This is a genomic window from Flavobacterium erciyesense, from assembly GCF_018069925.1.
GTDB lineage: Bacteria > Bacteroidota > Bacteroidia > Flavobacteriales > Flavobacteriaceae > Flavobacterium > Flavobacterium erciyesense.
The window spans coordinates 1-57671 of the sequence record NZ_JAGPXB010000017.1; the positions used below are offsets into that span (position 1 = coordinate 1).

A 57671-nucleotide genomic window follows, 5' to 3' on the forward strand; every position below is an offset into this window, starting at 1 on the left:
TCAAAAAAATGTAACCGATTTAACCTGTATTTCAAACAATGCCGGTGTAGATGATTTTGGACTTGGACTGCTTTTGCAAAAGCGCCAAATCAAAAAAATGATCTCATCGTATGTGGGTGAGAATGCCGAGTTTGAACGTCAGATGCTATCAGGCGAACTAGAAGTAGAATTGACACCTCAAGGAACTTTGGCAGAAAAGTGCCGTGCTGCACAAGCCGGAATTCCTGCTTTTTTTACGCCAGCAGGTTACGGAACTGAAGTAGCTGAAGGAAAAGAAGTTCGCGAATTTAATGGTAAAATGCACATCATGGAACTCGCTTACAAAGCTGATTTTGCTATTGTAAAAGCATGGAAAGGTGACGAAGCAGGTAATTTAATTTTTAAAGGAACTGCTCGTAATTTCAATTCTAGCATGGCTGGAGCTGCAAAAATTACTATTGCAGAAGTAGAAGAACTTTTGCCCGTAGGCGCATTAGACCCTAACGAAATCCACATTCCTGGAATTATGGTACAACGTATTTTTCAAGGAGAAACGTTTGAGAAAAGAATTGAACAACGAACTGTGAGACAAAAGTAGTATTCAGTTTGCAAATAATTATATGGACTTCATTTTATGATTTAAGTATACTCAAATTATAAAAACCTTACCAGTTTCAAAAATAAAATTATGGCTTTAACAAAAGAAGATATAGCAAGAAGAATTGCCAAAGAAGTACAAGACGGCTATTATGTTAACCTAGGGATTGGAATTCCTACCTTGGTGGCTAATTATGTTCGCACCGATATTTCAGTTGAATTTCAAAGTGAAAATGGCGTATTAGGCATGGGACCATTCCCTTTTACCGGAGAAGAGGATGCCGACATCATTAACGCAGGAAAACAAACTATTACTACCTTGCCTGGCGCATCGTTTTTTGACTCCGCTTTGAGTTTCGGGATGATACGTTCTCAAAAAGTAGATTTAACCATTTTGGGCGCTATGGAAGTTGCCGAAAATGGCGACATCGCAAACTGGAAAATCCCAGGAAAAATGGTAAAAGGAATGGGTGGCGCAATGGATTTAGTCGCTTCTGCTGAAAATATCATTGTAGCCATGATGCATGTAAACAAAGCAGGCGAATCAAAAATCCTTAAAAAATGCTCTTTGCCATTAACGGGCGTAGGTTGCGTTAAAAAGGTAGTAACCGAGCTTGCAGTACTAGAGGTTACCCCAGCAGGTTTTAAGCTTTTAGAGCGCGCGCCAGGCGTTACAGTAGAACACATCATCGCTTCTACCGAAGCTAACTTGATAATTGAAGGTGATATTCCTGAAATGGATATCAACTAATCGACATCAAGTCCTATAAAAAAACCTCAAATGAAGTTCATTTGAGGTTTTTTTATGACTTTTAGAATTCTGTCGATTCTCATCAGTTACGAAGCTCGGAACTTTATATTTTCCGTTAAAATTAAAAATTCTTGTGAAACATTAGCTTACTACAAAATTCCCAATTGCGAGAAACGCTTGTCAGAAGTAGCAATTATTCATCATTTTTGTCATGATTTGCTACCATAAAACTTTGCGCGATACTATCTCTATCTAAAAATATGATTAGTTCTTTCGAATATCTTTGGTCTATTGTTAAATCTTTTTCCGAGGTTATACTATATTTGACATACTTTGAATGCGATGTTGATTCAATTTCTACGTTTCCTAAGAGCTTTTCAATTTCTGAATATTTTAGACCTTTAATTTTATGATTGTCCAATAAGTCATAAAGCATTTTTTCTCGATCTCTGTAGCAATCTTTCTGTTGATTACTTAACCATAATCTTTTGTCAAACTTCAGTTTAGTTACACATTCAACTTTTTTTTGACACGCTTGAATTGCCAAGACACTTAAAAGTAAAAACACTATTCTTTTAAATTCCATAGTTTCTTTTTCCAAGGTTTCGAGAAAGGTTTCTACTAACTTCTTTCTATTTACTTTCTAAATATTCCGTTAGTGCTGTTGCTGCATGTGTAAAACTAGGAAATTGCTCCACCATACTTACCGCTCTTTTTTTATTTAGTTTGTAAGTCAAATCAAACTCTGTTGTAAACAAAATTGCTGACAAAAACGGATTATTAATAAATGGCAATAAACGATCAAATGCGCTGCCGATTGAGTGAATTTCAAATAATTCTTCTTGCTGAAATTTAAACTTTAACTCCAATTGTAAATCATTCTCCACCACTACCGGCCGCACATAAATATTCATCAATAAAGTGTTCCCAATGGTTTTAGCTAGCGTTAATTTGGCAAAAGTACCATCCTGCAAACTTGCTTTTACCTTAGAATAAAACTCTGAAAAGGTTTCTTGAAATGACATAAAATTAGATTTATGAAGCAAAAAAACCGCACAAACACTCCCGGTTGTGCGGTTTATAGTTTGCTTTAATTAATTACAAATTATTGAAAAAATCGTTCCCTTTATCATCAGTAATAATGAAGGCTGGGAAATTTTTTACTGTTATTTTTCGAACAGCTTCCATACCTAACTCTTCAAAGTCAACTACTTCTACCTTTAAGATGTTATCTTGTGCTAAAATAGCTGCTGGACCTCCAATAGAGCCTAAATAAAAACCACCGTAAGTTTTACAAGCATTCATAACTTGTGGCGTTCTATTTCCTTTAGCAAGCATGATCATACTTCCGCCGGCTTTTTGAAATTCTTCTACGTAAACATCCATTCTTCCAGCTGTGGTTGGTCCAAAACTACCTGATGGCATTCCGTCTGGAGTTTTTGCTGGTCCCGCATAATACACCGGATGATTTTTGAAATACTCTGGCATAGGTTTTCCTGCATCCAAAAGTTCTTTGATTTTAGCATGCGCAATATCACGCGCTACAATCAAAGTTCCGTTCAGTTTCAAACGCGTTTTAATTGGATATTGTGATAACTTTTTAAGAATATCCGCCATCGGTTGGTTCAAATCAATCTCTACAGCAGGTTCTAAATGTGGCGGCGTTGCAGGCAATAAACGCCCAGGATTCACCTCAAGTTGTTCTACAAAAATACCTTCTTTGGTAATTTTTCCCTTTATGTTTCTATCGGCAGAACACGAAACCCCTAATCCTACAGGGCAAGAAGCAGCATGTCGTGGTAAACGAATTACACGTACATCATGCGTAAAATATTTTCCACCAAATTGTGCTCCAATAGCGCTTTCTTGGCAAATTTGTTGCACTCTTTGCTCCCATTCTAAATCACGAAATGCTTGACCGGCCATGTTTCCTGTAGTTGGCAAGTGATCGTAATAACCTGCTGATGCTTTTTTAACAGCAGCCAAATTAGCCTCGGCTGAAGTACCCCCGATTACAAACGCTAAGTGATATGGCGGACAAGCAGAAGTTCCTAAATCCATGATTTTAGCACGTACAAACGCATCCATCGACTTTTCGTTCAAAAGGGATTTCGTTTGTTGGTACAAATAGGTTTTATTGGCAGAACCGCCCCCTTTTGCTAAAAACAAAAACTCGTACGTATTTCCTTTTTTGGCATAAATATCAATTTGAGCAGGGAGATTAGAACCAGAATTCTTTTCTTCGAACATACTGATCGGCACAATTTGAGAGTAACGCAGGTTTTTCTCCTGGTAGGTGTTGAAAATTCCTTTTGAAAGCCACTCGGCATCATCCACACCTGTGTATACGTTTTCTCCTTTTTTAGCCACTACAATCGCTGTTCCGGTGTCTTGACAAGATGGTAATTGACCGTCAATAGCAACTGCAGCATTTTGCAATAAATTATAAGCCACAAAACGATCATTATCTGTCGCTTCTGGATCATCCAAAATAGCACGTAATTTTTCTAAGTGTGAAGTACGAAGCATAAAAGAAACGTCTTTCATGGCTTCTTGCGAAAGCAACTCCAAACCTTTTGGATCAACGGTAAGGATTTCTCTATCACCCAGCTGTTCTACTTTTACGTAGTCTGAAGATATTTTTCGGTATTGTGTATCGTCTTTTAAAATAGGATAAGGATCCTGATAAATAAAGTCCATGGTGTAATGTTTTTACAAATATAAAATAGTTAGTGTAAGTTTAAAAGTTACTCAAAAAGCAACGCTAAACTACTACGTTAAAATACTTGTTAGTAAAAAAAGAATTAGCAAACCGATGGCGATGTATTTGGTATATTTTGACATTGTGATATGAATTAAAAAAATTATTGAATCCCTCAAAAGAATGAAAAATTGATTAAAAATCCTAGTACATAATTGGTTCGTGCGAAATCAAATCAAAATTTAACAATATGTTGTGTTACTACGAAAGTTCAATTATAAGTTTTTTTGTTTTGTCAACGGATTTTAATCCGTTGTAATTAGTCACCATAAAATTGAGAACCTTAGGATTGGCACATTTTTAAGAAAATTTATCGACTGGCTTAAAAAAACCAGCTAGCTACAAAAATTGCTGTAATTACACATATCACGTCTACTAGCAACATGGTTCCTAAAGCGTAACGCGTATTTTTGATATTCACCGACCCAAAATAAACCGCAATTACGTAAAAAGTACTTTCGGCGCTACATTGAAAAATACTACTCAAACGAGCTGTTAAGGAATCCGGACCGAAAGTGTTCATAGAATCAATCAAAAACCCTCTAGAACCTGCAGAACTAAACGGACGCAATAATGCAACTGGCAAAGCATCTGTGATTTCTTTGCTTACACCCATGTTAGAGAAAATAAAGGCAATTCCGTTACTGATAATTTCAAACAAACCACTATTTCTAAACAAGGAAATAGCAACCAACATCCCTAAAACGTAAGGAAAAATAGTTACTCCTGTTTTCACACCATTGTTAGCACCTACTACAAAAGCATCAAAAACGGTAGTGCTTGCGGCAGTAAATTTCTTTTCATTCCAGAATGAAAAAATCAAAGTGAACGCAATAATAGCGATTAAAATTAAAGCTGACAGATTAGATGTAAAGTAGTTTTTACCCACTAAATCAAGTTGGTTCACATACATCAGCAAACCAATAATAGCTGCGATTAACGTAATTAAAACCAATACCAATGACGCACTTTTAAAATTGATTTTTTGTTTGATACCCACGATCAAAAAGGCTGCAATGGTACCTATGAACGACGTGATAATACAAGGCAACATCACATCGGCAGGATTAGCGGCATTAGCGGCAGCACGATAGCCAATGATTGAAGTAGCTATCAAGGTAAGCCCCGAGGCATGCAAGCACATGAACATAATTTGTGCATCACTAGCTTTATCTTTTTCAGGATTGATTTCTTGTAAACTTTCCATGGCTTTGAGGCCAAAAGGCGTTGCAGCCGAATCTAAACCAAGAAAATTAGCTGCAAAATTCAAAGTCATATACGAAATCGATGGGTGATTTTTGGGAATACTCGGAAATACTTTTACAAAAACTGGACTTAAAGCTTTGGCCAATTTCCCCGAAGCACCTGAAATAATCAGAAGCTCCATTAACCCACAAAAGAAAGCCAAATAAGCCATTAATGGCAAAACTAAATCTAGTAAAGTACTTTTACAAGTAGGCAATAAACCATCTGATTTTTGTACGCCACTGTAGATTTTTACGGTTTTATTTTTAAAAACATAAGTTGTATCCGCGTTTAAAGTGTCGCGATTGACAATCATGGTTTGATCTGGTGCATTTTTGATACTGTCTTTGATAAAAAGGGGCAATTGCTCCGGCATTTTTTCAGAAATCAAAATCGGGTCGTCTTTTTTTCCATTCAATACATAATCAATTGTATAGGTGTTTGCACTGAACAAACTCACTACTACAAAAACAATTGATGAAATAAAAATAACCAACCAAAATCTACTCAATACCATAACTTATAATTTTTGTAAATGTAATAAATCGATATCAATAACAATTACAATGTCAATTTCAATAAAAGAATTTTAAATTGAGATTTCATTTTGACATTCATACTGCCATTCAAGTTACTTACACATGAATAATCTCGTCTTCTATCAACAACTCTTCTCTACGCAAACGCAGAAAAATTTGCGCTACAGCAATAGTATCTCGCTCACAATAAGTAACAATGCGGTCAATGTCTTTTTCCACATAAAAAACATGACCCACTTGACTACCATCGATATCGCCTTTTGAAGAAGGAATGCCTAGTACTTTACACATCAATTTCAAAGAAGTAAAATGTTTGTAATCGCCAAATTTCCACAATTCTAATGTATCTAAATGCGGAATTTCCCAAGGTTTTTTTCCAAATAAATTCAGCTTGTTTGGAATTGCAATATTGTTGATAATCATGCGCCTAGCCAAAAAGGGAATATCAAATTCTTTGGCGTTGTGTCCGCACAAAACATGCTGTGGTTGATTGAAGTGATTGTTGAGCAAATTATTAAAGTCGGAAAGTATTTTTTTCTCCTCGCCAAAAAAACTCGTTACTCGAAAATTACGAATGTCACCTTTGATGGTAAAATAACCTACCGAAATACACACAATTTTACCAAACTCGGCCCAAATACCCGCACGATCATAAAAATCTTCGGGAGAAAACTCTTCTTTGCGCTGGTATTGAGTTTTGTGTTCCCAGAGCGATTGCATTTCAGGATCTAAAGCATCGTAATTTTCAGATTCTGGAACGGTTTCTATATCGAGAAACAGAATGTTGTTGAGATTTATTTTTTCGATCATTTTTTATGGCACGCAGATGACGCTGATTTAAAAGATTTGCACGGATAATCTTAAACGAATATAAAAAAAATATTCATAACCAACTAAAATAAACTATGTTGCGGGGAAGGATTTTCATGCTCTAACAACCATTTTTTGCGCCATAATCCTCCTGCATAGCCCGTTAATGAACCATCACTACCAATGACTCTGTGACAAGGAACTACAATCCAAAGTGGGTTTTTCCCATTTGCGGAAGCCACAGCTCGAATGGCTTTTGGATCACCAAGAAATTTGGATTGTTCTAGATAGGTTCTTGTTTTACCGAACGGAATATCAAGTAATGCGTTCCACACTTTTTGTTGAAAATCAGTTCCCTTGGGATTGAGTTTAAAGGTAAAATCAGTTCTTTGAGAATTGAAATATTCTTGAAGTTGCTGTACAGCCTCTTGTAAAAAAACGGGAATTTGAGCGGATACTTCACCCTCTTCTAAAACTGTTATTTCAGAAACACCATGTACATCACCTGTAATGGCAGCAATTCCTAGCGGAGTATTGATGTAGACTGTTTCCATTTTTTAAAGGTAAAAAAATAATCATTGTAGACTACATACGGTCATAAAAAAACCATTCGTACTTGCGAATGGTCTTTGTTTTTAGCCCTGATAGAAGCGGCATCTCCCGATTTAGAAAAACAAGGCTTTTTTGCCGTAGTTTTTATTTATCGGGAATACAGCGGATAGCAGGATATAGCTCCTAAAAAAAGTAGCTTTATTTTATATGAGAATAGACGTAGGCTTCTAACGCTTTCAATTCCTCGTCAGACATGGCTTTTGTGAGTGCAAAGTTAGCTTTCATTACCTCGTATTGACTTGGGTCTACAATTGGTTCGCCTTCGCCTTTTAAAAACGTGACCATGTCAGCATTTTTACTTTTATAAATACCCGCAATGTCTTGTAAGCTGGGACCGATTACCTTTTTGTCAATTTGGTGACAGGCGATACAATTTCCCTTTCCTTCAAAAATTTCTTTTCCTAATTCTACTGGAGTTTGAGCAACTTCTTCAGTAGTTGTTGGGTACAAGGATTCTTTTTTGGTTTCTTCTTTTTTACAAGATAGAAAGCAACATACTGCTACTAAGCAAAGGATCTTTTTCATTATTTTTTATTTAAAAGTATAGCGGCTTCTTTAGCAAAATAAGTCGAAATTAAACTGGCTCCTGCACGCTTGATGCACATTAACTGCTCCATCATGGTTTGGTCGTGATCCAACCAACCTCTTTCGGAAGCGGCTTTGATCATGGCATACTCGCCAGAAACATGGTATACCGTTACAGGCACATGAACCGCATTTTTTACCTCACGAACGATATCTAAGTATGCAATCCCGGGTTTTACCATGACCATATCAGCGCCTTCTTCAACATCCCAAAGTGCTTCTTTGATGGCTTCAAGACGATTGGCATAATCCATTTGATAGGTTTTTTTATTTTTTGGAACAACGACATCCGCTTCTTTCGGAGCAGAGTCTAGAGCATCGCGAAAAGGTCCGTAAAATGCCGAAGCATATTTGGCAGAATAACTCATGATGCCCACGTTATGATACCCTGCAGCATCTAAACCTTGGCGCAAGCGTAGTACACGTCCGTCCATCATATCGCTTGGCGCTACAAAGTCGGCACCAGCTTGAGCATGAGATACGGCCATTTTTACCAAAGCATCGTTGGTAGAATCATTTTCGACATCGCCATTTGCTATGATTCCGTCATGACCATAAATAGAATACGGATCTAAAGCTACATCAGGCATGACAATCATTTCTGGACAAGCGGCTTTGATGGCACGAATGGCATTTTGCATAAGTCCGTTTGGGTTCCAGGCTTCAGTACCGGCGTTGTCTTTTAGATTTTCGTCAACTTTTACGTAGATGTTTACTGCTCGAATTCCTAAATCGAATAATTCTTGCACTTCTTTAACCGTCAAATCAATAGAACGGCGGAAAATTCCCGGCATAGATGGAATTTCTACTTGTACGTTTTCGCCTTCGGCAATAAACATAGGAAACATAAAATCACTTGGACTTAATGTAGTTTCTCTAACTAAGGAACGAATGGATTCGTTAACTCTCAATCGACGACCTCTTTGTAATGGGAACATGATTATTTGAATATTTTTAATATTATTATAACTACTATTAATAGTATTGGGATGACCAAAAATGATATGATTCTGACAGTTATTAGCTCATTACGTTCATATTTTTTTGAAACAAAAGATCTTAACATTAGTAAAAATGAAATTAATACAACAAACATTATAAGTAACGCATATAGTTTATCATCAAAAGGCACACTTGAATTTGATGTATATGCCCCTTGGAATAACAATGCAATTATAGCAGAAAAAATACCTAATAATTCAATGTTTTTCTTTGAATTACTTTTAATGTCTTCTTGTAGTTCATCTCTATCTTTTTCAAAATGCTTCATTATTGAATTAAGATTACTTAGACTCTTTATTTCATTTTCAACCCTTAAAATGGATGCCTCTGTATACTTTTCAAATTCATCATACTTTTCAAATTCTATTGGTAAAGAGAAAGTAGCAGAAGAAAACACATTGATAATCTTATCTCCTAAAACATGTTTTTTTAAGCATTCTCTGAAAGGTAATTGATATGAATAATTCAAATGTACTTTAGACCACTTTAAAAATCTTTTAAAAAAATCAAAATATTTCTTTAAAAGATCTAATGATTTATTTACTTGTTTTATTGAATCCTCTGAATCCTTATTATTAAGTGAAAATTCACTTATTTTAATTTCAATGTAATTATTTAAAAAATCACATATTTTATAATATGGAAAAAAATTATTTAGAAAAGATTCATCTTGAATTTTTTGAATTTTTTTAATATCGCCATTAATAAGCATCTCTATCTCATCTATATGCAAATCAAAAGAGATATTCCTAATTGCTTCTGAGAAAACATTATTTGATATATAGTTCTTAATTTTATTTAATGAGAAACTATCAAAAACTATATTATCAATCGGTATTGAGTCAATTTCTGTTAAAAGCTCTTTAAGTTTATTTAAATCTGTATTTAAATCTTTGTAGCATTTCGTTAAAGCGTGAAAATCTAAAGCACTGACCTTACCTATTTTTAGTATTTTTTGAGAATTCCTATTCAGAGTGATTGATTTCTCATAATTATCCTCGCTTAAAAAGTGATTTTTAGAATATCTATCCCAATCTTTAAAAACATCAAATTGGAGTTTATGAGAAACAAAATCGAAGTTAGATTCTTTTCCCAAAAAAACATAATTTTCATTATGTACATCCTCTTCTTTATACTTTCTAATTATAAATTTTCTAATTAAAAAAGTGCTTTTTTCGATTAATAAAATTAAAATATTGGAAATAGCGGGAGTTGATTTAAAGTACTTATTACAGCTCTCTAATTCATTTTTTGAAATTAATAAACTTTTTAGATCTTCAATATCATATTTTAGATAGAAATCCTTTCTTAATAAGATTAAATTATTTTTTATAGAAAGTAAAAGCTCTTTTTTTAAATCACTATCATTTATAAAACGGCTATTCTTTAGCTCTTCTAAAATGTCTTGAGTTTGGTCAGATAAATCAAAAAGTGTATTTAAAGATGGATTTTCCACCAGTCGCAATAAAAATTTAGAGTTAGATTGATATTCAATGAGACACTTTTTTAAAATTGACAATGGCTCTATCTCCTCTATTTTTCCCTCTAATGATAGTAGTAATTTTTCATCGATACCTTCCTTAAATTGAACATATTGTAGTCTACCACAAACAGCAATTGTTTTTTTTATTGTATCCAAAAAATCATTAAGGAAGCACTCACCAGCAATTATAGATAAATGCAAATATTCAAAATACTTTACTAAAACGTCTTCTTCGAACTTTTGAATTTCATTTTCAAAATGACTCAAAAAAACATCACCATAAAAATCTTCATCTTCTTCAATTCCTATTAAAGAGGTCTCTCTTAGAGCATTTTCATATGCTTCTGTAGACCAATCTGTCTTTGATAAAACAGTAATTTGATTTAATATTTCTTTTAACCATTCACAATTCATTATAATCAAACTAAATCTAAATTAATAACTTTTATATCTTTAGTAATATCTTCTTTTGGGATTATAGAAGAATATGAATTCCTAGCTCTAGCTAGCATATAATTTTTTCTCCAACAATTCCATTTATGCGATAAATCAACAAGAGTTCCTGCATCAGCAAAGACTAATCTCGGCTCAAGTTCCATTAAGATTTCAATTGAAGACAATATCTTAGATTCTACATTTTGATTAATTAACGGCTTATTTCCTGTGAAAGTAATATTGTCATTTGACAATATAAATTCATTAAAATTTTTATTAATTCTAATTCTGGTATAAACAGTAGTTTCAACTGGACCATAAGGCATCGCCCAAAATTCATTCTCATTTAAGAGCAAATCATCTTTGTCACTATTTATTGCAATGACAAAAAAATGAAGTTTAATTAATTTTAAAATACTAAAATCATTATTTCTGTTAAAATCTTCAATAGAGACAATGTTGTTTTCTTTCATATACCAATCACGCAAATGAAAAACTACGTTTTTGAATATTTCAATTGAATTTTCCATAAAAACTCGTTATTTAGATTAAGTAAATGTAATGTATTAAATCCAATTTATCGGGTTTTCTAGCACTTTCAATAACTTTTCTTCTTCGCTTCCATCCTCTGGATGATGATCGTATACCCACTGAACGTGTGGTGGTAATGACATCAAAATAGATTCAATTCTTCCATTGGTTTTTAGGCCAAATAAAGTGCCTTTGTCGTGTACCAAATTGAACTCAACATAACGACCTCTTCGGATTTCTTGCCAGGTTCTTTGTTCTGGGGTATATGGTAAATTTTTTCGTCGTTCTAAAATTGGAACATAAGCGGTAAGAAATGAATTGCCAACTTCGGTTACAAAATTGTACCAGTTTTCCATTGACATTTGTTCGGTTTCCTTGCAATAATCAAAGAATAATCCGCCTAGTCCACGAGCTTCATTACGGTGTGCATTCCAAAAATAGGCATCACATTGTTTTTTATATTTCGGATAAAACTCTGGATTGTGTTTATCACAAGCAGTTTTACAGGTTTGATGAAAATGAACTGCATCTTCTTCAAATAAATAATAGGGCGTTAAATCCTGTCCGCCACCAAACCAACTGTTGATTACGTTTCCGTTATCGTCATACATTTCGAAATAACGCCAATTGGCATGAACCGTAGGTGCCATTGGGTTCTTAGGATGGATTACCAAACTCAATCCGCAAGCAAAAAAATCAGCTTCGCCCACGTTGAATAATTTCTGCATCGAATCGGGTAATTTTCCGTGCACTGCCGAAATATTGACTCCGCCTTTCTCGATAACATTTCCGTTTTCAATTACACGTGTTCGTCCTCCGCCACCTTCTGGACGTTCCCAAAGATCTTCCTTGAATTTGGCTTGACCTTCAACAGCTTCTAAGCCAGCAACAATCTGGTCTTGAAGATTTTGTATGTAGGTGTAAAATTTATTTTTCATATTTATCAGTTATCAGTCGCAGTTGCCAGTCGCAGTTATTCGGTAAACTGAAACTGAGACAGTTTACTTTTGATACTCCTTCACAGCATCAATAAATGCTTTGGCATGATCTACCGGAATATTTGGTAAAATACCATGGCCTAAATTCACAATGTATTTGTCTTTTCCGAATTCGTCAATCATTTCGTGAACCATTTTCTTGATAGTTGGAATTGGTGACAACAATCTTGATGGATCAAAATTACCTTGTAAAGTGATGTTTCCACCTGACAAATAACGTGCATTTCTAGGTGAACAAGTCCAATCTACTCCTAGTGCAGAGGCTTTACTTTTACCCATTTCATTTAAAGCAAACCAACATCCTTTTCCAAAAACAATAACTGGAGTTACTTCAGCTAAGGCATCGATGATTTGGTTGATGTATTTCCATGAGAATTCTTGGTAATCAACTGGCGATAACATACCGCCCCAAGAATCAAATATTTGTACTGCATTCACACCTGATTTTACTTTTTCTAATAAGTATAAAATAGTAGTATCGGTGATTTTTTGTAATAAAGTGTGCGCCGCTACTGGATCTGAGAAACAGAATCCTTTGGCAGTATCAAAACTTTTAGACCCTTTACCTTCAACAGCATAACAAAAAATAGTCCATGGCGAACCCGCAAAACCTATTAAAGGAACCTCATCGTTCAACATTTCTTTTGTCAACTTTACAGCATCAAAAACGTAACCTAAAGTTTCATTTACATCCGGAACAAACACTTGGTTTACTTGTTCCATGGTACGAATAGGATTTGGGATAATTGGTCCTAAATTGTCTTTTAATTCCACGTGAATTCCCATAGCGCGAGGCACAACAAGAATATCCGAAAATAAAATGGCAGCATCTGGGGCAATTCTACGAATAGGTTGAACCGTAATTTCGGCAGCTAATTCAGGAGTTTCGCAACGAGTGAAAAAGTCATATTTGTCTCGCAAAGCTCTAAATTCTGGTAAATACCTTCCTGCTTGACGCATCATCCATACCGGTGGGCGTTCAACAGTTTCTCCTTTTAGTGCTCTTAAAAACAAGTCATTTTTTAACATAATTCTATTTTTTTATTCCTCTTTGAGGGTTTGTTTTGATCTATTTGATAGGCTTTATTCGCCTTCTGTTGTATAATATTCTATGAGTCCGATAATTAAATCTTCAATAGTTGGCTCTTCGGCCACCACAATGCTCTTTGTTTTTCCTTTTAAAGCCGCGGCGGTAGTCTCGCCAATGCAAAAGCAAACTTCTTTTTTTAGCTTATTTTCTTTTAAGTAACTCTCTACTCCCGATGGGCTAAAAAAGAGGATCCCTGCAAAATTTTCTAGACTTGAAATTTTAAATGGTGCTAACTTAGTTTGGTACACTTCAATTTCATTAAACACGATTCCAGCATCCTTTAGTGCTTGCGGTAAAGTTTCTTTACGCAAATTACCACTAAAAAAAGTGTAGCTGTTTTGACTGTAAATTAAGGTGATAATTTCGGCTAGCTCTGAAGCATAATCCATGTAAACATCTACCGTAAAACCATTTTGCTCTAGTAATTCTTTGGTTTTGATGCCTACGCAAAAAGCAGTTTTGGTTCGTAAACCTTCCCAACCGTCTTGTTCTAACAAACTTAAAACAGCGTTCTGACTACTGAAAATAAGATTTTCTTGAATATTTTGAAGTGAAAATGGAGTGTTTGTTATTTCGATAAAATCTTGTTCCAAAAGATCAAAGTTGGCATCGAGAACCGCTTTTCTTTGAACTCCAGAAAGTGTTTTGGTAGATAAAATATTAATTTGCTCCATTATTTCTTTAAGCTGTTTTTGATGGATGTCATAAGTGCTGCTCCACCATTTTCAAGAATTTCTTGTGCGCAATAAAATCCTAATTTTTTCCACTCTTGCATTGGAACGGTTTTTTCTACTTCGATTTTTTCTTTTCCATCAATAGAAAACAAAACGCCTTTGAAAACAATATCGTCATCTACAAAAACGGCTAAAGCACCAATTGGAGCTGTACAACCGCCTTCTAGCGTTCTTAAAAATTGTCTTTCAATGTGGGTGCACACTTCTGTATCAATATCATTCAACTCATGCAGAGCTTGTCTTGAAAATTCATCTTCAGCCATGGCTACTACCAGCATAGCTCCTTGGGCTGGTGCGGGAATCATCCAATCAAGATCAATATAATCTTCTGGTTTAAGGTTGATTCTTTCCAATCCTGCTGCTGCAAATACAGCTCCACTCCAATCGCTTTCTTGTAGTTTTTTCATGCGTGAATTTACATTTCCGCGTAAATCAACCACCGTATGATTCGGGTATTTATTAAGCCATTGTGCTTGACGGCGCAAACTACCCGTAGCAATGGTTCCAGTTTGATTTAAAAAATCGAGATTGCCTTTGTGTACTAAAATATCGAGTGTATTGGCTCTTTCGAGAACGGCTGCTTGAACAATTCCGTGTGGTAACGCAGTTGGAACATCTTTCATAGAATGTACCGCAATATCAACATCGCCATTAATCATAGCCACATCGAGTGTTTTAGTAAAAATTCCAGTGATTCCTAATTCATAAAGAGGCTTATCAAGAATGATATCGCCTTGCGATTTTACGGCTACAATTTCAGTTTTGTACCCTAAATCATTTAGTTTTTTTTGGACGGTATGAGCTTGCCAAAGTGCCAATTCGCTATCGCGAGTTCCTATTCTAATTACTTTTTGAGCCATATTACGATTGCATCCTTAAAAAACGAAAGGATTATTTTATTGTGTAATTTTAAGACAAATTAATCTTGTATTTTTCTTCAATTGCTGAAGGTACAACTTTTGGGGCCAACTGTCCAATTTGAAACACTTTTTCAATAAAATCAATGCTATCGTCTACCGATGTATTTTCATCTTTTAGATGACTTGCAAAATGATTAGTTATTTTTTGAATGATTCTTGAACTGATTAAATCCGCTTGTTCCTCGTCAAAGTTAATTGTTTTTTTTCTTTGTAACGCCAATTCGGTCGCAACAATATCATTTAACTTAGCTTTTAGTGCGTGAATAGTTGGCGCATATTTACGACCATTCATCCAAGTATTTAACTCTAATTTTAAATCCTCAATAATCGCTTCGGCAGCAGGAATGTGCTGTTTTCTGCGCTCTAAAGTGTCATCCGTCATTTGAGATAAATAATCTAAATGAATTAATGTTACACCATCGATATCAGCAACATCAGGATTTACATTTCTTGGAATTGATAAATCCAGAATTAAAAGCGGCTTTTTAAGGTTCAAAAGTGTTTTGTCAATAGTTGGATTCTTGGCTCCGGTAGCCACAACTAGCACATCTGTTTGCTGAATTTCTTCTTGCAAATTGGCATAATCTTTTACAACAACATTCAATTTTCCAGCCAATTGTTCCGCCTTATTTTTTGTTCTGTTGATTAGCGTTATGTGACCGTTTTTTGTGTGTTTTACTAAATTTTCGCAAGTATTTCTACCAATTTTTCCAGTTCCAAAAAGCAAAATGTTTTTGTTACCAATGTTTTCTACATTACGAATAATATATTGAACTGATGCAAACGAAACCGATGTTGCACCAGATGAAATTTCAGTATCTGTTTTAATTTTTTTACTCGCTTGAATAACCGAGTTTACTAAGCGATCCATAAAGGTGTTTACTAAACCTTCTGTTTTACTTACTTTGAATGCATTTTTGATTTGGCTGATGATTTCAAAATCACCTAATATTTGACTATCTAAACCTGTTCCTACACGAAACATGTGGTTGATAGCATCTTGACTTTTATAAATGTAAGCTACTTCTTGAAACTCTTCGACAGAGCCATTGCTGTTTTCACAAAGTAATTTGATTAACTCGTAAGGATGATTAGCAAATCCGTATATTTCGGTTCTATTACAAGTAGAAGTAACAATTAAGGATTCTATTCCTTCTTCTTTAGCTTGCGCCAAAAGTGCTGATTGTGCACTAGCGTCAAGGCTAAATTTCCCTCTCATGGTTGCGTCTGCTTTCTTGTAACTTAAGCCTAAAGCATAAAAAGTGGTGTTTTTGGACATACTAAATTTTTCCATATTATACTTTCCTTAAAAAGTTCAACAAAATTATTACTAACTATTTTATAAAAACAACGCTAGAGGTACTTTTTATATCGCTATGAAATTAAATATTTGATTGGTGCCTTTTTTGCTCTTAAAAGAGTCGATTTTCACTGAAATCAAGCTTTAAACACAGTGTTATATATATTAATTCTAAATAAAGGGTTTGTTTTTCCAAGATTTGCGATTGTAAAAAATATCGCTAAGGGTTCAAAACATCGAGTAGTATTTGTAAAAATTATTTAATTTAAAATACGTTACTCTACATTATTACTTTAACAAAAAAGAAATAAAAACGCTACCCAAAAAAGGTAGCGTTTTTAACCTTTTCATACTATTCTTGTACGATTGGAGCTCTTAAAGACTCTAATACTGCAACAATATCAGTATATAATTTTGTGTTAGCTGCAACACCATTAGCATTTGCAGCTGCACCTACGTACCCAACAAATTTAGTGTACTCAGCTGCATTAGATTTTTTACCCATACGTGGGTTTGTAGCTGGATTGTGTGCTGCTACCATGTTAAGACCAGAATAAGTGTTTACTGCATTTGTTCCTCCTGTATTGAAAGAGAAAAAGTCAGTAAGATTATCAACTAAAACAGCTAGTTTAGTTGTATTTCCTGCTCCAACTTCAGTCAATACTGGTGCAAAATGTGCTCCTAAGTTACCTGAAGCATTATTTTGAACATCAGCTACGATAAGCCCTACAGTAGAGTTTACTACTTTGCGGAAATTTAGACGTCCTTGCTCAATCATTTGACCAGAATTATCTGGATCAGCAACCATTGCACTTCCGCCTAAACGAGCGTAGATTGAAGCCTCTGCTGCTGGTGCAGCATCATCATCATTGTTACAAGAAACCAAAGTTGCTGATGCAACTAATAACACACCAAGTGTTAATTTTGAAAAATGTTTCATAATAAAAGTATTTAAGAATTAATTAAAAAATTGATTTACTTTTTGAAAAAATTTATAGCTCGCGCTGTTTTGATCTACAGGGCAAACTTCTTTATTAGCTAAAGCTTCTGGTAAAATGTAACGCTGTGCGTCATATGCTCCTTTAGCCATCAACTCATTGTATACTTTCTCAGAGTTGGTTACTTTGTTATTGTGGAAGTACACCACCACATTGCGTTTTACAATAATAGAGTCAGAAGTCAATCCATCTATTGTTCTCAAATCAGCACAAATTTTCTTTGCTTGCACAGAGTCAATGTTTGATTTAAAATCGATTCGGCTCACTTGTAAGTTGGGAGTATCATATACAGCGGGCTTAGCCGTTATAATATGAAAGATAAAAATGGCAATAAACAACACAACTATAGTTAGTCCTGCCCAAAGTACCTTTTTAAAAATTTTGTTTGTTTTCATAGGTTTGTTGTTTTTTATTTGTTGTATTTGTGTTGATATACGTGCACTATTTTAACTTGGTTTTTTCAAAATGTGTTAAAAAAGCTATTTAAATTCATTTTAAATAAAAAAAATAGTACAAACTTCTCGTTTTTAACTTCTTAAAAAACTCTGGCCAAATTAAATCCAAAGAAAACATCTCCTTTGTTCCAATCTCCAGTTGTTCTTCCTAAGAAACCTGCTTCGTCAATTCCTTGTGAATTAGTAAAGTGCATTTGAAAAACGTGTCCACCCGTTTCCAAATCAAAACCAATAGAAAGTGGATTATTAAATACTGAATTTCCTGCACGGTTTAAATGAGCCGCATAATCAATATTTAACGACCATCTTTTAGAAAACTTATATCTACCACCCATACCTATTGCGTATTGTGTATTGTCTTGCAAAGGATTGTCTACAAAATTTTCATGAAATATAGATGGAGCAAGTTCAAGAGATAATTTTTCTGAAAACTTACGAGAAATCAGTAATTGACCAACGTAGGTTAAACGATCACTGAATTCTAGATTTGGATACAAACTTTCTTTTAAAGTATTGTTGATAGACATACTATTGAAGCCAGCAATAGTAACCGGAAAACCATCTTTAACTTGTGAAAACAAAGCGTATTTTGCAGCAAAATCATACGCCAACTGATTACGCGCAGCACTTACATGTAAACCTTCGGTTAAACCATAAATGAATTTTATTTGTGTATTGGCATTATCTAGACCATAAAATCCTTCAAAGCCATCTTTAACAGACCCAAAACGGTGCGCTACTACAAAATATAGATCGCCTTTTGCAGCAAGTTTAGTAGATTCTAAGTTTACAATTTTAAGCGCCTTGAATGCAGAGGTAACTTTCTCTTTGCCAGCAGCGGGTTCAACACCATCTAACAAATCATCTTGTGCAAAAGTCAATAAGGGTAATAGAAATAATAATAAGGTTAATTTTTTCATGTGTTTGGGTTTTTAAAATTGTTGTTTATTTAACTATCGAAATTTGATCTAGCTTGTACTCTTCTAATAATTCATCATAACCTAAAAATCTACCTTTAATCGTTATCGTTTTTCCGGTTAAAGCCTTAAGAGGCGTTTTTTCAATGAAAGTTCCAAAAACTTTTTCACCTAATACAATTGAGTTATTTGCCTCATCTACACTAGTAACCACATCAACCAACTCAATAGTTTTGTCTGAATATTTGGCATTAGCAACGCTATCATTGGTTTGAAATTCAACATCCATATTAGGAATAGAAACCACATAATCAGCTGTTTCAGTTTTAATATCACGATGCTCTTTGTATAAAAACAGATAAGAGCAAGTAGCAACTACTCCTACAAGTGCAATTCCTACAAGTATTTTTTTGTTCATGGTGGGCAATTTTTTAGGTTTAAGGGATATACGATAAAAAGATTCTTATGGTTTCTTCATTATTTTTTAATATTGTTTAAAACTAAAGCTTCGTTTTTATCGTAAATAAAATTATAATTCACTACTATTGGTAATTATTTAAAAGTTAACAACTTACGATAAATTTAAAACAAAAAACATGAAATCACAATTAGTATTCACAGCTTTAACGTTTGTTGCACTTTTGACAAGCTGCAGCAATGAGGATTCAGAAACACTTACATCAACGCCACCTCCTAACTCTACGGCCAAAGTGACCTATAATCAAAACATTAAAACAATTATTGACAACAATTGCGTGGTTTGCCATGCGGCAGTACCACGAAATGGCGCTCCAAATTCATTAGTAACTTACGCACAGGTAAAAGAATCGATTACCAATCGTGGTTTATTAAACCGCATCTCTCTTCCTAACGGGAATGGTTTACTAATGCCACAAGGCGGGCCAAGGATGCCACAAGGTACGATAGATTTAGTTGCGAAATGGCAACAAGACGGATTATTAGAACAATAAATAATTGAAAATGAAGAAATTAATAACTGTAGCGTTATTATGCCTAACTCTAACAGGCTTTGCGCAAGAAAAAATGATCACTAAAACAGGTAAAATTAACTTTGAAGGATCGGTTTCATCTTTTGAAGAAGTTAAAGCCTCGAACAACAATGTCACATTTGTATTAAATCCTAACACAGGAGAAATTGCAAGTTTAGCATTAGTAAAAGGTTTTCGATTTAAAGTGGCACTTATGGAGGAACATTTTAACGAAAACTACGTAGAAAGCGATAAATACCCAAAAGCTACTTTTAAAGGTAAACTTTCTAGCTTTGACGTAAAAAATCTAAGTGAAACACCAAAAGAGTTCCCGTTAACCGGTAAATTAGAGTTGCATGGCAAAACGAATGATATTAAAACCACTGCAAAAATAAGTAAAACTGCTGCGGGCATTAAGATTGTCTCAAACTTTGCAGTAAATGCTAGTGATTACAATATTGCTATTCCTGCTGTTGTAAAACGAAAAGTATCAAACAAGATTAACATCGAAATTGATGCTACCGTAAAATAGAGTACAAAGAATAAAATTTGTATAAAATTATGGCGTACGCTCTGTAAAACCGTGAAAAAGATTTAATTTTGAAAGACAAAAACAATCTGACGCCTAGCTGTGGATTGAAAATTTTAAAAAAGAAATCAAAACATGGAAGAAGAAATTAACATTGAAAACGATTTTACCTTAATTCGATTTCAAAACGACAGTTCGGCCCCATTGTTTGCGCAGCGTGAAACTACAAGTGGTTTAATTCAATTTCATTTTGGTCTAAAAGGAAATGCCAAGTTTTTGTTTAATCAGGGTAACTATGCTTTAGAACTAAAAGAAGAAAAGTCGCTACTTTTATACAATCCACAAAAAGAACTGCCCTTGAACTTGGAATTAGCTCCAAATTCTTGGGTTATTTCTGTAATAATTTCTATTAAAAAATTTCACGCTCTTTTCTCTACCGAAGCTGATTATATCACATTTTTAAGTGCTGATAATAGAGACAAAAAATACTATAACGAAGGAAATATAAGTCCATCAATGGCTATTGTGCTGTCACAATTGTTTCATTACAATTTGCATCCTTCTATTAAAAACTTGTATTACAAAGGCAAAGGCTACGAGTTGTTGAGCCTGTATTTTAACCGTACCGAAGATCCAAATGCAGAGCAATGTCCGTTCTTGATTGATGAAGACAATGTAATTAAGATAAAAAAAGCCAAAGAAATCATCATTTCAAACATGGCAGAACCACCGGGATTGCAAGAATTAGCAGACGAGGTGGGGCTGAATATCAAAAAACTGAAAATGGGATTCAAACAAATTTATGGCGACACCGTTTACGGATTTTTATTTGATTACAAAATGGATTTTGCACGCAAACTACTTGATAGCGGTTCATACAACGTGAACGAAGTGGGATTAAAAATCGGCTATAGTACCGGCAGTCATTTTATTGCAGCATTCAAAAAGAAATTTGCCACCACGCCAAAAAAATACTTAATGTCCATCAACCCAAACATGAATTAGGGTATTGATTTTAGATATTAAACGATAAATAAAAAATAGTTAATCTCCGGATATAAAAAGTAAGTTTAATTACTTTTGTTCTAACAAAAAACAACAACATGAAAGGTGTATTATTAGTAAACTTAGGCTCTCCAGAAAGTCCAACTCCAAAAGATGTAAAGCCGTATTTAGATGAGTTCTTGATGGATAAATACGTGATAGACGTTCCATTTTTATTGCGTGCATTATTGGTACGTGGAATCATTTTACAAACGAGACCTAAAAAATCAGCTGCAGCTTACTCAAGGATTTGGTGGGACGAAGGATCTCCGCTTGTTGTTATTTCGCGTCGTATGCACGAAAAAGTGCAAGCGCAAGTTGATGTGCCAGTTGCTTTAGCAATGCGCTACGGAAATCCATCCTTATTGTCTGGTTTACAAGAACTACATGATAAAGGAGTGACCGAAGTAATGTTGTTTCCGTTGTACCCACAACACGCGATGGCCTCTACTACAACCATTTTAGAATTAGCCGAAGAGCACCGCAAAAAATATTTCCCTGAAATGAAATTCACGATAGTACCTGCGTTTTACAACAAACCTGACTATCTACAAAACTTAGCCGACTCGATCAAAGGCCATTTAGAAGGTTTTGATTACGATCATTTGTTGTTTTCATACCACGGAATTCCAGAACGTCACATTCGTAAAACAGATGTAACCAAATCACACTGCAAAATTGATGGATCTTGTTGTAACACACCATCACCAGCGCATGAGTTTTGCTACCGCCATCAATGTTACGAAACTACCAAACAAGTAGTTAAACTTTTGGGAATTCCAGAAGGAAAATACAGCCAAACCTTTCAGTCACGTTTAGCAGGTGACAAATGGTTGCGTCCATACACTGACGTGGAAGTAAACAAAATGCCTGAAAAAGGAATTAAAAATCTAGCTGTAGTTACTCCTGCATTTGTCTCTGACTGTTTAGAAACACTAGAAGAAATTGCAATGGAAGCCAACGAAGAATTCTTGCACCACGGTGGCGAAAAATTTATGGCGATTCCTTGTTTAAATGATAGTGACGATTGGTGTAAAACTGTGAGCAATTGGATTACTAATTGGACAAAAGTAACAACAACAAGTACTGCAACAGCAGAATCTGTTGCAGTGTAAAGTTATCAAAGCTCCCTGTTATTTATAACAAGTGAAAAATGATTTAAACAGCCTTTGCGATAAAGTAAATGCTCTACAAATCCATAATTTTTATAGATAATTCCCCAACTGTTGGGCAATAAATCGGTTTGCATTACATTATTGTCGTGTCCGTTTTATTGCCCATCAATTTTTAATAACATCAACAAAAGAGCTTATAAAATTGATAACAGCAATATTTTGCCTAATATTTCAATAAAAATCAACAGCTTTAGGCTGGAGTAAACTCAGATTTTTCTTTTTTCTGCAAGTAGTCAATCTACCTTTTTTTAGGTATTTTTGGACTGCGAATTGAACTTCTGATTTTTGATGCACTTACTCACTAACGGTTTTCAATTTGAACCAAAAAATCTACACGCAACTAAAAAACAAATAAATGGAATTCTACAATTACATTAAATCTCTTCACCTCATCTTCGTAATCACTTGGTTTGCAGGTTTATTTTATATCGTACGATTGTTTGTATACCAAATTGAAGCTGCTGCAAAACCTTCACCAGAAAAAGAAATCTTACAAAACCAATACAAAATAATGACCTACCGCTTATGGTATATCATCACTTGGCCATCAGCGGTTCTAGCAAGTATTTTTGCTTTTTGGATGTTGTTTTTTACGGAACTAGGGCAAGCTTGGTTACAAATGCCATGGATGCACGTAAAGCTTGGCTTTGTTTTTGCGCTGTATTTGTACCATGCCAAGTGCCAGCAAATTTTCAATCAATTGCAACGAAATGAAGTAAAATATTCTACTAATTTCATGCGATTATGGAATGAAGGAGCTACCATTATTTTGTTTGCCGTAGTGTTTTTAGTAATTTTAAAAAACGCTGTCAATTGGATTTATGGCGTAGTTGGGATTTTCCTTTTCTCCATTATTATCATGCTTGGTTTTAAATTTTATAAAAAAATAAGAGAACGCAACAATTCTTAATTCAAAACCAGATAGCGAACAGCTATTGTAAATTACTCAACATGTTCAAAGGCTTCAAAATAGCAATGCTTTCACTGCGGATTAGGATTTTCCTATCTATGATTGTATTGATATTAATGGCTTCGGTAATTTTGGCATCTATCTCAATTATTCAGTTTAAAAATGAGGCTAAAGAATACCATCAAGAACGCCTCGAGCGCAATGAAAATGCAGTAAAACAGCACATTAATTTTATTCTTTCTACGACTACTTATCCTTTGAATGCCGCGAATTTAGATCTGATTTTTAAAGATAAAATTCACGAATTGGCGCACATCCACAACATTGAAATCAATATTTACAGTTTGGATGGAAAGTTACTAAAATCATCAAAAGAGTCCTTTTCAGTTGATAAAGTAGCACCGCCGATACCGAAATACATTTTAAAACTCGTACGCTCTTCTATTGAAAAAAGGTATGTTGACATCAAAACGATTGAAGGTAAAAAAAACCGTTCGGCATTTAGCCAAATCAAAGACGACAAATTCAAACCTCTTGGTATTTTAAATTTACCTTACGTAGAGGACGATGGCTATTATGAAAATGAGCTCAAAAACTTCCTCATTCGCTTGGGACAAGTCTACACTTTTATGTTGGTAATGGCCTTTGCGCTAGCCTATTTTTTATCATCGTATATTACAAAATCACTCAAAACTATTTCTGACAAGTTGAGTGAAACTAGCTTGAACCAAAAAAACGAAAAAATTGTTTTGGAGGCCAATAGTAAAGAGATCAATTTGCTTATCAAAGCCTACAACGCCATGGTGGATGAATTAGAAAAAAGTGCTATTAAACTGGCTCAAAGCGAACGCGAAGGCGCTTGGCGCGAAATGGCCAAACAAGTGGCGCACGAAATCAAAAATCCGTTGACTCCAATGCGCTTAACTGTGCAGAGTTTTCAGCGTAAATTTGACCCCACTGATGCCAATGTAAAACAAAAAATGAATGATTACTCCGAAACACTCATTCAACAAATTGATACCATGAGCGCTGTGGCTTCGGCATTTTCAAACTTTGCCTCGATGCCAGCACAACAAAACGAAACCCTAAATGTGGTTGAAGTAGTTGAGCTTGCGATGGATATTTTTAACGAAGAATATATTGAGTTCAAAAGCGAATCACCCGAAATTATTTCTAAAATTGACCGTACGCAACTCATTCGGATTATTACCAACTTGGCAAAAAACGCCATTCAGTCTATACCCGAGCAGCAAGAGGAAAAGAAAGTTACCGTTACCATTCGTAAAGAAATGAACACCGTTTTAATCACCGTTTCAGATAATGGAGTTGGTATTCAGGCAGGTGATGTACATCGTATTTTTGAACCTAAATTCACCACTAAAAGCAGTGGAATGGGACTTGGTCTTGGAATCATAAAAAACATTATTGAAAATTATAAAGGAACAATTACCTTTGAGAGCGAATACGGAAAAGGAACCACTTTTACGGTATCGCTACCGATTTTGCACACATAAAAAACAAAATATATGAACTACGAAAACATTTTAATTACAACTGAAAATAACATTGCCACGGTTACCATTAATCGTCCTACAAAACTCAATGCGCTAAATGTTGCAACGATTTCTGACTTGCACAAAGCGTTTAAAATATTAGCCAAAAATGACGAAGTAAGAGCTATTGTATTAACTGGTAGCGGTGAGAAGGCTTTTGTTGCTGGTGCTGATATTTCAGAATTTGCTCATTTCTCTATTGAAGAAGGAACGCAATTGGCTGCTGAAGGACAAGAAAAATTATTCGATTTCATAGAAAATTTAAAAACTCCTGTAATTGCAGCGGTTAACGGCTTTGCATTGGGTGGTGGTTTAGAATTGGCGATGGCATGTCATTTTAGAGTAGCTTCAGACAATGCCAAAATGGGTTTACCTGAAGTTTCATTAGGTGTAATTCCAGGTTACGGAGGAACGCAACGTTTGCCACAGCTAGTTGGAAAAGGTCGAGCTATGGAACTTATTATGACTGCTGGAATGCTTACTGCTACCGAAGCGCACGGAATGGGATTAGTTAATCACGTGGTACCGCAAGAGGAATTAGTAGCGTTTTGTATGACTATTGCCAACAAAATAATTAAAAACTCTCCTTATGCCATTGGCAAAGCTATCAAGGCTGTAAATGCTAACTTTAAAGAAGGAAAAAACGGCTACGAAGCCGAGATTAAAGCCTTTGGTAAATGTTTTGGAACACAAGATTTTAAAGAAGGAACAACGGCTTTCTTAGAAAAAAGAAAAGCAGTTTTTACTGGGAAATAAAAAACAAAAAAAGAGAGCCATTTGAGCTCTCTTTTTTGTTACTACTTCTCTCCTTCCCATTCGGCATAAAATTGAGAAAGGAAACCTTCCATGTATTTATGACGCTGTTGTGCTATTTGTTTACCAGTATCCGTGTTCATTTTATCTTTTAAAAGCAATAGCTTTTCGTAAAAATGATTGATCGTCGGCGAATCGTTCTTTTTGTACTCCTCCTTACCCATGCCTGTTTTTGGGGCAATTTCAGGATCATAGAGCGTTCTATTCTTAAAACCGCCATAATTGAACGTTCTAGCAATTCCGATAGCTCCAATCGCATCTAATCGATCAGCATCTTGAACAATATCCAATTCTTTTGAACTGAATTTCTTTTCAAAATTACCCCCCTTGTACGAGATATTTTCAATAATGAGCACCACATGATCAATAACATCTTGCGCCACTGTTTTCGATTCTAAATATTCTCGGGCTACTCTAGGGCCTACGGTTTCGTCTCCGTTGTGAAACTTACTATCTGCAATGTCGTGTAGCAAAGCACCGAGTTGTACTACCAAAGCATCACAATCTTCTGTCTTAGCAATAAGCAAACTATTTTTGTACACGCGCTCGATATGAAACCAATCGTGGCCGCCCTCTGCATTTTGCAATTCTTGTTTTACGAAAGCAATTGTATCTGTAATTAATTGTTCTGAGTTCATTAAAACTTGGTTTAAAAAAAATGCTGAACACTATCGTTTATACAATAGCATTCAACATTTCATAATTTTGTTTGACTTGATTAACGCACCAAAGCAGGCTCAACCCACTTAAAGATGTGCGATTCTTGGGGAATCACCAATCGTTCTGAAATTTTAGCCATTCTAGCTGGTAATTTCATCAAGTAATCACGCGCTTTTTCAGCCTCATCAGTTAAATTTCCTATTTTATCAATTTCCCACTTATCAATTAATTTTTGCATGATATCTACATAATCAGCAGCGGTATATACGCCAATACGTTGTGCAGAATCAGAAAATTGTTCAAAAGCAGTACTTATTTTTTCACCAGACTCTCTTAAAAAATGCGCAGGCATTACAATTTTAGCTTTCATCATGTATTGAAAAGCCAACATCATTTCACTTGGATCAATTTGAAAAATACGGTTCACAAACTCGCTATATGCATGGTGGTGACGCATTTCATCGCCAGCAATCATTTTACACATTTTAGATAATTTGTTATCGCCATATTTCTTAGCCATTTGCGCCACACGGTTGTGCGATACATAGGTAGCTAACTCTTGAAAACTAGTGTAAATAAAGTTCTTGTAAGGATCTGTACCCGTACCAATATCAAAACCGTCGTTGATCAAATGTTGCGTAGTCATTTCAACTTCGCGCATATTTACACGACCCGATAAGTACAAATATTTGTTTAGTAAATCACCGTGACGATTTTCTTCACCTGTCCATTGTCTAATCCATTTAGCCCAACCATTACGCTCTACGTTATCAACACCTTCTACATCCATCAACCATGATTCGTAGGTTGGCAAAGCTTCTTCAGTGATGGTATCACCTACAAGCGTAACCCAAAAATCGTATGGTAAGTCTTTAGCTATTTCGCGTAATTCTTTAACCTCATCAAAGAAATTTTCACTTTGAGAATTGGGTAAAAAATCAGTTGGTTGCCATATTTTTTCAACAGGAATCAAGTACTGATCGACAAAGCTATCTACGTTTTTTTCCAAAAACTGCATTACTTCTAATCGAATGTTTTTTATTGACATTATATATAAATTAAATTTTTATTCCTTGAACAACTGCTGCTTCGGTTTGTTCCATTAAATCAGCAAAGTTGTATTCGCTCACTGCTAGCGGTTTATGTATTACAAAGGTAAGGCGATTTCCTAAACCTACGGGGAAAAACCCATATTTAACTATTTTCCAAGAATTGTTTATGCTTACAGGAACTACGTAGGCTGAAGGTGCGTTTTTGCACAAAATTTTCAAGCCTGTTTGAGAAAAAGCTTTGGGAACACCAGTTTTACTGCGGGTTCCTTCAGGAAAAATAACTGCTGATCGTTTGTGTTTTTCAATATAATCAGACAATCCTTTGATAACAGGAATGGCTTGCTTAGGGTCTTTCCTATCAATTAAAACTGATCCGCCGTGACGTAAATTATAAGAAACACTAGGAATACCGCTGCCTAGTTCCTTCTTGCTTACAAATTTACAATGAAAACGGCGTAAATACCAAATCATTGCAATAATATCATACATACTTTGATGGTTGCACACAAAAATCAAGGGTACATTTTTGGGAATGCTCTCTACGTTTTTAAAAGTATAGCGCGTTCCTAGTAAGTTCGTACACTTAACTAGAAAAAAGTTCAAATAATCAACACTTTTTTTGTGGGCTTGGTAGCCAAAAACATTGAAACAAACCCATTGAATAGGGTGAAAAATAACCAAGGTAAGACCGAAACACAGATAATAAATTACGGAAATAGGATAGGAAATTAGTTTTTGCATGCTGTTACAATTTTGCGACAAAAGTAATAAATATATTTTTAGCACTATTTAAACGCAAAATAATATACTTGCTATTGCTTAAATCGTAAATTTGCGGGTTATACTACCAATTTTTTAGTCAGCAAAAATGAATTTCACCTACCCAAAATCAGAAAAATTAAAGAGCAAAATCACCATTGGATTGTTGTTTACTGAGGGCAAATCAGTCTCAAAATACCCTTTGCGATTGGTTTATAAAGCAGGTTCATTTGGCCCAAACGACACATCGGACGGGAAAATAAAAATGGGAGTTTCCGTCTCGAAAAAGAATTTTAAAAAAGCAGTAGATCGCAATTACTTCAAGCGCGTTTTGCGTGAAACGTATCGGTTAAACAAACACCTTTTGATAGATAATCTGGACCAACCGTATTCGTTTATGTTTTTTTACCAAACCAAAGAACGCTTGACTTATCAAGAAATCAACACAAAAACCAAACAACTGTTTGAAAAGTTTGTGGCTCAAAACAGTCCGAAACCAACAACCGAAAACCAAGACAGTACTAAATCGTAAAAGGTTAACGACATTTGAAAATTCTATCGAATGTTTCAGCTGTCAATAGCCAACTATTAAACGATTTATTGTTATTTTAGTAACTTCTAATTTACTTACACCAACCTATGAACTTTCTTCAAAAAAAATTTATAATTCCAGTTGTTGCTTCCTCTTTTCTGTTTATTGGAAGTAGTTTTAAAGACGACTTTTTTGAAATAGCGAAGCAAATTGAAATTTTCACCACTCTTTTCAAAGAATTGAACAGGAATTATGTTGACGAAACCAATCCGGGTGACTTAATGGACAAAGCCATCAAAGGGATGCTTGCCAACTTAGACCCGTACACGGTTTATTTTAATGAGCAAGATGTTGTTCGATTTAAGATCAACAATACTGGCGAGTACACCGGTATTGGTGCCATGTTGACTCGAAAAGAAGATCAGTTGATTATCAAAGAATCGTACAAAGATTTTCCGGCGGACAAAGCAGGTTTGCGTCCTGGCGATGCTATTATTCAAATTGGGGATGTGCTTTTAGCTGATTTTAAAGATGATGCTTCGCAACTTTTAAAAGGTGCCAAAAATACCAAAATTGCTATCAAGTATATCCGTCAAGGAAAAACAAATACCACCGAAATTGTTCTAGACGAAGTCGCTATTAAATCAGTACCGTTTTTTGCGAAAATTGACGACAAAACCGGCTATATCGTTCTGGCACATTTCAACAAAAAAGCTTCGAATGAAACCAAAGAAGCTTTGGAGCAACTTAAAAAAGAAGGCGCTGAACGCATTATTTTGGATGTTCGTGATAATCCGGGAGGTTTATTGAACGAAGCAGTAAACATCTGTAATCTTTTTGTAGAAAAAAATGAAGTTATTGTAACTACAAAATCGAAAATAGAAAAACACAACACCACTTACAAAACCACTCAAAGCCCGGTAGACACTGCAATTCCTTTGGTAATTTTAGTTAACGGCCGCAGTGCCTCAGCCTCTGAAATTGTTGCGGGAGCCTTGCAGGATTTAGATCGCGCCGTTGTAGTTGGCAGTCGCAGTTTTGGAAAAGGATTGGTTCAAAGACCCGTTGACTTAACCTTCGGCACACAACTAAAAGTGACTATTTCTCGCTACTACACGCCTTCTGGCAGATGTATTCAAGCTTTGGATTATTCTAAAAAAGACAAAAACGGCATGGCTATTAAAACCGAAGCCAAGAATTTTACCGCTTTTAAAACCCGAAAAGGGCGCACTGTATATGATGGCGGTGGTATTCAACCCGACGTAGAATTAGACGAAGCCAAATCAAGCCCGATTACCAATGCCTTACTCAGAAATGATGGAATTTTTAATTATGCTACTGTGTATTATTATAAAAATCCGAACTTGGGAAAACAAATTCCAGTGATTACTGATGCGGATTATGCTGACTTTAAACAGTTTTTAAAAGCCCAAAAATTTAGTTTTGACACCGAGACCGAAGTGGCACTGAAGAAAACTTTGGCCGCAGCCAAAAAAGAAAATCTAGACGAATCGATTCAGGCCGAATACCAACAATTATTGACCGCTTTGCAAAAATCAGAAAGTGCTTTGCTAGACAAACACCAAAAAGAAATTAAGAATTTATTGCTTGACGAAATCATTAAAAGGTATCAGTATCAAGAAGGTTTATATCAATATTACACCAAAAACAACACTGAAATTAAAAGAGGAGTAGCTATATTCAACTCGGCTACCGAATATAAAGCCATTTTAAAAATGTAATGAAACAATTGCTATACTTGCTTATTGTTTTGATTTTTAGTTCCTGCTACTCTCAAAACAGAGCAGTGACTACGGTATATTTTGAATTTGACAAACACAAATTACCACAAGATCAAATACAAGTGATTGTTGATTTTATGAAAACCGTCGATACTACCAAAATCGAATCCATACAAATATTTGGATATTGCGATGACCGCGGCGCTAAAGATTACAACTACGACTTATCTAAAAAAAGGGTGATGACAGTCCAAGATATCTTGACTGCCAACGGATTCAATCAAAATAAAATTGTCATTATTGAAGGTAAAGGTCGTGTCATCATTCAAAAAGATGATATTGAAAACTTATCCGAAATACGATCTAAAAACCGTAGAGTGGACTTGTTCTTGGTCAAAAAGAACAGCTATGGCAAAGGAATTTACAATTCGTTTAGAGACAATCAAAAAGTTGGTGACCGCATTTACTTAGAAACTATTTTGTTTCCGCTAGGAAGCAGCAAATTAACATCTTCCACCAAACAAGAATTGGATAAAATTGTGGCTATTTTACAGAAGAAAAAAACATTAGAATTTGAAATACGAGGCCATGTATGCTGCACACCAAGTTATTACGAAGATGCTATTGACAAAGACACAAAAGAAAGAAAATTGTCTTTGAACCGTGCCAAAAGCGTTTACCGCTACTTGCTTTCAAAAGGAGTTAATAGTTTACGTATGCACTATGTAGGTTGTGGAAACAAATATCCTTTAGGACAAGGAGATGCTTTAGACCGACGAGTTGAATTTTTAATCTTAAAAATTTAGTTACTCGCGCACCATTTCTATATGCGGAATATCATCTTCCAAATACATATCGCTAGTTTGAATAAATCCGTGACTTTCGTAAAATTTCTTCAAGTACAACTGCGCTCCAATTGTGATTTTGGTTTCGTTAAAATGAGTAGCAATGCCAGCAATAGAGTGTTGCATTAATTCATGACCCCATTTTCTGTCGCGGTACTTTGCAGATATAGTAACACGACCAATTGATGCATTATCAAAACTTACACCAGCAGGAAACAATCTAGAATGTGCTACAATTGTACCATCATAAACCCCTAAAAGATGCAGGGCTACTTTATCTTTCCCGTCAAGGTCTAAATAAACACAATTTTGCTCTACAACAAATATCTCACTACGCAGTTGCAATAAATCGTATAGTTCATGTACTGTAAGCGCATCAAACGCCTTGATTTCCCATTGAATTGTCATTGTGTTCTATTTATTTTGAAATGCAAATTAAAGCATTTTAACGCTTTCTTTTTACAACCGTGACTGATTTTATAATGGATTCTAATTCGTGCATTAAATCGCGTTTATCTTTGGATGGCGCGTAACTAAAACCTTCTAATACTAAAATTCTGTTGTAGGCACGATCAACAATCGCGTAATTGATGAATGGTCCTGACATGAAATCATTATTCAATTGCCAAGTTCCTTTAGTCTCGTAGGTCATTTTACCATCTAACTCTATTTTTGCAAAATACGGAGCATATGCCTCTTCAGTAATCATATTGGTATTGGCTTCCTTGCCACTAATGTATAATTTACCAATAGAATCACGCATTTTGATAATGCTACTACTAGCTTCGGAATTTTTTTTAATACTTCCCAACGGAATTTGGTACACCAAAATACTCGTATTACCTCCAATATTTTCCTTTTTTAGCCACATGAAGTTACGTTTTTGCAAAACATAAACATAGCCTGTAGGAATAGCAATGCCAATATGAAATTTATTTTTAATAATTGCTGGATCAATAAGCGCTGATTGATGCTGTTTTTGGGTTTCAGCCAATTCTCCATTTTTAATAATTTGCAACATTTGAGGAGCGTTACTTTCAAGAGAAGTAATAATATCGGCTGCGGTTTTACCAGTTATGTGGAAAACATTTTGAGGTGAGGCGTATTGATTTTTTTTGATTTCGAAAATATTCTTGTCTGCTTTTTTAACAACAATAATAGCTCGAGTTGCGGTCATAAAACCTTCAAGTAACTTAACAGGGTATTGATTGATGTTAAACAAGGGTTCCTCTTGTGGAAGCCCAATTACTGGCGAGGCAAACTTGTTTCTAATACTATCTCCAATTTCACCATTCCACAGTTGATCATCAATAATTACAGAAATCGTATTTATTTTTCCTGAAGATTGACGGTTGCGTTCGCTGCTTTCTTTTTTACAAGAAAACAAAAACAAAGACACAAACAACATTAGAAAATAGGTTTTACGCATCACGATTTGATTATAAAATAAAACCCAAATTTATTGAAGTTAATCGGTTTATCCGTTAATTTTTAGCTTCATTCCAGGTTTGAGTTGTTCACCACTAATACCGTTCCATTTTTTCAAATCGGAGGTAGTAACTCCCGGATATTTTTTTGCAATACTGAATAAAGAATCCCCTTTTTTCACGTAATAATCAGAGCTTGAAGCTTTGCTCTTCATCGCTGAAGCTTTAGTTTTAAAAGAATTTACTGAGGCCTTATCGGTTACAATTGCAATTTCATCTTTGGCAACAATTAAGCTTTTACCAATTGTTATGGTGTTATCATTTAACTTATTCCATTGTTTGATATCACTTAAAGAAGTTCCAAATTTAGAAGCAATTGCGCTTAAGTTATCGCCTTTTTGCACTACATATTCGACATCTCTGCGCTCCTGAGCATTTGCTAGATCTTGTTTTGTATCTACTTCTAATTTAGCAATTTGTATAGTAGCTCCTATTTGAACAGCATCAGTAGTAAGTCCATTCCAACTTTGAATATCAGCTACAGAAACATTGTATTTTTTGGCAATATTACCCAAGTTATCGCCTTTTTGTACTACATAAATTGCTTCTGATGATGTGGTAGCTTCTTTATCATCCTTGACGTTTTTTGAACTAGCACTAGCTGCAACCACATGATTTGTTTCTCGAATTGGCTTTGTTATAATCTTATCTTGTTTACCTGTAGGAGGTTCAATTCTCAAGCTTTTTCCGTAAGCAAGTGAATTGCTCCTTAAATTATTCCATTGTTTAATCTCGGCTACAGTAACATCGTATTTAGCCGCAACATTTGACAAATTATCACCGCGTTGCACTCTATAAAAAGATGATTTAGGACCAGAATCATTTGCTTTAGTACCGATGCTATCTTTTACTACAACAGCTCTAGACATTTGAAATGGTTTTTCACGCTGATCCATTTCGTGTTGGGCATAAGCGTACATTTTGTCCTCGTTAGAAGCAAAAACAGCAATTTTGTCTTGTGGCAAACGCAAAAAATGTTCTTGATCGTGGTAATACGGAACTACATTTAATTTATACGAAGGATTTAAAAGTTGTAATTGTGCTACGGGAACATCTAATAAATCAGAAATTTGTTTGAATGTGAGCTGTTGCTTGATGCGGATGGTATCAGTAGCAAAGTGTTTGATAAAAGCTTTTTCAGGAACAATTCCATGCTCTTTATGGTATTCGTAGATGTACATTGTGGCTAAAAATGCAGGGACATACCCTTGAGTTTCTTTGGGTAAATTTTTACGAATGTTCCAATAATTTTGTTGCCCTCCAGAACGACGAATGGCTTTAGAAACATTGCCTGGCCCTGAATTGTACGAAGCAAGAACCAAATCCCAATCGCCAAAAATCTTAAACATATTGGTCATATAATTCGCGGCAGCTTCGCTTGCTTTTAGCGGATCACTGCGCTCATCAACATACGAGTCAATTTTTAATCCGTATTGTTTTCCAGTTTGATACATAAATTGCCACAAACCAGTAGCACCCATTCTAGAGACCGCTTTAGGGTTTAGTGCCGACTCTACCACGGCTAAATACTTGATTTCTAATGGGACATTTTTACGTGCCAATGCTTCTTCGAAAAGCGGAAAATAATATTCCGATACGGCCATCAAACGCTCAAAAGATCTTTTTCTATTTTTTAAAAAGGATTTAATGATATTTTCTAAACCTATGTTGTACTCAATATTAAACGGAGACTTGGCATCCATTGCGGCCAAACGTTTTTTAAGCAAATCGGTTGGAAGTTCAAAATCAATTTTTTGATCAAAATTCCCATTCTGAATATCTTCAGAAATTGTATTGTACAAATCTAAACTAGTTAACTCTCTAATCCACAAACTGTCTACACTTGCTGCCAATCGATGTTTGACAAATGTTTTTTTAATAGAATCCAGGTATGAAATCTTCGGTTCTAGTTTTATATTAGCTTGTAATTCCTGACTGTTTTGTGCAAACATTTGCGCTGAAATAAACAGTACAATTGCGGCAATGGTATTTTTTACATTCATATTTTTACGATCAAAGACCTATATTTCAAATGATTATAAATTTGCTTTTCACAAACTTAAGTGGTTTAAACTAAAAAATTCACTAAATATTGTTAAAAATGCAATCTTTGCTCCTTTTAGAAAGAATTTTAGTCACTTTAAGAACTGTTTTCAGGTTAAAAAAATGAAATTACTAAGAATATCTCTTCAAAAAGTAAGTAAATAACTAAGTACGATAGTGCAATTTGCAATACAAATTCCGTTTTTCTTCTATTTTTCATCTGATAAATAACCTCTTAACGTGCAAAAACCTTAGATACAGTAAAGTACTAAGGTTTTTACAGGACTAGTATATTTATAAAAAAAGCAACAAAGCTTGATTATTTTTTTAATCAAAATCTATTTTAAAATTGCTTCAATACCAGGTAAACTTTGGCCTTCAAGCATTTCAAGCATTGCTCCTCCACCGGTAGATACGTAACTCATTCGATCTTCTAAACCAAATTGTTTTACTGCGGCAACAGAGTCACCACCACCAACAAGCGAGAAGGCACCGTTAGAAGTTGCTTCAGCAATAAAATTACCTAAAGCAATAGTCCCATTTGCAAAACTTTCCATTTCAAAAACGCCCAATGGACCGTTCCATAAAATAGTTTTCGAAGCTAAAATTACTTCTTTAAAGTTTGCTAATGATTTTGGTCCTGCATCCAAACCTTGCCATCCATCAGGAATTTCATTTACATCAACAACTTGTGTATTAGCTGTATTCGAAAAATCATCTGCCGCAATTACATCAACTGGAATGTGAATTTGAACGCCTTTTTCTTTGGCTAATCTTAAAATTTCAAGAGCTAATTCTTGTTTGTCATCTTCGCAAATAGAATCTCCTACTTTTCCGCCTAGGGCTTTAACAAAAGTAAAAGTCATACCACCGCCAATAATCATGTGATCTACTTTATCTAAAATGTTTTCAATCACCGTAATTTTCGATGATACTTTTGATCCACCAAGAACTGCTGTTACTGGTTTTTCACTATTTTTTAAAACTTTGTTTAAGCTTTCTATTTCTTTGGCTAATAACAAACCGAAACATTTGCTTTCTGGGAAAAACTGAGCAATAATAGTAGTCGATGCGTGCGCTCTGTGCGCAGTACCAAAGGCATCGTTTACGTACACGTCTCCTAATGAGGCAAGCTCTTTTGCAAAAGCAACATCACCTGCTTCTTCTTCAGTATGAAAACGCAAATTTTCTAGTAACAACACTTCACCTGCTTTCAATTGAGCCGCCGCTGTTACAGCTGTTTCTCCAACACAATTAGCTGCAAATTGAACCGGTACACCAAGAACCTCAGCCGTAGTTTTTAAAATGTGTTTTAAAGAATATTTTTCTTCTACACCTTTTGGTCTTCCTAAATGCGACATCAAAATGACACTACCGCCTTGCGCCAAGATAGCTTGTATGGTTGGTTTAGCAGCTTCGATACGTGTAGCATCAGTAACATTGAAGTTTTCGTCCAAAGGCACATTAAAATCTACTCTAATTAAAGCTTTTTTATTTTTGAAATCGAAATCATTTAGTGTTTTCATCAGTGTGTATTTTTAGATTAATGGTACGTCCAAGAGCAACAAATATAGAACTTTTAAATTAGTAATAAATTCCAAAAAAGATTGAAAATTAAATTAACAGCAACGAAATCGATGTAAATCAATAAATAATGTTATTTTTTGTCGAATAACCTGCATTATAGCAATAGTAACAAACACCAAATTACTTTTATCAAGTTGATTTTAACGGTTAGACCAGTGGGCTGACATTGCAAACTTTGATGTTTAAAATTTTAGACTAAACCATTTTCTGTTATCTTTGCTACATGCAATTTTCAGAAATTTTAGGGCAGGAACACATAAAAAATCACTTGACACGAAGTGCTAATTTAGGTCGTATTCCACATGCGCAGTTGTTTGTAGGCCCTGAGGGAAGCGGCACACTGGCCATGGCAATTGCTTATGCACAATACATTATTTGCAACAATCAAAATGGCGAAAATAATGGCGAAAATAGTGCCTGTAATTTAAAATTCGAAAAAACTTCGCATCCTGATTTGCATTTTATTTACCCAACAGTAAGCACCGAAGATGTAAAAACCAAACCCAAAAGCATCGATTTTATAGCCGAATGGCGCCATTTTCTTGACAACAATCCTTACGGAAGTTTGTTTGATTGGTATCAAATGTTGGGTGTAAAAAACAAGCAAGGTGAAATTCGAGTTGATGATGCGCAGGAAATCTTAAAATCATTATCACTTAAATCCTTTGAAGGAGGTTACAAGATTATGATTATTTGGATGGCTGATAAAATTAATACGGCCGCCTCGAACAAATTGCTAAAATTACTAGAAGAACCAACGGATAAAACGGTTTTTATTTTAATCTCTGAAAACGAGGAAGATATTTTACAAACCATTCGTTCACGTTGTCAAGTCCTGCATTTTAACGGTTTACCCGAAACCGTAATTGCAGATGCTTTGGTAAAAAAACAAAACATTGCAGCAAATGAAGCCTTGCGTATTGCACATCAAGCACAAGGCAATTACAATAAAGCATTGCAATTATTGCAACCGGATAGCGAAACTGTTTATTTTGAAAAATGGTTTGTTGATTGGGTTCGTGCCGCGTTTAGAGCCAAAGGGAATGCAGCAGCCATTCAAGATTTAATACAATGGAGCGAACTAGTGGCCGCCTTGGGTCGCGAAACACAAAAGAAGTTTTTACAGTTTTGCATCGAAATGTTTCGACAAGCGCTACTACTAAATTATGAGAGCAAAAACTTAGTTTACATGGAACCAAAAGTCGAAAAATTTAAGCTCGAAAATTTTGCACCCTTCGTAAACGGCAATAACATCCAAGCTATTTTTACTGAGCTATCTGATGCAATGTATCATATTGAGCGCAACGGAAACGCAAAAATCATATTGACTGATTTATCTATAAGACTTACCCGTTTAATCCACAAAAAATAAACACATGAACAACATTACTTCTATTTTAATTTTGATTTTTTTGGCCATTACTTTTTTACAATCAGGCTACGATAAACTATTTTATTGGAAAGATAATGTAGAATGGTTAAAAGGCCATTTTGCTAATACTCCGCTTAAAAATCAAGTGCCACTTGCATTAGGAAACATTCTAGTTTTAGAACTAATATCAGGAGTACTTAGCGTAGTAGGCTGCGTTGAGTTATTCATCAACAACGGTAGAGTTTTTGGTTTTTACGGAGCTGTTTTTTCATGTATCACTTTATTGATGCTGTTGTTTGGTCAACGTTTGGCCAAAGATTATGATGGCGCCAGAACAATTGTCATATATTTTATTCCTGCAATTTTAGCCGTGTATTGGTTAAACTAATTCAAAGTACATACACTTTACACAACTATAACCTTTTTAGTTTTACAAAAATTATGAATGCAAAATATCCTTCTGAATCTTTAACCACACTTACTGATTTAGTTTTACCAAGCGAAACCAATCCGTTAAATAACTTATTTGGTGGCGAATTACTAGCCCGTATGGACCGTGCCGCAAGTATCGCTGCACGCAGACATTCACGCCGCATTGTAGTTACTGCCTCCGTAAACCACGTAGCATTTAACAGAGCAATTCCGCTAGGAAGTGTCGTTACGGTCGAAGCCAAAGTATCGCGTTCATTCAAAAGTTCAATGGAAATTTACATTGACATTTGGGTAGAAGACCGCGAATCTGGTAATAAAACCAAAGCTAACGAAGCCATTTATACTTTCGTTGCTGTAGATGATACCGGAAGACCTGTTGAAGTACCTCAAATTATCCCAGAAACCGACCTGGAAAAACAACGATTTGAAGCTGCTTTGCGCAGAAAACAATTGAGTCTGGTATTGGCCGGAAAAATGAAACCCGAAGAAGCTACAGAATTGCGTGCATTATTTGTGTAAAAAAATAATAATGCAGAGGTAAATTGTTACCAACAGAAAAATTTTCAATTGAAAAAAAAAGTATTTTTACGAAAACAAATCTTTAAAATCAAAATCAACTACTGAATTGCAATTCACAACAATTCAAACGGTTACAGCGATAAAAAAAGCAATTAAATGAAAGAAAAGGCAAAAGAGAAGATGAGCACAGAAAAAGAATCAAAATTAAAAGCACTACAGCTTACGCTAGACAAACTAGACAAAACCTACGGTAAAGGAACCGTAATGAAAATGGGCGATAAAGCCATTGAGGAGGTAGAAGTTATATCTTCAGGATCTTTGGGAGTAGATTTAGCTCTTGGAGTAGGCGGTTACCCAAAAGGACGTATCATCGAAATTTACGGACCAGAATCATCTGGTAAAACTACTTTGACTTTGCACGCTATTGCTGAAGCTCAAAAAGCAGGCGGAATTGCAGCATTCATTGATGCAGAACACGCTTTTGACAGAAATTATGCTGAGAAGTTAGGCGTAGATATCGAAAACTTAATTATATCGCAACCTGACAACGGGGAACAAGCACTGGAAATTGCTGAAAACTTAATTCGTTCAGGCGCAATTGATATTGTTGTAATTGACTCGGTTGCTGCACTTACACCAAAAAGTGAAATTGAAGGCGAAATGGGCGACTCTAAAATGGGTTTACATGCTCGTTTAATGTCACAAGCATTGCGTAAATTGACAGGAACTATCAGTAAAACGAATTGTACTGTATTTTTCATTAACCAATTAAGAGAAAAAATTGGTGTAATGTTCGGAAATCCAGAAACAACAACGGGTGGTAACGCTTTAAAGTTTTATGCATCTGTACGTTTGGATATTCGTCGTTCTACTCAAATTAAAGATGGTGAAAATGTAATTGGTAACAGAACCAAAGTAAAAATCGTTAAAAACAAGGTTGCACCACCTTTCAAAGTAGCTGAATTTGATATCATGTACGGAGAAGGAGTTTCAAAAACTGGTGAAATTTTAGATTTAGCAGTTGAATTTGAAATTGTGAAAAAATCAGGTTCATGGTTTAGCTACGGCGAAACAAAGTTAGGACAAGGTCGTGATGCAGTTAAATCGTTAATCAAAGACAATCCTGAATTAGCTGATGAATTAGAAGAAAAAATCAAAGCTAAAATTAAAGAATTAGCTGAAGCATAAAACTTAAAACCCGATTTATTCGGGTTTTTTTTATAGCTCAAACGCAACCTTTTAAGAGTCTATTCATCTACAAATTAGCCGCAAAGTAAAGTAGTAAGCGGGAAATATTTATCTTTAAAACAAATACGATGAAAAAGCTAATTGCCATTACATTATTATTAGTAAGTATAGCGTCTTGTAGTACTGATAACGACTCCAATAATTATACTTATGAGGTATTACCAATAGCCAGTTATACCGTTCCTACGGAGTTTAAATTAGGTGAAACCTATACAATAACTTTGAAGTACCAAAAACCAACGGCTTGCCATTATTATCAAGGCATCTATTATGATAAAAACTTAAATGTGCGCACCATTGGTATTCAAACCGCTGTAGATAACGATCAAGTTTGTAATGCAGCACTTCCGCCAGAATCTGAAACTTCATTTCAATTTTTTGTAACAAATACTGGATCATACATCTTTAAATTTTATAAAGGCGAAGATGCTGCAGGAAATAATATCTTTGAGGAGGTAGAAATTCCTGTTACCAATTAAACCTTCTATACCAAAGTGAGCATTGACCAATTAATTACTGATTGTAAAAAAAACTGCCCTAAAGCACAAGAGCAAGTATACCAACTGTTTTCTAAAAAACTATTTGGAGTATGCTTACTCTATTCTAGTAGTTACGTTGATGCTCAAGACAATTTACAAGATGGATTTTTGATCATTTTTAATAAAATACATCAATTTAGCGGTAGCGGTTCTTTCGAAGGATGGGCCAAACGTATAATGATCAATACGGCTTTGCAAAAATTCAGAAACGTGCGATTCATGGAGCGCGTAGATGACAACATTGCCATAGCAGATGAAGTCGAAATTGAAGACGAAAACATTCCGCTAGATTACCTACTGCAAATGATTCAAGAGTTACCAGACCAATACCGCTTGGTTTTTAGTTTGTATGTCTTGGATGATTATTCACATAAAGAAATCGCCGAAATGCTCAAAATAAGTACCGGCACTACAAAATCAAACTTGGCCAGAGCAAGAACGATTTTGAAAGAAAAAATAGAGCTTTACTACAAAATAAACCCCTTGCCTACTGCCAAATGAGTGATAACAAAAATATAGATCGTATATTCAAGGAACAATTCAAAGATTTTGAAGCGACTCCTGCTGCAGGCACTTGGGACCAAATTGCAGCACAATTACAGCACAAAAAGAAACGTAGAGTAGTTCCGTTTTGGCTAAAATCATCAGGTATAGCAGCGGCTTTAGTGTTAGGTTGTTTTTTACTATTTGACCAAAATTCGACCCTTGAATTGCCACAAAATAAAGTAGCTACAGGAAAAAAAACAAACCCTAAAGGCGAGCCATCGCTTAAAAGCAAAACAACTATTTCAACGAAACCGGATAGTGAAGTTGTGTCGGCTCCACCTACACGAGTTGCCAATCAATCTATTATAACCAATCCATTAGGAAAAGTAACTCTTAAAAGTAATTTTGTAACAAATAACACAACTCGATTTGCTAATCAAAATCAATTTATTACAAAAAATAGTTTAGTACAAAATAATTTTCAGGAATCCGAAAAGAACACTGATAAGCTAGGTAATAATTTAAATAATTATGAAAGAAACTTGGAGAATGAAAGCAGCATTTATCCAAGAAACTCATCTAGCAACAAAACCATTGCTAATCCTGCACTAGCAACAACAGATTCAGATGTGAATATAGAAAAACAAATTATTCCAAACGAATTAGAATTGCTTTTGCAACAAAAAGACGGAGTTCAAGCAGTGGTAACCATTGAAAAAAGTCAACAAAAATGGCAAATTAAACCTACTGTCGCTCCGCTATTTTTAAATACTAACGCTGGAGGTTCAGCAATTGACCCTCAATTTGCAAACAATCCAAAATCAGCAGAACAAAATCTTAGTTATGGCGTAGGGGTTCAATATGCATTGAACAAAAAAGTGAAAGTACGGACCGGTGTAAACAAATTGGCGTTAGATTACAACACCAAAAATATTGTTTATTCTACGAGCTTAATGAGCAATAATTTACCCAACATCACGTATACAACAAACCAATTCATTGAAATTAAGAATGAAAACACATTAGAAACTTTAATTTTATTTGAAAAAGACCCACAACCAACCACCGCAGGACAAATCAACCAACAGTTGGGTTACATTGAGCTACCAATGGAACTATCCTATGCATTATTGGATAATAAATGGGGGATTAACCTTATTGGAGGTGTAAGTACTTTATTTTTAAGTCAAAATAAAATTGCAATCGTGGGCGAGCAAGGCCGAATTCCATTGGGCGAGGCAAATAATTTAAATTCGGTACATTTCAGCTCCAATGTGGGTGTTGGTTTTTCGTATCAAATAAAGCCATCCTTGCGTTTTAATTTCGAACCGATGATGAAGTACCAATTCAATACTTTTTCGCAAAATAATAGCAGTTTTAAGCCTGCCTTTATCGGTTTATATTCAGGCTTGAGTTTTAGTTTTTAAGTTTACTGGCTTCAAACTTTAATAATTGTTGGTAAATAAGATTCCACAATTGCTCCTTTAGCTCTTTTCTATCAGCCTCCACTTTGTTTTTGGTTTCCACATGATGGTGCAATTTAACACGCATTAAACCTGGGCTTCCACTCAAAAAAGTATAAGAGAAACGCTCTTTATTATCAGCAAAAGTCATCGGAACAATTGGTATTTGGTGTTCTACAGCCAGACGAAAAGCACCGTCTTTAAAACTATCTAAAACAATCGATTCATCATCCGGAACGCCGCCCTCAGGGAAAATACAAATACTCAGTCCTTGTTTAATGCGTTTTTGAGCACGATCAAATACTTCCATTCGGCTTTTGGTAGAGCCACGATCTACCAAAATACAAGTTCTTTTGTAAAAAAATCCAAACAAAGGAATCTTAGATAATTCCTTTTTACCTACAAAAACGAAAGGATTTTTGGTTATGGCTAGCATCAACATAATATCTGTCATGGATGTGTGATTGGCCACAATCATGTAACTCTTTCCTATTTCCATTTCTTGATCACGATCTACGGTGTAGCGAAAACCCATTCCAAACAAAATACATTTGGCCCAAATCCTGGCCATTTTAAAGAAATAGGGATAACTGCTTTCCCTCAAAATAGAGGCTACCAAAAAAGGAAACATCGCCAAGATAGGAATGGCCATCAAGATATAAAACCAAACGCGCCACAATACCCAAAAAATAATTTTTAATGCTCTCATGTGTTCAAAAGTAAGAAATCGTAGGCGAATAATACTAAAAGAATTTGCTTTGGAAAACTACTTATTAGAAAAACTTTACAATCGTTGCCAACTTTGCGGAAATCTTTGCGAACTTTGCGGGAAAAGTTAAAATCATAATGGCAAAAATACTTACTGGGGTTCAAAGTACAGGAACTCCTCACCTTGGCAACCTACTTGGCGCAATTATACCTGCAATAGCATTATCAAATCAACCTGAAAATGAATCCTTCTTGTTCATTGCCGATTTACACTCGGTTACTCAAATTAAAAATGGAGAAACCCTGCGCACCAATACCTACAGTACTGCTGCAGCTTGGTTAGCTTGTGGATTGGATATTAATAAAGTGGTTTTTTACAGACAATCAGATGTGCCACAAACAGCAGAGTTGTCTTGGTACTTGAGCTGCTTTTTTCCGTTCCAACGTTTGACTTTGGCACACTCTTTCAAAGACAAATCAGATCGTTTAGAGGATGTAAATGCAGGATTGTTCTCCTACCCTATGCTTATGGCAGCTGATATTTTATTGTACGATGCTGAGTTTGTACCTGTAGGTAAAGATCAATTGCAACACCTTGAAATTACTCGCGATGTAGCCTCAAGATTCAATCATCAAATGGGCGAAACCTTTGTGCTTCCTGAAGCTAAAATTCAAGAAGACAGCATGTTAATTCCGGGTACCAATGGCGGAAAAATGAGTAAATCAGCTAATAATATAATTAATATTTTTCTAGACGATAAAGCGTTACGCAAACAAGTGATGAGTATTGAAACCGATAGTACACCACTTGAAGATCCTAAAAATCCAGATACTTGCAATGCATTTGCTATTTATGCTTTATTAGCAACTGAAGAACAATTAGCTGAAATGCGAGCCAATTATTTAGGCGGCAATTACGGTTACGGTCACGCCAAACAAGCTTTGTTTGAATTGATTTGCGACACCTTTAAAACAGAAAGAGAAAAATACAACTACTACATGAACAACCTTCCTGAAGTAGATGCCCTTTTAAAAATTGGTGCTCAAAAAGCTTCGGCTGTGGCCAATGGAGTACTAGCCAAAGTACGCGAAAAACTAGGATTCGAAATATAATTCCCTTTTTAAAATAACCGCAGATTCGCAGATCATGGTAATGTTTAATCTGCGAATCTGCGGTTCAATACAATCTGTAATTGCGCGAAGTCAGAGACATTCGCGTAGCAAGCCGAAGTGTTTTCGAAATTTAATTACCTTTGTAAAATTACCGCAAATTCGCAGATTATGGTAATATTTAATTTGCCAATTTGCGGTTTTTCTATTTATATTGCTTCAAATAATTTGCCTGGTAGCGGCCGGATTACGCCTTTTAATTCCATATTCAGCAACATTCCTGATATTTTGTAAATCGGGAGATCGCATTGCAAGGCAATAATATCTATGAGCTCTTTGCCTGTTTTTAAGAGATAATCGTATACCTTTTGCTCGTCGGGATCAAGTTCTACAAACAATTGTTTCTGCACGGGTTTTACTTCTTTTTGAATATCCCAATTTAAAATATAAACCAAATCGGCAGCGCTAGTGAGCACATTTGCTTTTTGTGTTTTAATCAAATTGTTGCAGCCTTGGCTGTACTTATCGGTAACACGGCCGGGAACTGCAAAAACATCTCTGTTGTAATCATTGGCCATATTGGCTGTAATAAGCGATCCTCCACGCTCAGCCGATTCAATTACAATTGTAGCTTCACACATACCAGCAACAATGCGGTTTCTGCGAACAAAATTCTCTTTATCAGGATTAGAAGAACTCCAAAACTCAGTCAGAAAACCACCATTTTGTTCCACTTTGGACACATACTTTTTATGCGTTTTCGGGTAAATCTGATTTAAACCATGAGCTACAACACCTATAGTTTGCAAGTTATAATCCATAGCAAGTTGATGCGCTACGATATCAACTCCATAAGCAAAACCACTAACAATGACCGGATCAAGTGGCGCTAAATCAGCTATCAATTGCCTGCAAAACTCGGTTCCGTAAGCGGTGATTTGGCGCGTGCCAACAATGCTGATCATGCGTCGGTTATTCAAATTTATGTTTCCAGAACTGAACAAAAGTAGCGGTCCATCTACGCATTGCTTTAAACGCTCTGGATAGTTTGCTTCCTGAAAAAAAGCAGTGGTGATGTTGTTCTCTTTTATAAAATCCAATTCTTTTTGTGCTTTCGCAAATACCGATTTATCTTTTAAATTTTTTAAAAGCATAGCTCCTACTCCATCAATTGCAGCAAGCTGTGTCGATTTACTGGTAAAAATAGCTTCGGCAGATCCTAAATGAGTCAATAATTTTTTGGCCATAATATCGCCAACTCCTTCTACACGCTGCAGTGCCAGCAAATAAAATAAATCCTGTTCGTTCATGCTAAAAGTTTGAGGCTGAAATGTATAAATTTTTGTCGGAATTGTTAATAAAAATTGTGAATAAAATTTTGATAACTATTTTCGTTGTATAACTTTGTAAGTATGAAAATCGAACTATACATCGCGCAGTTACTCTACCGTTATCAATGTGTTACCGTTCCTGGTTTCGGAGCTTTTTTGACCGAAATCCAGTCGGCTAGGCGAAATGAAGCTACGAATTCATTCTCACCGCCTAGAAAGAGAATTGCTTTTAATACCAATTTAAAAAACAACGACGGTTTATTAGCCAACCACATTGCATTGGCTGAAAAAACATCTTATGAATATGCCGTAAGTGCCATTCAATACGAAGTTTTTGCTTGGAAAAAAGCGTTGGAAGAACAACAAGTTTTAGTACTAAAAAATATTGGTGATTTACGTTTGAACGCCGAAAACAATATAGTTTTTACGCCAAGCGAAACAACGAACTATTTAACTAGCTCTTTCGGACTAAGTACGTTTACAAGTTCTCCAGTGGTTCAAGAAGAAACTGAGGTTACTAATGAAATTATCGAAGTTCAAAACGAAACTCCAGTTTATACTCTAGAAACCGAAGCTGTTCGTTCTATCAATCCGTATTTGAAATATGCTGCAGTTGTAGCAATAGCACTAGGTTTAGCTGGTACTGTAGGTTACCCGATGTATCAAAATCAAATCAATTCAGAAAGACTTTTGGTAGAAACAGCGGTACAAAAACAGGTGCAAAATAAAATACAAGAAGCTACTTTTTTTATCAAAAACCCAATTCCTGCCGTTACACTAACTGTAAAAGCAACTCCAGAAGCCAAAATGCCTTACCATATCATGGCGGGTGTATATCGTGAAGAAGTTAACGCTAATAAAACCTTGCGCGATTTGACCCAATTGGGCTACAATGCCAAGCGTATTGCTCCAAACAAAAACGGTTATTTTCCCGTTCTTTATGGTAGCTACTCTACTTTCGCCGAAGCTGAAAAAGCAAAAAAAGAAATCAACGAGAAACACAATCCGGATGCTTGGATTTTAATTCAATCCTTGTAAACCGAATTTTAAAATACTGACTGAAATCCTCAAAAAGCGAAAGTTTTTTGAGGATTTTTTTTAGGAGCCAATTAGCTCCGCTGAATCTCCGATGTCTAGCTATTTAGTTACAATCTTTTGAGCTAAAAACAAGCGCAAAAGGATTTTCACTCCTAACTGGGCTAGGTAATTTTAATTTGGAACACAAACTGCGTTTTTAGACGATTTGCGGTTTAAATTTTAATAAAAGCTCTTCTTGATAGTAATTCTTAAAAACGCATTTAAAAACGATAATTTTAAAGCTCAAATCCAATGCTAGATTTAATGTTGAAGAGATGTATGATGTGTTGAACCGTAAATCATTCACAAAAGTTTTATGATTAGAACTGCAGGTATATCGTTGAAAAGAAAAATTAATTATTTACGGCTTTTGCAACAGTAATAATATCTGACTTAAAAGTAGCTTTTTGCTTAAATCTGGCATCTATTGCCACAATAGCAGCCGGATAGTCTTTGTAAAACTCTTTTAAAACATCTTTAAATTTTTCTAGATTTCGCATACCTGTATTGAAGAATTCAAAAGTTCCATCTGCTTTTTCAAAAGTATAAAAAGTCCCTAGGGATCCACCGTTTTGATTCACGGTTTCAAATTTATAAATACTTGTTTTTGGACCTAAAACAATAGCCTCAAGAAATCTATAATTATTTTTAGTTATGGTAGGTTTTCCAAAAAACCGATATTCTTGACCCTCAAACGTAAATCCGAAACTTTTAATCGCATCAGGTTTTAATTTTTGCAAACTCCCATCAGACTCTACTACTTCCACCTTGAACAAAAATTTTGAAAAATCCAATGATCCAAAAATTGATTTTGGTACTTTTAGCTGACTCTTCACCGTATCATTTGACATCGAGACATAAAAACCTGTAGCTAATTCCTGTGCACAAACAGTTGAAACTGTTAGCAAAAAAACCAGTGATAAAAACGCTTTTTTCATGTGTACTAAATTTAATTATTATGCCAATTTTAAAATCTTACTCAAGCTATAGTTTATTCAAAAATACTTCTATTATCAATTCAGAATCAAAAAACTGCATTTCAATTTAATTCAAACTAGCCTTGTACATACGCGCTTCATCCCAAGAAAATTTGGTACCGTGTTGTTCCATTAATGCATTAAGCGATTCTTCTTTGTAACCCGCGAAAGCAGCGGCTAAGTCTTGAAGTTTATCTTGGGGTAGCAATTCATTTATGGCAACGGCTTTGGTTTGAATCAATTTTACAAAATGTCCGTAAATAGTTTGCTTGGTCAAAACCCTTATCGCAGCAATATCTTCAATCGATTTTTTCTCAACCCACAAATCATAAGTTTCCTGTACGGTAGATTTTTTATTAACAGTCGTTTTTCCTTTTTTGGATGTATAACGCTGTAAATCTTTTTCATCTTCTATGAGTGTAACATTCAACTCTTTAAATTGTTTTTGGATTGCTTCTGTTTTTCGGGTGATGTATGATTTAATCTCACTTGAACTTAGGTTTTCTTTTGAAATTGTTTCCCCAGCCACCACAATTTCAATCAACAATTTGGCTTTCATCAATCGCAAAACCGTTTTGGTTTGCATTTCCTCTAAAATGGTCAATTCATCAAAAAAAGTTTTGGCTTTTTTGCTGCGCTTAACCTCTTCAATTTTCCATAAAATTTCAAAAACAAGATCGTCCAAGGATTTAAAAAAATAAGAATAAGCAGCCTGAACACGAGCCGCAATATGATTTAAATCGGCAGTTTCTTGACCAAAAAGTGAATGCAGTTGTTTAATAAATTTTTGCGAAGGTTCTAGTAATTCATCCATAGCATTTGCTTGGTTTTTTGCCCAAACCGCATGCTTTGATTTCTCAGAATTTTGAGCATCTTCGTTGTAACTAAAACGGTGATTGCGCCATTCTTGTGCCACATCGTTCCAGTCAAACGATTGAACTAAATATTGATGGATAAAATTTTTGGTTTCAAAATGCAATGCATTAGCCAAAAAATCCTCACTTGCCTTGTTGTTCGCATAATCCATCACGTCTTGGTCATTTGAAATGCCATTCATTCGCAACGCAGAAAGCAAAACAAGGCCGTTTAACGAACGTAAACGCGATAATGCAACATAGGCCTGCCCCGGTAAGAAAACCTGTGATACATCAAGCGCTGCTTTGTCAAAAGTTAAACCTTGACTTTTATGCACCGTAATGGCCCACGCCAATTTGATAGGATAGTGCACAAAAGTCCCTAAAACCTCCTCTTCAATCTCTTTTGTGGCAGGATCAACTTTATACCTAATGTTCTGCCACTCGTATTTTTCAACCTCAATAGTTTTGTTTTCTTCAGGAAAGTGTACCAGAATTTCTTGACTAGCAAGTGATTTAATGACGCCCATTTTTCCGTTAAAATAATGCTTGTCAAATGATAAGTCATTTTTCACAAACATAATTTGGGCGCCTACTTTAAGTTTTAAGTCTTGCTCTACAGGATAAATCTTATCCGGAAAGTCTCCTGTAATTTCAGGTTTATAGGTTATCAATTCTCCTTTCAAATCTGCCAATGCCTGCGCATTCATCGCATCGGCTTTATGATTGTGCGTAGTCAGTGTGATATACCCTTTATTAGCTTTTAAATCAAAATCAGGTTTAACAAATTGGTTAAGTGTTTGTAGATCTTGTTGCGTGATTTGATTGTTGCGCAAATTGTTCAATACTGAAATAAAAGCATCATCTGTTTGACGAAAAATTTTAGATAACTCAATATACAAAGGCGGATGTTGCTGAATCACGTGCGAATGAAAGAAAAACTTTCCGCGGTAATAATTTTTTAAAGTACTCCACTCCTCATCACGAATAACCGGCGGCAATTGCAGTAAATCACCAATATACAAAACTTGAACCCCACCAAAAGGAAGATTTTTCTTTCGAACTGTTTGCATCATAAAATCCATAGCATCCAGTAAATCAGCACGAAGCATACTTACTTCGTCAATAACTAAAAGCTCCATATTTCGTATAACCGACTTCTTTAAACCACTCATTTTAAAGTGCCGACGCAAGGTAGCTTTGGTTTCAAACTTGGTACTTTCAGAAAACTGCGGCGCCGAATTATCAGGAATAAAACCACCAAAAGGCAACTGAAACATCGAGTGAATAGTCACTCCGCCGGCGTTAAGCGCAGCAATGCCTGTTGGCGCAACAACAACGGTGTTTTTATGTGTTGTTTGAATAATTTCACGCAATAGAGTGGTTTTACCAGTTCCTGCTTTTCCAGTCAAGAAAACAGAACGTTGCGTTTGATTGATAAATCGTAAGGTGTAAGAAGCGGCTTCGGATATAGTTTGCATGGCGTATAAAATAAAATGCTAAAGTATTGAAAATGTGATAAAAACAAAAAAAGGTGCAATAAATTTTAATCTCAAATATGAATAATCACAATAAATAGCTCCTTTTGAGAATAAGCGTAACTAGGAACAAAAAATTACCAGCAAATAAACAAACATTGAATCACAATGTCAATTTCAATTTGAATAAAAAATGCCTTCAATCTATTGCTAGACGAAGGCATAAATTTAGAATTAATAACCCCTTTACTTATTACTTTTTAGGAGCGGCTTTCTCTTCTGTTTTGGCAGCACCTTTGTACTTGTCGTTCAAGGCTTTAATAATATCTTTAGTAATGTCAAACTTTTCTTCAGCATATAAAATTGATGCCGCATCTCCTGTACCGTAGATGTAAGCGTATCCTTTCTCTTTGCCGTAAGCTTTAATGAATTTAGTAACTCCGCTAATTAATGAATCTCTTTCTTTACTCATTCCCATTTGTAACTCTTGAGACAAGGCCTGTTCCGCATATCCTAATTGTTGTTCTCTTTTTTGCAGTTCAGCACCTTTTTTCTGAGCCCACTCTTGTCCGTTAGCTTGCGCTTGTGCCTGAAAATTAGCTGCTTCTTGTTTGAAACGATTGATTTCAGCTTCCAATTGACGGCCTTTTTCTTCCGCTTTAGACTTGTATTTTGCTTCTAGATCTTTTGCTTCGGTGTATTCTTTCATCAATTCAGCTGTATCAACATAAGCAGTTTTTACTTCTTTTGCAGCTTCAGCTGGTTTGTTGCAACTTACTAACGCAACAGTTAAAGCAACGAGTACTAATGCTTTTTTACTTTTTTGAGAAAGAGTAGTTTTTTTTAAATTTGGAATCATTGCTTTCATTTTGTGAATTTCTGGTTTTTTAGTAATAAGGACAAAAATATAAAAAATTAGATAGGATTGGCAAAAACTGCAAAAAATCAGCTGATTTTTATATTATAAACAAAGCTTATACATACCCTGAAAAATATTATTTACATCTATCAAAAACGGCTTTTATATATTTAATTTAACGGAAGATTTTAAAATAGGTATATTAATTGACAACAAACACCTGAAAAAGCCTGTAAATGGCCTTAAAATGATTTTTACTTGTTTTTAAGCACATAAATGTGTGATGAATACTCTTTACTACTCACAGCTTTCAAATTACTTTTTAATCCGATAAAAAAAGCTTTGATAAAATTCATTTTACCATTTTTATACTTTTCAGATAATAAACTAACATAAAAAGAATCAAACTTCATTGGAAGTACTTTTTTCAATTTCATGTTTTCTTTTGCAAATAAAAGTTCAATCGCCTTTTTAGAGAAATGCCAAAAATGAATGGGTACGTCATAAGCTGCCCAAAATTTTCCGTAATGATTTGCATCAAAAGATTTGAAGTTAGGAACAGCCACAATTAAAGTTCCGCTAGGCTTTAATAAACGCTTTAGTTCTTTAATTTGAAAATCAAGATCTGGCACATGCTCTAATACGTGCCACATGGTAATAACATCAAAAGAATGATTAGCTAAATCAGTCGTGTTCTCAACAAATGAAATTCCTTTTGTAGTTGCAATAGATTTAGCTTTTGGGCTAGGTTCAATTCCAGTTGTGCTCCAACCATTTTGTTTTGCAACAGCTAAAAAATCTCCTGTACCCGCACCAATATCTAAAATAGCTCCTTTTGAGGATTGTTCAAGATTTATCAAATTCAACTTATTTTTGAGCGCAATTCCTTTTACCACATGATAGGCTTTTTCAAAAAGAGAACGTTTGCTATCAGTGTGCGAAATATAATCGTCACTTTCGTAATATTTACCTAATTCATCCAAACTAGGTTGTGGCTGTGTAACCAACATATCTAAATTTGAATCATAGTATAAATTAAAAATTTCCTGAGAAACAGAATGATCTTGAACAGTTAAAAAAGGCTGTTGATTTGAAATATCCATTAATTTATTATGCTTTTGTTTTATTAGTAAACGAAACCCTGAAAACCACAAACAGCGTTTTTCAGGGTTAAAAAATTATTTTATTCTGTCATTTCTTAGTAATGACGGGACTTGCGGCCGTAGTTTCACGTGGAACAAGATTTATTATCTACCCATATAAATAAGTAATACCGAAATATCACTTGGTGAAACACCACTAATTCTTGAAGCTTGCGAAATAGTTACGGGTCGAATTTTACTCAATTTTTGTTTTGCTTCAATTGACATTGACTTTATTTTTTCATAATCAAAGTTTTCAGGAATCTTCACATCTTCTAAGCGAGTTAATTTATCGGCATTGTTACGCTCCTTTTCGATATAACCAGAATATTTAACTTGAATTTCAGCTTGCTCTAAAATTTCTTGATCCAATTCATTTTCTTGAACATATTCTTGAACTTTGCCAAATTTCATGATATCTTCCAAATCAATTTGCGGACGAGAAAAAACTTTAAACATTTTATCCCCTTGCGAAATCAAAGCAGTATTTTTTGATTCTAATATTGGATTAGCTTCTGAAACTGAAACACTAGTTTCTTTGAAGAAAGCAACCATCTTTTCAGACTCATTCAACTTATGCTCCATTCTTCTCAAACGAGCTTCTGAGGCTAAACCAATTTCATATGACATTGGTGTTAATCTAAAATCAGCATTATCCTGACGCAACAAAGTTCGGTACTCTGCACGTGAAGTAAACATTCTATATGGCTCCTCCGTACCTTTGGTAATTAAGTCATCAATCAGAACTCCAATATAAGCTTCATCACGCTTTAATATCAATGGCGCTTTTTCATGAACTTTCAAATGCGCATTGATACCAGCCATTAAACCTTGCGAAGCTGCTTCTTCATATCCTGTTGTCCCGTTTATTTGTCCAGCAAAATACAAACCTTCAACCAGCTTCGTTTCGAGCGTATGCTTTAATTGCGTTGGAGGAAAATAGTCGTACTCTATCGCGTATCCAGGTCTAAAAAATTTAACCTTCTCAAAACCCGCAACAGAACTCAACGCTTTAAATTGAATATCTTCAGGTAAAGAAGTAGAAAAACCATTTACATAAACTTCACAAGTATTCCAACCTTCTGGCTCTACAAAAAGTTGGTGTCTTTCTTTATCAGCAAAACGATTGATTTTATCTTCAATAGATGGACAATAACGCGGACCCAAACTTTTGATGCGACCATTAAACATTGGCGAACGATCAAAACCTTCACGTAAAATATCATGTACTTGCAAAGACGTATACGTCATATGACAAGATCTTTGATGCGTCAATGGTTTGGTCACATCTGAATAAGAAAATTTATCTGGGCGCGTATCACCTTTTTCTTCATTCATTTTAGAAAAATCAAGCGAACGTCCATCAACTCGAGGAGGTGTACCAGTTTTCATTCTACCAGCTTCGAAACCTACAGCAACCAAATCTTCAGTAATTCCGTGAGCTGCACTTTCACCAGCTCTACCTCCTCCAAATTGTTTTTCTCCAATATGAATCAATCCATTCAAAAAAGTACCATTTGTAAGCACAACAGATTTAGATCGAATTTCGACACCGAGAGAAGTTTTAATTCCTTTTACTTTTCCATTTTCGATGATCAACCCTTTCACCATCTCTTGATAAAAATCAAGATTAGGTGTTCCCTCCAACATCATCCTCCATTCCTCAGCAAAACGCATACGATCACTTTGAACTCTAGGAGACCACATCGCAGGACCTTTAGATTTATTCAACATTTTAAATTGAATCGCCGTACGATCAGATACAATACCAGAGTACCCACCTAAGGCATCAATCTCCCGCACAATTTGCCCTTTGGCAATACCACCCATAGCAGGGTTACAAGACATCTGCGCAATGTTTTGCAGGCTCATCGTAACCAATAAAGTTTTTGAACCTAAATTTGCTGCCGCCGCGGCGGCCTCGCTACCAGCGTGACCTGCACCAACAACAATAACATCATATTCGTTTTGAAACATTATATCATTCTTTACGCCTATAGAGGCATGATTGATTTATTAAAATATTTGTTCCACGTGAAACAAATCAAATAAAGAGCTACTAATACATGTTCCACGTGAAACATAAATTTAATATACTTAGATTATTGTTCCACGTGAAACAATAAAATTTTCTCATCTTCTTTAGCGCGCATCAGTATCTCGTCATCATCTGACTTGTCTTTGTATCCACAGTAATGTAATATACCATGCACCAAAACTCTTTTTAATTCTTCATCAAAAGCAACATCAAAATCTGAAGCGTTTTCTTTGACACGTTCAATAGAAACAAAAACGTCACCATTTATTTCACTACCTACACAATAATCAAAACTAATGATATCAGTGAGTGTGTCATGTTGAAGATACTCCATGTTAATTTTATGCAAATAATCGTCATCGCAAAAAATATAATTTATCTCCCCTTCTTTTTTATTTTCTGACTCAATAACTCGACTTAACCACTGTTCAAAAGCAGTCTCATTGTCTAATTCAAAATCAGTTTCGTAATTAAAATTGATCATTTTTTATTAAAATATTCTTGAACTTTTTGATTAAAATTCGAGCGCAAAGGTAGCGATTGTCTATTTAATATTTCAATACTATTTAAATAATCAATAAGCGCGCTTGGAAGTGCATTAACCCGATTGTTGAATTCTTTTTTAGACCCCTCAGCTTGTCTGCTATTATCTTGCCCTTGCTGCTGAAGAGCAGATTTTAGTTTAAGCAACTCTTGCTTAATGTTTAATATTCTTTGTAGCGTTTCATTTTTAAAACCTTTGTTCAGGATTTGTTTTTCTAGCTGCTTCATTTGCTCAATAGCATTTTGTCCTATACTACCAGCTCCTTGCTTATTCAATTCATTTTGCAACGATTCACGAAGTAATTTCTGCTCTTGATAAATTTGTAATATCAACTCTGCATCACCTTCACCCTCTTCTCCTCCACTTCCTTTACTTCCGACTTTGCCACCACTACCGGGGTTACTACTATCAGGTTTATTACCTTGTTTGGATCCCTGTTTCATTTTTTCTCCTAAACCATCCTGTTTTTGAATAATATCTGGCAATTGCATGCCACTACCTTGACCAGGTTGGGGCTTTCCGATACCCATACCAGATAACTGCATTTGCATATTACTCAAAATTTCGCTCAAAAAATCAGCGAGTTTGTTCGAGGCTGATACCGCATATTGTTGATGAGAAATACCTTTGGGTAATTGCGCATCTGTAAAACTACTAATTGCATTATCAACATTGTAACTTACATTCCCGATTTCCTTTGTTATATTTCCTTCGATCTTAGGATTTCGCAACGACATAGCAAATAAACTATCGTCAACATGCTTAAATTGCTGCTTTAAGTCTTGCTGAATCTTAATGTTTTTATTAAAAGATGGAGCACCAATTTTGTAACCCTTGAATTGCTTCATTAAATCTTCTTGCGATACAGAATAAGCCAATAAATTATCCAATACCTGTCTAAGCATAACAACATCTTCTTGCAATTGATCTTTCGCACTTTGCTCTAATTCGACTTGCATCTTTTGAGCCATTTCCTTCATTTTTTTACTCGCACTTTTCTGGTTCGATTTGGCTTTCTCTTGTTTACTTTTGGTCAAATCATCATTAGCTTTATCTAAATCATCATCAATGCTTTTCTCTTTAGCAGCATCATTTGGAATATCCAATGGTGATTTTAATTGTTTATTTTCTTGACGTAATTCTTTCAACTCGTCTTTAATTTTATCAAAGTTACGATTAATGTCTTCTTGCTTTTTAAGTGTATTATTTTCTTTAGACTCTGAATTCTTATCTAAAGATTTAGATAACTTTTCAAGTTTATCAGCTACTTGTTCAGCCTTTTTCTCGACATAATACCGCTTAGTCAACTCCACTAATTGCTCTAAATTCTTAATTTGGTTTTTACTATTTTGCTTAAATTTATCTAATTTGGAAAGTAATTCTTCACTCTGAATTTTATCATTTAATTTCTGAAGTTCGTCTAATAATTTCTTATTCTTTTCACTTTCTTCCTCAGATTTATCAAGCCTTTTTTGCAATTCTTCTTTTTTCAAATCTCTTTTATCAGATTTGAATTGAGACAAATTGTCATTAAGTTTCTTAGTAAAATCTTTAACTATCTCGTCTTGTTTAAATTGCTGTTTAATAAAATCATCAACTTTTTGTTGATCTTTAAAATCGAAATTATCTTTCTCTTTGCCCGATTTTTGTAATTTATCAATAGCGTCAATCTGTTTGTCCTGTGCCTTAAGTGATTTTTGCAAACCTTGAATATTGTCGTTTTGTTCCTGTAGCACTGCCTGCTCTTTTTCAGTATCTGTTACTACACGACTAGAAAACACTGCCGATCTACTACTCTTAAAATTATGAATAACATCATTATCAAAAACTTCAAAATAATAATCATAAACAACACCCTTCTGAACAGGTAGATTAGCAGGAAAAGCAAACACAAATTGATCAATACTACCTTTCTTAAATGTTATTGTTCCACGTTTAACATTAGAAATATTATCTCTATCATAATACACTACTTGCAATTTAGATATGCCATAATCATCAGCAATTTGACCCACAATGTACTTAGTATCTACCTTCAAACTATCAGGAATTACAGCAGCATTAATAGAAGGAAACTGATCCTTAACAACATTTAATCGATAATTTAATTTTTCGAAGTTCTGAACGGAACTATTGGAAGTAACTATTTGATATTCTGTATCTTGATTAATATTTTTAGTAAAACTAAATGAATTATCGATTTTATTAAACTTAAAAACCTGATTTCCATCATTAAAAACTACACTTTGCGTAGCTTGAGTAAGCATTACCCACCTGACACGCGTCCCTTCGGGCACAATAGCGTTACCAGTTCCTTTAACTAATTCTGAATTTCTATTAATGTATGCAGGAAAATCTAACCTCATTTCAAAATTTGCAATAGCAGGAACAGCTACAACAGAAACATGATAATCTTGTGATTCTATTCCATTCGCTTCTAAACTAAAATCAATATCGAATGCAAGTTTACTAAACTTATATTGGAATTTAGACCCTCCAACAACTTCCATGAAATAACTTTCATCTCCTATTTTTACAACAACATTTTCAGGTACAACCTTACCGACCGTTTCCACGTTTAGAATAAAATCCTTCCCTTCTTGAATAATAAAATCTTTATTTTTAATATTAAAAGTAAAAGGCGCTGGCGGAGAGAATGCAGTATTAAATCGAACTACACGATTTAAACCTTGTGAAATAACCGCACTATTACCTGAGAAATAAATGAAACAAATACATATTACAGGAACAATTGCGACAGGATAATACTTTCTGTTAGAACTAAAATTTATAGCTTTTACAAAAGGAATTGGCGCCAAATCATTTGCTTTTTGCTCGATAGAAGCCAACCACAATTCCGAATTATTACCAACTACATTATTCTCTGATAACTGTAAAAAATTAATCAACTTGTCACTGACTTCAGGAAAATGATTACCAATAATTGAAGAAGCTTGCTGATAATTAATCCCTTTTTTAAGTTTAAAAAGTTTAAACATTGGAAAAGCGATAAAACGAATTAACAAAAACAA

Annotated in this window: 56 protein-coding genes (1 of these 56 running past the window's edge); 21 read left to right on the forward strand and 35 right to left on the reverse strand. The window is 34.9% G+C overall.

The annotated features are described in order from the left end of the window. Both KBJ98_RS13805 and KBJ98_RS13810 read left to right on the forward strand, forming a co-directional pair. A partial coding sequence (locus tag KBJ98_RS13805; RefSeq protein WP_210791492.1) for a CoA transferase subunit A occupies positions 1 to 577 on the forward strand: 577 nt, incomplete at its 5' end. Between the two features lie 90 nt (positions 578 to 667). Next, positions 668 to 1327: a 3-oxoacid CoA-transferase subunit B gene (locus KBJ98_RS13810; protein WP_210791494.1), complete on the forward strand. Its 660-nt coding sequence runs from the start codon at positions 668 to 670 to the stop codon at positions 1325 to 1327. 193 nt (positions 1328 to 1520) lie between these two features. Here the strand turns inward: KBJ98_RS13810 and KBJ98_RS13815 are convergent, their stop codons facing one another. From KBJ98_RS13815 to KBJ98_RS13905, 19 genes are all read right to left on the reverse strand, one after another. Then, positions 1521 to 1928, reverse strand: a complete 408-nt coding sequence (locus KBJ98_RS13815) for a hypothetical protein (RefSeq protein WP_210791496.1) — start codon at positions 1926 to 1928, stop codon at positions 1521 to 1523. Between the two features lie 31 nt (positions 1929 to 1959). Further along, positions 1960 to 2352, reverse strand: coding sequence for a hypothetical protein (locus KBJ98_RS13820; RefSeq protein WP_210791498.1), 393 nt, complete (start codon positions 2350 to 2352; stop codon positions 1960 to 1962). A gap of 73 nt (positions 2353 to 2425) precedes the next feature. Beyond that, entirely contained in the window at positions 2426 to 4027 is a 1602-nt protein-coding gene (locus KBJ98_RS13825; protein WP_210791499.1) for a fumarate hydratase, read from the reverse strand. Positions 4028 to 4410: 383 nt separating this feature from the next. After that, positions 4411 to 5850: a nucleoside recognition domain-containing protein gene (locus KBJ98_RS13830; protein ID WP_210791501.1), complete on the reverse strand. Its 1440-nt coding sequence runs from the start codon at positions 5848 to 5850 to the stop codon at positions 4411 to 4413. Between the two features lie 118 nt (positions 5851 to 5968). Beyond that, on the reverse strand, positions 5969 to 6682 hold the full coding sequence (locus KBJ98_RS13835) for a 3'-5' exonuclease (protein ID WP_210791503.1): 714 nt from the start codon (positions 6680 to 6682) through the stop codon (positions 5969 to 5971). A gap of 83 nt (positions 6683 to 6765) precedes the next feature. Beyond that, positions 6766 to 7236, reverse strand: coding sequence for a methylated-DNA--[protein]-cysteine S-methyltransferase (locus KBJ98_RS13840; RefSeq protein WP_210791505.1), 471 nt, complete (start codon positions 7234 to 7236; stop codon positions 6766 to 6768). A 196-nt stretch (positions 7237 to 7432) separates the two neighbouring features. Next, a complete protein-coding gene (locus KBJ98_RS13845) occupies positions 7433 to 7819 on the reverse strand; it encodes a c-type cytochrome (protein WP_210791509.1) in 387 nt (128 codons plus the stop codon). Continuing rightward, positions 7819 to 8817 carry a porphobilinogen synthase gene (gene hemB / locus KBJ98_RS13850; RefSeq protein ID WP_210791511.1) on the reverse strand — a complete coding sequence of 333 codons (999 nt, stop codon included), beginning with the start codon at positions 8815 to 8817 and terminating at the stop codon, positions 7819 to 7821. The genes KBJ98_RS13845 and hemB overlap by 1 nt, the downstream gene beginning before the upstream one ends. 2 nt (positions 8818 to 8819) lie before the next feature. Continuing rightward, positions 8820 to 10778 carry a hypothetical protein gene (locus tag KBJ98_RS13855; RefSeq protein WP_210791513.1) on the reverse strand — a complete coding sequence of 653 codons (1959 nt, stop codon included), beginning with the start codon at positions 10776 to 10778 and terminating at the stop codon, positions 8820 to 8822. Between the two features lie 5 nt (positions 10779 to 10783). Next, positions 10784 to 11329, reverse strand: a complete 546-nt coding sequence (locus tag KBJ98_RS13860; protein ID WP_210791515.1) for a Panacea domain-containing protein — start codon at positions 11327 to 11329, stop codon at positions 10784 to 10786. A 36-nt stretch (positions 11330 to 11365) separates the two neighbouring features. Continuing rightward, positions 11366 to 12268 carry an oxygen-dependent coproporphyrinogen oxidase gene (hemF, locus tag KBJ98_RS13865; protein WP_210791517.1) on the reverse strand — a complete coding sequence of 301 codons (903 nt, stop codon included), beginning with the start codon at positions 12266 to 12268 and terminating at the stop codon, positions 11366 to 11368. A 63-nt stretch (positions 12269 to 12331) separates the two neighbouring features. Further along, positions 12332 to 13357 carry a uroporphyrinogen decarboxylase gene (gene hemE, locus KBJ98_RS13870; RefSeq protein ID WP_166132573.1) on the reverse strand — a complete coding sequence of 342 codons (1026 nt, stop codon included), beginning with the start codon at positions 13355 to 13357 and terminating at the stop codon, positions 12332 to 12334. A 54-nt stretch (positions 13358 to 13411) separates the two neighbouring features. Then, positions 13412 to 14092, reverse strand: a complete 681-nt coding sequence (locus tag KBJ98_RS13875; RefSeq protein WP_210791519.1) for a uroporphyrinogen-III synthase — start codon at positions 14090 to 14092, stop codon at positions 13412 to 13414. Then, positions 14092 to 15012 carry a hydroxymethylbilane synthase gene (hemC, locus tag KBJ98_RS13880; RefSeq protein WP_210791521.1) on the reverse strand — a complete coding sequence of 307 codons (921 nt, stop codon included), beginning with the start codon at positions 15010 to 15012 and terminating at the stop codon, positions 14092 to 14094. Before hemC ends, KBJ98_RS13875 begins: the two co-directional genes overlap by 1 nt. A gap of 49 nt (positions 15013 to 15061) precedes the next feature. Further along, positions 15062 to 16366, reverse strand: a complete 1305-nt coding sequence (gene hemA, locus KBJ98_RS13885; protein ID WP_166132576.1) for a glutamyl-tRNA reductase — start codon at positions 16364 to 16366, stop codon at positions 15062 to 15064. Positions 16367 to 16724: 358 nt separating this feature from the next. Next, positions 16725 to 17312, reverse strand: a complete 588-nt coding sequence (locus KBJ98_RS13890) for a hypothetical protein (RefSeq protein WP_210791524.1) — start codon at positions 17310 to 17312, stop codon at positions 16725 to 16727. Between the two features lie 18 nt (positions 17313 to 17330). Then, on the reverse strand, positions 17331 to 17765 hold the full coding sequence (locus tag KBJ98_RS13895) for a hypothetical protein (protein WP_210791526.1): 435 nt from the start codon (positions 17763 to 17765) through the stop codon (positions 17331 to 17333). Positions 17766 to 17905: 140 nt separating this feature from the next. Next, entirely contained in the window at positions 17906 to 18745 is an 840-nt protein-coding gene (locus KBJ98_RS13900) for a DUF5777 family beta-barrel protein (RefSeq protein ID WP_210791528.1), read from the reverse strand. A 25-nt stretch (positions 18746 to 18770) separates the two neighbouring features. Further along, a complete protein-coding gene (locus KBJ98_RS13905) occupies positions 18771 to 19160 on the reverse strand; it encodes a hypothetical protein (protein ID WP_210791530.1) in 390 nt (129 codons plus the stop codon). Positions 19161 to 19338: 178 nt separating this feature from the next. Here KBJ98_RS13905 and KBJ98_RS13910 point away from each other — a divergent pair, with 178 nt between their 5' ends. The 7 genes from KBJ98_RS13910 (at position 19339) to KBJ98_RS13940 (ending at position 25698) form a co-directional block, all read left to right on the forward strand. After that, positions 19339 to 19713, forward strand: a complete 375-nt coding sequence (locus KBJ98_RS13910) for a hypothetical protein (RefSeq protein ID WP_210791532.1) — start codon at positions 19339 to 19341, stop codon at positions 19711 to 19713. A gap of 10 nt (positions 19714 to 19723) precedes the next feature. Beyond that, a complete protein-coding gene (locus KBJ98_RS13915) occupies positions 19724 to 20263 on the forward strand; it encodes a YceI family protein (protein WP_210791534.1) in 540 nt (179 codons plus the stop codon). Between the two features lie 132 nt (positions 20264 to 20395). Then, positions 20396 to 21265, forward strand: a complete 870-nt coding sequence (locus KBJ98_RS13920) for a helix-turn-helix domain-containing protein (protein WP_166132583.1) — start codon at positions 20396 to 20398, stop codon at positions 21263 to 21265. 98 nt (positions 21266 to 21363) lie between these two features. Next, positions 21364 to 22419, forward strand: a complete 1056-nt coding sequence (hemH, locus tag KBJ98_RS13925; protein ID WP_210791536.1) for a ferrochelatase — start codon at positions 21364 to 21366, stop codon at positions 22417 to 22419. A 415-nt stretch (positions 22420 to 22834) separates the two neighbouring features. Continuing rightward, on the forward strand, positions 22835 to 23389 hold the full coding sequence (locus KBJ98_RS13930; RefSeq protein WP_210791538.1) for a CopD family protein: 555 nt from the start codon (positions 22835 to 22837) through the stop codon (positions 23387 to 23389). Between the two features lie 98 nt (positions 23390 to 23487). Next, a complete protein-coding gene (locus tag KBJ98_RS13935; RefSeq protein WP_210791540.1) occupies positions 23488 to 24903 on the forward strand; it encodes an ATP-binding protein in 1416 nt (471 codons plus the stop codon). 12 nt (positions 24904 to 24915) lie between these two features. Next, positions 24916 to 25698, forward strand: a complete 783-nt coding sequence (locus tag KBJ98_RS13940; protein ID WP_210791542.1) for an enoyl-CoA hydratase/isomerase family protein — start codon at positions 24916 to 24918, stop codon at positions 25696 to 25698. A 41-nt stretch (positions 25699 to 25739) separates the two neighbouring features. Here the strand turns inward: KBJ98_RS13940 and KBJ98_RS13945 are convergent, their stop codons facing one another. The 3 genes from KBJ98_RS13945 to KBJ98_RS13955 all read right to left on the reverse strand — a co-directional run bounded on the left by KBJ98_RS13945 (position 25740) and on the right by KBJ98_RS13955 (position 28208). Next, positions 25740 to 26393: an HD domain-containing protein gene (locus KBJ98_RS13945; RefSeq protein WP_210791544.1), complete on the reverse strand. Its 654-nt coding sequence runs from the start codon at positions 26391 to 26393 to the stop codon at positions 25740 to 25742. Positions 26394 to 26473: 80 nt separating this feature from the next. Next, complete coding sequence (locus KBJ98_RS13950; RefSeq protein ID WP_210791546.1) at positions 26474 to 27463, reverse strand: acyl-ACP desaturase; 990 nt, start codon at positions 27461 to 27463, stop codon at positions 26474 to 26476. Positions 27464 to 27473: 10 nt separating this feature from the next. Next, a complete protein-coding gene (locus tag KBJ98_RS13955; RefSeq protein WP_210791548.1) occupies positions 27474 to 28208 on the reverse strand; it encodes a lysophospholipid acyltransferase family protein in 735 nt (244 codons plus the stop codon). A gap of 127 nt (positions 28209 to 28335) precedes the next feature. Between KBJ98_RS13955 and rnpA the strand changes: the two genes are divergently transcribed. The 3 genes from rnpA to KBJ98_RS13970 all read left to right on the forward strand — a co-directional run bounded on the left by rnpA (position 28336) and on the right by KBJ98_RS13970 (position 31306). Next, positions 28336 to 28758 (forward strand): ribonuclease P protein component, encoded by a 423-nt coding sequence (rnpA, locus tag KBJ98_RS13960; protein WP_210791550.1) that lies wholly within the window; start codon positions 28336 to 28338, stop codon positions 28756 to 28758. Positions 28759 to 28865: 107 nt separating this feature from the next. After that, entirely contained in the window at positions 28866 to 30500 is a 1635-nt protein-coding gene (locus KBJ98_RS13965) for a S41 family peptidase (protein ID WP_210791552.1), read from the forward strand. After that, complete coding sequence (locus tag KBJ98_RS13970; RefSeq protein ID WP_210791554.1) at positions 30500 to 31306, forward strand: OmpA family protein; 807 nt, start codon at positions 30500 to 30502, stop codon at positions 31304 to 31306. Before KBJ98_RS13965 ends, KBJ98_RS13970 begins: the two co-directional genes overlap by 1 nt. Here KBJ98_RS13970 and KBJ98_RS13975 read toward each other — a convergent pair whose 3' ends face one another. From KBJ98_RS13975 to KBJ98_RS13990, 4 genes are all read right to left on the reverse strand, one after another. Further along, a complete protein-coding gene (locus KBJ98_RS13975) occupies positions 31307 to 31753 on the reverse strand; it encodes a GNAT family N-acetyltransferase (protein WP_210791556.1) in 447 nt (148 codons plus the stop codon). 37 nt (positions 31754 to 31790) lie between these two features. Further along, positions 31791 to 32774 carry a DUF4837 family protein gene (locus KBJ98_RS13980; RefSeq protein ID WP_210791558.1) on the reverse strand — a complete coding sequence of 328 codons (984 nt, stop codon included), beginning with the start codon at positions 32772 to 32774 and terminating at the stop codon, positions 31791 to 31793. Positions 32775 to 32822: 48 nt separating this feature from the next. Further along, positions 32823 to 34835: a LysM peptidoglycan-binding domain-containing protein gene (locus tag KBJ98_RS13985; RefSeq protein WP_210791560.1), complete on the reverse strand. Its 2013-nt coding sequence runs from the start codon at positions 34833 to 34835 to the stop codon at positions 32823 to 32825. A gap of 378 nt (positions 34836 to 35213) precedes the next feature. Beyond that, entirely contained in the window at positions 35214 to 36401 is a 1188-nt protein-coding gene (locus tag KBJ98_RS13990) for a phosphoglycerate kinase (protein ID WP_210791562.1), read from the reverse strand. A gap of 284 nt (positions 36402 to 36685) precedes the next feature. Between KBJ98_RS13990 and KBJ98_RS13995 the strand changes: the two genes are divergently transcribed. The 7 genes from KBJ98_RS13995 (at position 36686) to KBJ98_RS14025 (ending at position 42485) form a co-directional block, all read left to right on the forward strand. Beyond that, positions 36686 to 37834: a DNA polymerase III subunit gene (locus tag KBJ98_RS13995; protein ID WP_210791564.1), complete on the forward strand. Its 1149-nt coding sequence runs from the start codon at positions 36686 to 36688 to the stop codon at positions 37832 to 37834. Positions 37835 to 37838: 4 nt separating this feature from the next. Beyond that, positions 37839 to 38222, forward strand: a complete 384-nt coding sequence (locus KBJ98_RS14000; RefSeq protein ID WP_166132600.1) for a DoxX family membrane protein — start codon at positions 37839 to 37841, stop codon at positions 38220 to 38222. Between the two features lie 53 nt (positions 38223 to 38275). After that, on the forward strand, positions 38276 to 38785 hold the full coding sequence (locus tag KBJ98_RS14005) for an acyl-CoA thioesterase (RefSeq protein WP_166132601.1): 510 nt from the start codon (positions 38276 to 38278) through the stop codon (positions 38783 to 38785). Positions 38786 to 38965: 180 nt separating this feature from the next. Beyond that, entirely contained in the window at positions 38966 to 39973 is a 1008-nt protein-coding gene (recA, locus tag KBJ98_RS14010) for a recombinase RecA (RefSeq protein ID WP_166133504.1), read from the forward strand. 128 nt (positions 39974 to 40101) lie between these two features. Further along, entirely contained in the window at positions 40102 to 40512 is a 411-nt protein-coding gene (locus KBJ98_RS14015; RefSeq protein WP_210791566.1) for a hypothetical protein, read from the forward strand. Positions 40513 to 40527: 15 nt separating this feature from the next. After that, a complete protein-coding gene (locus KBJ98_RS14020; protein ID WP_210791568.1) occupies positions 40528 to 41073 on the forward strand; it encodes an RNA polymerase sigma factor in 546 nt (181 codons plus the stop codon). After that, positions 41070 to 42485 carry a hypothetical protein gene (locus KBJ98_RS14025; protein ID WP_210791570.1) on the forward strand — a complete coding sequence of 472 codons (1416 nt, stop codon included), beginning with the start codon at positions 41070 to 41072 and terminating at the stop codon, positions 42483 to 42485. Before KBJ98_RS14020 ends, KBJ98_RS14025 begins: the two co-directional genes overlap by 4 nt. Here KBJ98_RS14025 and KBJ98_RS14030 read toward each other — a convergent pair. Then, positions 42475 to 43230 (reverse strand): lysophospholipid acyltransferase family protein, encoded by a 756-nt coding sequence (locus tag KBJ98_RS14030; protein ID WP_210791572.1) that lies wholly within the window; start codon positions 43228 to 43230, stop codon positions 42475 to 42477. The genes KBJ98_RS14025 and KBJ98_RS14030 overlap by 11 nt on opposite strands. A 137-nt stretch (positions 43231 to 43367) precedes the next feature. Here KBJ98_RS14030 and trpS point away from each other — a divergent pair, with 137 nt between their 5' ends. Continuing rightward, a complete protein-coding gene (gene trpS, locus KBJ98_RS14035; protein ID WP_210791574.1) occupies positions 43368 to 44342 on the forward strand; it encodes a tryptophan--tRNA ligase in 975 nt (324 codons plus the stop codon). Between the two features lie 206 nt (positions 44343 to 44548). Here trpS and dprA read toward each other — a convergent pair whose 3' ends face one another. Continuing rightward, positions 44549 to 45649, reverse strand: a complete 1101-nt coding sequence (dprA, locus tag KBJ98_RS14040; protein ID WP_210791576.1) for a DNA-processing protein DprA — start codon at positions 45647 to 45649, stop codon at positions 44549 to 44551. Positions 45650 to 45751: 102 nt separating this feature from the next. Between dprA and KBJ98_RS14045 the strand changes: the two genes are divergently transcribed. Further along, complete coding sequence (locus tag KBJ98_RS14045; protein WP_210791578.1) at positions 45752 to 46708, forward strand: HU domain-containing protein; 957 nt, start codon at positions 45752 to 45754, stop codon at positions 46706 to 46708. A gap of 392 nt (positions 46709 to 47100) precedes the next feature. Here KBJ98_RS14045 and KBJ98_RS14050 read toward each other — a convergent pair whose 3' ends face one another. The 7 genes from KBJ98_RS14050 to KBJ98_RS14080 form a co-directional block, all read right to left on the reverse strand. Beyond that, complete coding sequence (locus KBJ98_RS14050) at positions 47101 to 47685, reverse strand: hypothetical protein (RefSeq protein WP_210791580.1); 585 nt, start codon at positions 47683 to 47685, stop codon at positions 47101 to 47103. A 106-nt stretch (positions 47686 to 47791) separates the two neighbouring features. Next, on the reverse strand, positions 47792 to 50059 hold the full coding sequence (locus tag KBJ98_RS14055) for a helix-turn-helix domain-containing protein (protein ID WP_210791582.1): 2268 nt from the start codon (positions 50057 to 50059) through the stop codon (positions 47792 to 47794). Positions 50060 to 50309: 250 nt separating this feature from the next. Then, a complete protein-coding gene (locus tag KBJ98_RS14060; RefSeq protein WP_225899145.1) occupies positions 50310 to 50924 on the reverse strand; it encodes an OmpH family outer membrane protein in 615 nt (204 codons plus the stop codon). A 245-nt stretch (positions 50925 to 51169) separates the two neighbouring features. After that, positions 51170 to 52018, reverse strand: coding sequence for a class I SAM-dependent methyltransferase (locus tag KBJ98_RS14065; protein ID WP_210791584.1), 849 nt, complete (start codon positions 52016 to 52018; stop codon positions 51170 to 51172). Positions 52019 to 52162: 144 nt separating this feature from the next. Continuing rightward, entirely contained in the window at positions 52163 to 54034 is a 1872-nt protein-coding gene (mnmG, locus tag KBJ98_RS14070; RefSeq protein WP_210791586.1) for a tRNA uridine-5-carboxymethylaminomethyl(34) synthesis enzyme MnmG, read from the reverse strand. Positions 54035 to 54159: 125 nt separating this feature from the next. Continuing rightward, entirely contained in the window at positions 54160 to 54579 is a 420-nt protein-coding gene (gene ybeY, locus KBJ98_RS14075) for an rRNA maturation RNase YbeY (RefSeq protein ID WP_210791588.1), read from the reverse strand. Next, positions 54576 to 57671 carry the 3' portion of a hypothetical protein gene (locus tag KBJ98_RS14080; protein WP_317192503.1) on the reverse strand. The gene runs 84 nt beyond the window's last position, so only the last 3096 of its 3180 coding nucleotides appear in the window; the start codon falls outside the window, past its right edge; its stop codon occupies positions 54576 to 54578. Before KBJ98_RS14080 ends, ybeY begins: the two co-directional genes overlap by 4 nt.

Bases quoted from the DNA above. Each gene is read 5' to 3' on its own strand.
- KBJ98_RS13895 (WP_210791526.1), bottom strand. From the start codon at position 17,765: ATGAAAACAAACAAAATTTTTAAAAAGGTACTTTGGGCAGGACTAACT.
- KBJ98_RS13840 (WP_210791505.1), bottom strand. From the start codon at position 7,236: ATGGAAACAGTCTACATCAATACTCCGCTAGGAATTGCTGCCATTACA.
- KBJ98_RS14050 (WP_210791580.1), bottom strand. From the start codon at position 47,685: ATGAAAAAAGCGTTTTTATCACTGGTTTTTTTGCTAACAGTTTCAACT.
- KBJ98_RS13825 (WP_210791499.1), bottom strand. From the start codon at position 4,027: ATGGACTTTATTTATCAGGATCCTTATCCTATTTTAAAAGACGATACA.
- KBJ98_RS14030 (WP_210791572.1), bottom strand. From the start codon at position 43,230: ATGAGAGCATTAAAAATTATTTTTTGGGTATTGTGGCGCGTTTGGTTT.
- KBJ98_RS13970 (WP_210791554.1), top strand. From the start codon at position 30,500: ATGAAACAATTGCTATACTTGCTTATTGTTTTGATTTTTAGTTCCTGC.
- hemA (WP_166132576.1), bottom strand. From the start codon at position 16,366: ATGGAAAAATTTAGTATGTCCAAAAACACCACTTTTTATGCTTTAGGC.
- dprA (WP_210791576.1), bottom strand. From the start codon at position 45,649: ATGAACGAACAGGATTTATTTTATTTGCTGGCACTGCAGCGTGTAGAA.
- KBJ98_RS13830 (WP_210791501.1), bottom strand. From the start codon at position 5,850: ATGGTATTGAGTAGATTTTGGTTGGTTATTTTTATTTCATCAATTGTT.
- KBJ98_RS14005 (WP_166132601.1), top strand. From the start codon at position 38,276: ATGAATGCAAAATATCCTTCTGAATCTTTAACCACACTTACTGATTTA.
- KBJ98_RS13950 (WP_210791546.1), bottom strand. From the start codon at position 27,463: ATGTCAATAAAAAACATTCGATTAGAAGTAATGCAGTTTTTGGAAAAA.
- KBJ98_RS13945 (WP_210791544.1), bottom strand. From the start codon at position 26,393: ATGAACTCAGAACAATTAATTACAGATACAATTGCTTTCGTAAAACAA.
- KBJ98_RS13905 (WP_210791530.1), bottom strand. From the start codon at position 19,160: ATGAACAAAAAAATACTTGTAGGAATTGCACTTGTAGGAGTAGTTGCT.
- mnmG (WP_210791586.1), bottom strand. From the start codon at position 54,034: ATGTTTCAAAACGAATATGATGTTATTGTTGTTGGTGCAGGTCACGCT.
- KBJ98_RS13910 (WP_210791532.1), top strand. From the start codon at position 19,339: ATGAAATCACAATTAGTATTCACAGCTTTAACGTTTGTTGCACTTTTG.
- trpS (WP_210791574.1), top strand. From the start codon at position 43,368: ATGGCAAAAATACTTACTGGGGTTCAAAGTACAGGAACTCCTCACCTT.
- KBJ98_RS13820 (WP_210791498.1), bottom strand. From the start codon at position 2,352: ATGTCATTTCAAGAAACCTTTTCAGAGTTTTATTCTAAGGTAAAAGCA.
- KBJ98_RS13940 (WP_210791542.1), top strand. From the start codon at position 24,916: ATGAACTACGAAAACATTTTAATTACAACTGAAAATAACATTGCCACG.
- KBJ98_RS14000 (WP_166132600.1), top strand. From the start codon at position 37,839: ATGAACAACATTACTTCTATTTTAATTTTGATTTTTTTGGCCATTACT.
- KBJ98_RS14065 (WP_210791584.1), bottom strand. From the start codon at position 52,018: ATGGATATTTCAAATCAACAGCCTTTTTTAACTGTTCAAGATCATTCT.
- KBJ98_RS14025 (WP_210791570.1), top strand. From the start codon at position 41,070: ATGAGTGATAACAAAAATATAGATCGTATATTCAAGGAACAATTCAAA.
- KBJ98_RS13935 (WP_210791540.1), top strand. From the start codon at position 23,488: ATGATTGTATTGATATTAATGGCTTCGGTAATTTTGGCATCTATCTCA.
- KBJ98_RS13985 (WP_210791560.1), bottom strand. From the start codon at position 34,835: ATGAATGTAAAAAATACCATTGCCGCAATTGTACTGTTTATTTCAGCG.
- KBJ98_RS13990 (WP_210791562.1), bottom strand. From the start codon at position 36,401: ATGAAAACACTAAATGATTTCGATTTCAAAAATAAAAAAGCTTTAATT.
- KBJ98_RS13835 (WP_210791503.1), bottom strand. From the start codon at position 6,682: ATGATCGAAAAAATAAATCTCAACAACATTCTGTTTCTCGATATAGAA.
- KBJ98_RS14045 (WP_210791578.1), top strand. From the start codon at position 45,752: ATGAAAATCGAACTATACATCGCGCAGTTACTCTACCGTTATCAATGT.
- KBJ98_RS13915 (WP_210791534.1), top strand. From the start codon at position 19,724: ATGAAGAAATTAATAACTGTAGCGTTATTATGCCTAACTCTAACAGGC.
- KBJ98_RS13900 (WP_210791528.1), bottom strand. From the start codon at position 18,745: ATGAAAAAATTAACCTTATTATTATTTCTATTACCCTTATTGACTTTT.
- recA (WP_166133504.1), top strand. From the start codon at position 38,966: ATGAGCACAGAAAAAGAATCAAAATTAAAAGCACTACAGCTTACGCTA.
- KBJ98_RS13930 (WP_210791538.1), top strand. From the start codon at position 22,835: ATGGAATTCTACAATTACATTAAATCTCTTCACCTCATCTTCGTAATC.
- KBJ98_RS13980 (WP_210791558.1), bottom strand. From the start codon at position 32,774: ATGCGTAAAACCTATTTTCTAATGTTGTTTGTGTCTTTGTTTTTGTTT.
- KBJ98_RS13965 (WP_210791552.1), top strand. From the start codon at position 28,866: ATGAACTTTCTTCAAAAAAAATTTATAATTCCAGTTGTTGCTTCCTCT.
- KBJ98_RS14060 (WP_225899145.1), bottom strand. From the start codon at position 50,924: ATGAAAGCAATGATTCCAAATTTAAAAAAAACTACTCTTTCTCAAAAA.
- hemE (WP_166132573.1), bottom strand. From the start codon at position 13,357: ATGTTAAAAAATGACTTGTTTTTAAGAGCACTAAAAGGAGAAACTGTT.
- KBJ98_RS13975 (WP_210791556.1), bottom strand. From the start codon at position 31,753: ATGACAATTCAATGGGAAATCAAGGCGTTTGATGCGCTTACAGTACAT.
- hemB (WP_210791511.1), bottom strand. From the start codon at position 8,817: ATGTTCCCATTACAAAGAGGTCGTCGATTGAGAGTTAACGAATCCATT.
- ybeY (WP_210791588.1), bottom strand. From the start codon at position 54,579: ATGATCAATTTTAATTACGAAACTGATTTTGAATTAGACAATGAGACT.
- KBJ98_RS14015 (WP_210791566.1), top strand. From the start codon at position 40,102: ATGAAAAAGCTAATTGCCATTACATTATTATTAGTAAGTATAGCGTCT.
- hemC (WP_210791521.1), bottom strand. From the start codon at position 15,012: ATGGCTCAAAAAGTAATTAGAATAGGAACTCGCGATAGCGAATTGGCA.
- KBJ98_RS13860 (WP_210791515.1), bottom strand. From the start codon at position 11,329: ATGGAAAATTCAATTGAAATATTCAAAAACGTAGTTTTTCATTTGCGT.
- KBJ98_RS13890 (WP_210791524.1), bottom strand. From the start codon at position 17,312: ATGAAACATTTTTCAAAATTAACACTTGGTGTGTTATTAGTTGCATCA.
- KBJ98_RS13920 (WP_166132583.1), top strand. From the start codon at position 20,396: ATGGAAGAAGAAATTAACATTGAAAACGATTTTACCTTAATTCGATTT.
- KBJ98_RS13810 (WP_210791494.1), top strand. From the start codon at position 668: ATGGCTTTAACAAAAGAAGATATAGCAAGAAGAATTGCCAAAGAAGTA.
- KBJ98_RS13855 (WP_210791513.1), bottom strand. From the start codon at position 10,778: ATGAATTGTGAATGGTTAAAAGAAATATTAAATCAAATTACTGTTTTA.
- KBJ98_RS13955 (WP_210791548.1), bottom strand. From the start codon at position 28,208: ATGCAAAAACTAATTTCCTATCCTATTTCCGTAATTTATTATCTGTGT.
- KBJ98_RS13845 (WP_210791509.1), bottom strand. From the start codon at position 7,819: ATGAAAAAGATCCTTTGCTTAGTAGCAGTATGTTGCTTTCTATCTTGT.
- KBJ98_RS13875 (WP_210791519.1), bottom strand. From the start codon at position 14,092: ATGGAGCAAATTAATATTTTATCTACCAAAACACTTTCTGGAGTTCAA.
- hemH (WP_210791536.1), top strand. From the start codon at position 21,364: ATGAAAGGTGTATTATTAGTAAACTTAGGCTCTCCAGAAAGTCCAACT.
- hemF (WP_210791517.1), bottom strand. From the start codon at position 12,268: ATGAAAAATAAATTTTACACCTACATACAAAATCTTCAAGACCAGATT.
- KBJ98_RS13995 (WP_210791564.1), top strand. From the start codon at position 36,686: ATGCAATTTTCAGAAATTTTAGGGCAGGAACACATAAAAAATCACTTG.
- rnpA (WP_210791550.1), top strand. From the start codon at position 28,336: ATGAATTTCACCTACCCAAAATCAGAAAAATTAAAGAGCAAAATCACC.
- KBJ98_RS14055 (WP_210791582.1), bottom strand. From the start codon at position 50,059: ATGCAAACTATATCCGAAGCCGCTTCTTACACCTTACGATTTATCAAT.